The sequence below is a fragment of the Micromonospora sp. NPDC049301 genome, from assembly GCF_040678715.1.
Taxonomy (GTDB): domain Bacteria; phylum Actinomycetota; class Actinomycetes; order Mycobacteriales; family Micromonosporaceae; genus Micromonospora.
This window is the reverse complement of sequence record NZ_JBFAQO010000003.1, coordinates 57145-114307: the sequence shown is the minus strand read 5'-3', so window position 1 is coordinate 114307 and position 57163 is coordinate 57145. Positions and strand designations below refer to the sequence as shown.

At 72.5% G+C, this 57163-nt stretch carries 49 protein-coding genes and 1 pseudogene (2 of these 50 running past the window's edge); 17 read left to right on the top strand and 33 right to left on the bottom strand.

Translation table 11 applies throughout. The features are described from left to right. Nucleotides 1–245, bottom strand: the 5' portion of a protein-coding gene (locus AB0K07_RS10475) for a glycoside hydrolase family 48 protein (RefSeq protein WP_363754253.1). The gene continues 2647 nt to the left of window position 1, outside the view; only the first 245 of its 2892 coding nucleotides appear in the window; the start codon lies at nucleotides 243–245; its stop codon lies beyond the left edge, outside the window. Between the two features lie 849 nt (nucleotides 246–1094). Here AB0K07_RS10475 and AB0K07_RS10470 point away from each other — a divergent pair. Next, complete coding sequence (locus tag AB0K07_RS10470) at nucleotides 1095–2438, top strand: GH1 family beta-glucosidase (RefSeq protein WP_363753092.1); 1344 nt, start codon at nucleotides 1095–1097, stop codon at nucleotides 2436–2438. 77 nt (nucleotides 2439–2515) lie between these two features. Here the strand turns inward: AB0K07_RS10470 and AB0K07_RS10465 are convergent, their stop codons facing one another. From AB0K07_RS10465 to AB0K07_RS10455, 3 genes are all read right to left on the bottom strand, one after another. Continuing rightward, nucleotides 2516–2929: a roadblock/LC7 domain-containing protein gene (locus AB0K07_RS10465; protein WP_197701306.1), complete on the bottom strand. Its 414-nt coding sequence runs from the start codon at nucleotides 2927–2929 to the stop codon at nucleotides 2516–2518. A gap of 5 nt (nucleotides 2930–2934) precedes the next feature. Continuing rightward, nucleotides 2935–5475, bottom strand: coding sequence for a nitrate- and nitrite sensing domain-containing protein (locus tag AB0K07_RS10460; protein ID WP_363753090.1), 2541 nt, complete (start codon nucleotides 5473–5475; stop codon nucleotides 2935–2937). 99 nt (nucleotides 5476–5574) lie between these two features. Then, nucleotides 5575–6987: an FGGY family carbohydrate kinase gene (locus AB0K07_RS10455; protein WP_363753083.1), complete on the bottom strand. Its 1413-nt coding sequence runs from the start codon at nucleotides 6985–6987 to the stop codon at nucleotides 5575–5577. 262 nt (nucleotides 6988–7249) lie between these two features. Between AB0K07_RS10455 and AB0K07_RS10450 the strand changes: the two genes are divergently transcribed. Further along, complete coding sequence (locus AB0K07_RS10450; RefSeq protein ID WP_363753080.1) at nucleotides 7250–9172, top strand: anthranilate synthase family protein; 1923 nt, start codon at nucleotides 7250–7252, stop codon at nucleotides 9170–9172. Between the two features lie 84 nt (nucleotides 9173–9256). On the opposite strand, the gene wrbA is transcribed toward AB0K07_RS10450, so the two are convergent. From wrbA to AB0K07_RS10430, 4 genes are all read right to left on the bottom strand, one after another. Continuing rightward, nucleotides 9257–9874 (bottom strand): NAD(P)H:quinone oxidoreductase, encoded by a 618-nt coding sequence (wrbA, locus tag AB0K07_RS10445; RefSeq protein WP_363753077.1) that lies wholly within the window; start codon nucleotides 9872–9874, stop codon nucleotides 9257–9259. 294 nt (nucleotides 9875–10168) lie between these two features. Then, nucleotides 10169–10537 (bottom strand): DUF3037 domain-containing protein, encoded by a 369-nt coding sequence (locus AB0K07_RS10440; protein WP_363753074.1) that lies wholly within the window; start codon nucleotides 10535–10537, stop codon nucleotides 10169–10171. Then, a complete protein-coding gene (locus AB0K07_RS10435) occupies nucleotides 10534–11292 on the bottom strand; it encodes a HipA family kinase (protein WP_363753071.1) in 759 nt (252 codons plus the stop codon). The genes AB0K07_RS10440 and AB0K07_RS10435 overlap by 4 nt, the downstream gene beginning before the upstream one ends. A gap of 505 nt (nucleotides 11293–11797) precedes the next feature. Next, nucleotides 11798–12178, bottom strand: a complete 381-nt coding sequence (locus AB0K07_RS10430; RefSeq protein ID WP_363753068.1) for a hypothetical protein — start codon at nucleotides 12176–12178, stop codon at nucleotides 11798–11800. 184 nt (nucleotides 12179–12362) lie between these two features. Here AB0K07_RS10430 and AB0K07_RS10425 point away from each other — a divergent pair, with 184 nt between their 5' ends. Further along, nucleotides 12363–13472: a winged helix DNA-binding domain-containing protein gene (locus tag AB0K07_RS10425; RefSeq protein ID WP_363753065.1), complete on the top strand. Its 1110-nt coding sequence runs from the start codon at nucleotides 12363–12365 to the stop codon at nucleotides 13470–13472. Between the two features lie 18 nt (nucleotides 13473–13490). Here the strand turns inward: AB0K07_RS10425 and malQ are convergent, their stop codons facing one another. From malQ to AB0K07_RS10400, 5 genes are all read right to left on the bottom strand, one after another. Then, nucleotides 13491–15464, bottom strand: a complete 1974-nt coding sequence (gene malQ / locus AB0K07_RS10420; RefSeq protein WP_363753063.1) for a 4-alpha-glucanotransferase — start codon at nucleotides 15462–15464, stop codon at nucleotides 13491–13493. A 115-nt stretch (nucleotides 15465–15579) separates the two neighbouring features. Next, nucleotides 15580–16788: a sn-glycerol-3-phosphate ABC transporter ATP-binding protein UgpC gene (gene ugpC, locus AB0K07_RS10415; protein ID WP_363753060.1), complete on the bottom strand. Its 1209-nt coding sequence runs from the start codon at nucleotides 16786–16788 to the stop codon at nucleotides 15580–15582. Nucleotides 16789–16798: 10 nt separating this feature from the next. Further along, entirely contained in the window at nucleotides 16799–17641 is an 843-nt protein-coding gene (locus AB0K07_RS10410) for a carbohydrate ABC transporter permease (protein WP_363753057.1), read from the bottom strand. Nucleotide 17642: 1 nt separating this feature from the next. Then, nucleotides 17643–18638 carry a sugar ABC transporter permease gene (locus AB0K07_RS10405; RefSeq protein WP_363753054.1) on the bottom strand — a complete coding sequence of 332 codons (996 nt, stop codon included), beginning with the start codon at nucleotides 18636–18638 and terminating at the stop codon, nucleotides 17643–17645. Nucleotides 18639–18684: 46 nt separating this feature from the next. Further along, complete coding sequence (locus AB0K07_RS10400) at nucleotides 18685–19971, bottom strand: ABC transporter substrate-binding protein (protein WP_363753051.1); 1287 nt, start codon at nucleotides 19969–19971, stop codon at nucleotides 18685–18687. Nucleotides 19972–20484: 513 nt separating this feature from the next. On the opposite strand from AB0K07_RS10400, the gene AB0K07_RS10395 reads away from it, so the two are divergent. Next, on the top strand, nucleotides 20485–20916 hold the full coding sequence (locus AB0K07_RS10395) for a hypothetical protein (RefSeq protein ID WP_363753048.1): 432 nt from the start codon (nucleotides 20485–20487) through the stop codon (nucleotides 20914–20916). Nucleotides 20917–20962: 46 nt separating this feature from the next. Then, the gene (locus tag AB0K07_RS10390; RefSeq protein ID WP_363753045.1) at nucleotides 20963–21241 is read left to right on the top strand and encodes a hypothetical protein; all 279 of its coding nucleotides are present in this window, start codon (nucleotides 20963–20965) and stop codon (nucleotides 21239–21241) included. Nucleotides 21242–21263: 22 nt separating this feature from the next. Here AB0K07_RS10390 and AB0K07_RS10385 read toward each other — a convergent pair whose 3' ends face one another. From AB0K07_RS10385 to AB0K07_RS10375, 3 genes are all read right to left on the bottom strand, one after another. Then, a complete protein-coding gene (locus AB0K07_RS10385; protein WP_363753042.1) occupies nucleotides 21264–22052 on the bottom strand; it encodes a L,D-transpeptidase family protein in 789 nt (262 codons plus the stop codon). A 397-nt stretch (nucleotides 22053–22449) separates the two neighbouring features. Then, nucleotides 22450–23160: an HAD family hydrolase gene (locus AB0K07_RS10380; protein WP_363753040.1), complete on the bottom strand. Its 711-nt coding sequence runs from the start codon at nucleotides 23158–23160 to the stop codon at nucleotides 22450–22452. Nucleotides 23161–23201: 41 nt separating this feature from the next. Beyond that, nucleotides 23202–23834, bottom strand: a complete 633-nt coding sequence (locus tag AB0K07_RS10375) for a WHG domain-containing protein (RefSeq protein WP_363753037.1) — start codon at nucleotides 23832–23834, stop codon at nucleotides 23202–23204. A gap of 77 nt (nucleotides 23835–23911) precedes the next feature. Between AB0K07_RS10375 and AB0K07_RS10370 the strand changes: the two genes are divergently transcribed. Beyond that, on the top strand, nucleotides 23912–25003 hold the full coding sequence (locus AB0K07_RS10370) for a low temperature requirement protein A (RefSeq protein WP_363753034.1): 1092 nt from the start codon (nucleotides 23912–23914) through the stop codon (nucleotides 25001–25003). Here the strand turns inward: AB0K07_RS10370 and AB0K07_RS10365 are convergent. From AB0K07_RS10365 to AB0K07_RS10350, 4 genes are all read right to left on the bottom strand, one after another. Further along, nucleotides 24987–25430: an SRPBCC domain-containing protein gene (locus AB0K07_RS10365; protein WP_363753031.1), complete on the bottom strand. Its 444-nt coding sequence runs from the start codon at nucleotides 25428–25430 to the stop codon at nucleotides 24987–24989. The genes AB0K07_RS10370 and AB0K07_RS10365 overlap by 17 nt on opposite strands. A 1-nt stretch (nucleotide 25431) precedes the next feature. Continuing rightward, the gene (locus AB0K07_RS10360) at nucleotides 25432–25782 is read right to left on the bottom strand and encodes a metalloregulator ArsR/SmtB family transcription factor (RefSeq protein WP_363753028.1); all 351 of its coding nucleotides are present in this window, start codon (nucleotides 25780–25782) and stop codon (nucleotides 25432–25434) included. Next, entirely contained in the window at nucleotides 25779–26237 is a 459-nt protein-coding gene (locus tag AB0K07_RS10355) for an SRPBCC domain-containing protein (RefSeq protein WP_363753025.1), read from the bottom strand. Before AB0K07_RS10355 ends, AB0K07_RS10360 begins: the two co-directional genes overlap by 4 nt. 122 nt (nucleotides 26238–26359) lie before the next feature. Further along, complete coding sequence (locus tag AB0K07_RS10350) at nucleotides 26360–29065, bottom strand: glucosidase (protein ID WP_363753022.1); 2706 nt, start codon at nucleotides 29063–29065, stop codon at nucleotides 26360–26362. A gap of 42 nt (nucleotides 29066–29107) precedes the next feature. Between AB0K07_RS10350 and AB0K07_RS10345 the strand changes: the two genes are divergently transcribed. From AB0K07_RS10345 to AB0K07_RS10315, 7 genes and pseudogenes are all read left to right on the top strand, one after another. Continuing rightward, nucleotides 29108–31051, top strand: a complete 1944-nt coding sequence (locus AB0K07_RS10345) for an amylo-alpha-1,6-glucosidase (protein WP_363753019.1) — start codon at nucleotides 29108–29110, stop codon at nucleotides 31049–31051. Nucleotides 31052–31188: 137 nt separating this feature from the next. Further along, nucleotides 31189–32523, top strand: a complete 1335-nt coding sequence (locus AB0K07_RS10340) for a glycosyltransferase family 4 protein (protein WP_363753016.1) — start codon at nucleotides 31189–31191, stop codon at nucleotides 32521–32523. 75 nt (nucleotides 32524–32598) lie between these two features. Next, a complete protein-coding gene (locus AB0K07_RS10335; RefSeq protein ID WP_363753013.1) occupies nucleotides 32599–34401 on the top strand; it encodes a protein kinase in 1803 nt (600 codons plus the stop codon). A 96-nt stretch (nucleotides 34402–34497) separates the two neighbouring features. Then, nucleotides 34498–36126: a serine/threonine-protein kinase gene (locus AB0K07_RS10330; protein ID WP_363753010.1), complete on the top strand. Its 1629-nt coding sequence runs from the start codon at nucleotides 34498–34500 to the stop codon at nucleotides 36124–36126. 102 nt (nucleotides 36127–36228) lie between these two features. Beyond that, entirely contained in the window at nucleotides 36229–37038 is an 810-nt protein-coding gene (locus AB0K07_RS10325; RefSeq protein ID WP_363753007.1) for a metal-dependent hydrolase, read from the top strand. Next, on the top strand, nucleotides 37035–37943 hold the full coding sequence (locus tag AB0K07_RS10320; protein ID WP_363753004.1) for an amidohydrolase family protein: 909 nt from the start codon (nucleotides 37035–37037) through the stop codon (nucleotides 37941–37943). The genes AB0K07_RS10325 and AB0K07_RS10320 overlap by 4 nt, the downstream gene beginning before the upstream one ends. A 392-nt stretch (nucleotides 37944–38335) precedes the next feature. After that, a pseudogene (locus AB0K07_RS10315) lies at nucleotides 38336–38590 on the top strand (family 1 glycosylhydrolase); the annotation flags it as partial. A gap of 116 nt (nucleotides 38591–38706) precedes the next feature. On the opposite strand, the gene AB0K07_RS10310 reads toward AB0K07_RS10315, so the two are convergent. Then, a complete protein-coding gene (locus AB0K07_RS10310; protein WP_363753001.1) occupies nucleotides 38707–39300 on the bottom strand; it encodes an NTP transferase domain-containing protein in 594 nt (197 codons plus the stop codon). A 141-nt stretch (nucleotides 39301–39441) separates the two neighbouring features. Next, entirely contained in the window at nucleotides 39442–41148 is a 1707-nt protein-coding gene (locus AB0K07_RS10305; protein ID WP_363754249.1) for a bifunctional 3'-5' exonuclease/DNA polymerase, read from the bottom strand. Between the two features lie 138 nt (nucleotides 41149–41286). Here AB0K07_RS10305 and AB0K07_RS10300 point away from each other — a divergent pair, with 138 nt between their 5' ends. After that, nucleotides 41287–43044, top strand: coding sequence for an ABC transporter ATP-binding protein (locus tag AB0K07_RS10300; RefSeq protein WP_363752998.1), 1758 nt, complete (start codon nucleotides 41287–41289; stop codon nucleotides 43042–43044). Further along, nucleotides 43041–44792 (top strand): ABC transporter ATP-binding protein, encoded by a 1752-nt coding sequence (locus tag AB0K07_RS10295; protein ID WP_363752995.1) that lies wholly within the window; start codon nucleotides 43041–43043, stop codon nucleotides 44790–44792. Before AB0K07_RS10300 ends, AB0K07_RS10295 begins: the two co-directional genes overlap by 4 nt. A gap of 50 nt (nucleotides 44793–44842) precedes the next feature. On the opposite strand, the gene AB0K07_RS10290 is transcribed toward AB0K07_RS10295, so the two are convergent. Genes AB0K07_RS10290 through AB0K07_RS10270 form a run of 5 tightly spaced genes read right to left on the bottom strand, consistent with a single transcriptional unit; the run spans nucleotide 44843 to nucleotide 49883 of the window. Beyond that, nucleotides 44843–45772, bottom strand: coding sequence for a carbohydrate ABC transporter permease (locus AB0K07_RS10290; protein ID WP_363752993.1), 930 nt, complete (start codon nucleotides 45770–45772; stop codon nucleotides 44843–44845). Beyond that, entirely contained in the window at nucleotides 45772–46680 is a 909-nt protein-coding gene (locus AB0K07_RS10285; protein WP_363752991.1) for a sugar ABC transporter permease, read from the bottom strand. The genes AB0K07_RS10290 and AB0K07_RS10285 overlap by 1 nt, the downstream gene beginning before the upstream one ends. A gap of 16 nt (nucleotides 46681–46696) precedes the next feature. Continuing rightward, a complete protein-coding gene (gene ngcE / locus AB0K07_RS10280) occupies nucleotides 46697–48148 on the bottom strand; it encodes an N-acetylglucosamine/diacetylchitobiose ABC transporter substrate-binding protein (RefSeq protein WP_363752989.1) in 1452 nt (483 codons plus the stop codon). Between the two features lie 26 nt (nucleotides 48149–48174). Further along, nucleotides 48175–48924 carry an SIS domain-containing protein gene (locus AB0K07_RS10275; protein WP_363752986.1) on the bottom strand — a complete coding sequence of 250 codons (750 nt, stop codon included), beginning with the start codon at nucleotides 48922–48924 and terminating at the stop codon, nucleotides 48175–48177. Further along, nucleotides 48921–49883, bottom strand: a complete 963-nt coding sequence (locus AB0K07_RS10270; RefSeq protein WP_363752984.1) for a MurR/RpiR family transcriptional regulator — start codon at nucleotides 49881–49883, stop codon at nucleotides 48921–48923. Before AB0K07_RS10270 ends, AB0K07_RS10275 begins: the two co-directional genes overlap by 4 nt. A 205-nt stretch (nucleotides 49884–50088) precedes the next feature. Here AB0K07_RS10270 and AB0K07_RS10265 point away from each other — a divergent pair, with 205 nt between their 5' ends. Continuing rightward, complete coding sequence (locus AB0K07_RS10265; protein WP_363752981.1) at nucleotides 50089–51075, top strand: BadF/BadG/BcrA/BcrD ATPase family protein; 987 nt, start codon at nucleotides 50089–50091, stop codon at nucleotides 51073–51075. Nucleotides 51076–51225: 150 nt separating this feature from the next. On the opposite strand, the gene AB0K07_RS10260 is transcribed toward AB0K07_RS10265, so the two are convergent. The 6 genes from AB0K07_RS10260 to ngcE (AB0K07_RS10235) all read right to left on the bottom strand — a co-directional run bounded on the left by AB0K07_RS10260 (nucleotide 51226) and on the right by ngcE (AB0K07_RS10235) (nucleotide 55671). Next, nucleotides 51226–51654, bottom strand: coding sequence for an SRPBCC domain-containing protein (locus AB0K07_RS10260; RefSeq protein WP_363752979.1), 429 nt, complete (start codon nucleotides 51652–51654; stop codon nucleotides 51226–51228). Beyond that, nucleotides 51647–51967 (bottom strand): metalloregulator ArsR/SmtB family transcription factor, encoded by a 321-nt coding sequence (locus AB0K07_RS10255; protein WP_074307661.1) that lies wholly within the window; start codon nucleotides 51965–51967, stop codon nucleotides 51647–51649. Before AB0K07_RS10255 ends, AB0K07_RS10260 begins: the two co-directional genes overlap by 8 nt. Beyond that, complete coding sequence (locus AB0K07_RS10250; protein ID WP_363752977.1) at nucleotides 51960–52337, bottom strand: glyoxalase superfamily protein; 378 nt, start codon at nucleotides 52335–52337, stop codon at nucleotides 51960–51962. The genes AB0K07_RS10255 and AB0K07_RS10250 overlap by 8 nt, the downstream gene beginning before the upstream one ends. A gap of 46 nt (nucleotides 52338–52383) precedes the next feature. After that, entirely contained in the window at nucleotides 52384–53289 is a 906-nt protein-coding gene (locus AB0K07_RS10245) for a carbohydrate ABC transporter permease (RefSeq protein WP_363752974.1), read from the bottom strand. After that, the gene (locus AB0K07_RS10240) at nucleotides 53286–54194 is read right to left on the bottom strand and encodes a sugar ABC transporter permease (protein WP_363752971.1); all 909 of its coding nucleotides are present in this window, start codon (nucleotides 54192–54194) and stop codon (nucleotides 53286–53288) included. Before AB0K07_RS10240 ends, AB0K07_RS10245 begins: the two co-directional genes overlap by 4 nt. 61 nt (nucleotides 54195–54255) lie before the next feature. Then, entirely contained in the window at nucleotides 54256–55671 is a 1416-nt protein-coding gene (ngcE, locus tag AB0K07_RS10235) for an N-acetylglucosamine/diacetylchitobiose ABC transporter substrate-binding protein (protein WP_363752969.1), read from the bottom strand. Between the two features lie 202 nt (nucleotides 55672–55873). Here ngcE (AB0K07_RS10235) and AB0K07_RS10230 point away from each other — a divergent pair, with 202 nt between their 5' ends. After that, nucleotides 55874–57163 carry the 5' portion of an acyltransferase gene (locus AB0K07_RS10230; protein ID WP_363752966.1) on the top strand. 108 nt of this gene lie beyond the right edge of the window, so the window shows 1290 of its 1398 coding nt (coding positions 1–1290); its start codon is at nucleotides 55874–55876; the stop codon falls past the right edge of the window.

The following is a 57163-nucleotide window of genomic DNA, read 5'->3' as shown; positions in this document are numbered from 1 at the left end:
CAGCGCGCCGACCAGCCCTGGGTGACCCGCTGGTTGCCGGGGAAGGCGAACGTCAGCGTCCAGCCGGTGAGCGGGTCGCCGAGGTTCTTGATCGTCACGTTGGCGCTGAAGCCGTTGTTCCAGTCGTTGGTCGCGTAGACCACGTCGCAGGCCGGGGCGGCCTGCGCGGCGCCGGCGGGCAGGGTCACCCCGCCGACGGCGAGCGCGGCGGCGGCGATGATCGCCACTCGGCGGCGTCGTGCCAGATGTCTCATGTGCGCGGTGTCTCCTCGGACCAGGCCGGGGGTGTGCCCGGCGGGGCGCCTGCCCGCGAGGGTGGTGGTGCGCGGGGGATGCAAGGCGCCGGGAAGGTGGTCTCCCGGGCCCGGGCCGGGGGTACGGCGGTGCGGCCCGCACGGGACGGGTCCCGCCGGCTGCGTCGGGTGGCCGTGACCGGAGGTCGTGCTACCGGTTGCCCTCGGCGGACCCGCCTCCTCGCGATCTGGCTCCTGTCGCGTCAAATCGACAGTGTGCCATGGAAGCGCTCCCACAACAAGCGCGCGGCAACCCGGATAGACGCCATGTTTCGATCTCGTTTTGGGTCTTTCACAAAGCCGTGACGGGGGTTACAGTCGCAGCATCGTCGATGGGAGCGCTTCCATCGATGATGGTTCCAACTCGAAGATCACCGGGGTCGTCTCTGACGAGCCCGGGGAACCAGCCCGAAGGCTGACGACGGGCCAGCCCGGACGCCGCCGTCAGCCATCATCCCGCCACACGGAGGGAGGTGGAACCAGAGCCACTCGCGTGGCCCGGCTCCCGCGCGACACGCACGGCAGGACCCACAATCCGCCCGTGTGTGTGCAGTTACGGTGGGGACGGGGGTTGCCCTCCCCCGTCCCCACACTAAACCCCCGTACACGATGGGAAAAGAGGCCGACGGGACAGGCGCTCCGCGCCGCCCGGTCGGCCTCGTTCGCTGTCCGGGGCCCACACCGCCGCAACCCGCCACCGCCGGCCGACACGACGACCGGCTGACCGGGTCGGTCGCCCCTACCCTATTCTGGGAGCGCTCCCGAACTTCGGCGGCGGCCCCGTATCCACGAGGAGAATCCATGTCGATACCTACCGGGCCCGCCGGCCCGCTGCGCTTCCCCCGCGACTTCGGCTGGGGTGCAGCCACCTCCGCGTACCAGATCGAGGGCGCCGCCAAGGAGGACGGCCGCGGCGAATCGGTCTGGGACACCTTCAGCCGCACCCCCGGACGCACCCGCAACGGCGACACCGGCGACGTGGCCGCCGACCACTACCACCGCTACGCCGAGGATCTCGACCTGATGCGCGACCTCGGGCTGCGCAGCTACCGCTTCTCCATCTCCTGGCCCCGCATCCAGCCCGACGGCACCGGCGCACCCAACCAGCGCGGGCTCGACTTCTACCGCCGCCTCATCGACGGCCTGCACGAACGCGGCATCGCCCCGATGGCCACCCTGTTCCACTGGGACCTGCCCCAGGCCCTGCAGGACACCGGCGGCTGGGAGTCGCGCGACACCGCCCACCGCTTTGCCGACTACGCCGACGCGGTGTTCCGCGCCCTCGGCGACCGGGTCCCGGTCTGGCTGACCGTCAACGAACCCAAGACCGTGGTGCAGAACGGCTACCTCAGCGGCCACCACGCCCCCGGCCGGCAGGACCCGGACGCCGCCTACCTCGTCGCCCACCACCTGCAACTCGCCCACGGGCTCGCGGTCCGCGCGCTGCGCGCCGCCGGCGGCACCGGCCGGATCGGCCCCGCGCTCAACCTGCACCCCTGCTACCCCGCCGACGACTCACCACAGGCCGCCGCGGCCGCCCGACTCTACGACGGCTACGAGAACCGCCTCTACCTCGACTCCCTGCTCAAGGGCAGCTACCCCGCGGACGTGCTCGCCGATCTGGGCCCGCAGAGCCGGATGGCGCGCGGCATCCGCGACGGCGACCTGGCCGTGATCTCCTCACCGGTCGACCTGCTCGCCGTGCAGTACTACACGCCCATCTACGTCACCGCCGACGGCAGCACCGAGCAACGCTGGCCGACCTCCGAGGCCGAGTGGCAGCAGATCTACCCCGACGGGATGTACGACATCCTCACCCGGGTCACCCGTGAGTACGGCCCGATCCCGCTCACCGTCACCGAGAACGGGCTCCCCACACCGGACGCCCTCGCCGCGGACGGCAGCGTCGACGACACCGGCCGGATCAGCTTCCTGCGCGACCACCTCGCCGCCGCACACCGGGCCATCGCCGCCGGCGTGCCGCTGGAGAGCTTCCACGTCTGGTCACTGCTGGACAACTTCGAATGGGCCGAGGGGTACGACCAGCGGTGGGGACTGGTCTACGTGGACTACCCGACCCAGCGACGGGTGCTCAAGAGCAGCGCCCACTGGTACCGAACGGTCATCGCCAACGGCGGCTTCTGAACGGGCCGCCCGGACGGCCGGGCCCCGGCGGCCCGGCTCCGCTGAGCCGGTGACCGGCCGGGGCACAGCCGACCCGGTCAGCGGGGCAGCGCCTGCTGCAACTCCGCCCGCAGCGCCGGGGTGAGCATCTCCCCCGCCTGCTTGGCCAGCCGGGCCATCTCGTAGCCCACCACGCCGATGTCGGCGTCCCCAGCGGCGAGAGTGGCCAGGATCGACCCGTCCCGCACCTGCATCACCAGGAAGTAGCCCCGGCCCATCTCGACCACCGTCTGCTTGACGACGTCACCGTCGAACATCTGAGCCGCGCCCGCGGTGATGCTCATCAGCCCGGAGGTCACCGCGGCGAGCTTGTCCGCATGGTCGCGGGGCAGATTGTCGGAGATCGCGACCAGCAGCCCGTCGGAGGAGACCACCACCGCGTGCGCCACGCCCGGCACCCGCTCCGCGAACGCGCTCACCAGCCAGCTCAGGTCCCGTGCCTCCTGGCTCAACGTCGTCACTGTCGTCGTCCCCCTTCATCGTGCCCCCCGGACGGTGGCACGGGTATCTCGGTGGTGTCCTCGGCCTCAGCACGCCGTACCCCGCTGTAGAGCCGGGAAAGCATGCCACTGACCGCCTCCGGGTCCAGGTCGTCACGCGCCGGGGCCGACTCCGGCCGGGCCGGGCGGGTGACCGCGGAGAGCTGCGCCATCGGCACCCGCATCGGCAGGCCCCGCTCGTTCGTACCGGCGGTCACCGGGGTAGCCGGCGGCACGACCGACACCGGCCCCGCCGGCTGGGCCGGGCCCTGCCCGGACCACCAGCCGCCGCCGGTACCCGACGCGGCCGGGGCGAGCACGTCCTCGGCCCGGACCGGCACCGGGCGGCCCTGACGCGGCACGGCCGCCCCCGGCGGGCGCCCCGCGACCGGCAGGTCCAGCGGCGCGACAGCCGGCCCGGACACGCCCGCAGCACGGGCGGCCCCGGGCATCCGCTGCGCGCCCACGCCCCGCGCGGCACCCGCCGCCAGCATCCGGGCCGACGCCGGCGGATCCAGCTCCACCGAGCCCCCCGGGGCCAGCAACGCGGCGGGCAGCGCGAGCCGGGCGACCAGACCATCCTGGCCGCCGTCCAACCGCACCCGCACGCCGAGGCGGGCGGCCAGGTGGCTGACCACGAAGAGGCCCATCCGCTCGACCGTCGCGACGTCCGCAGCCGGCGGGCTGGCCAGCACCCCGTTCGCCTCGGTCAGGGCGGCCGGGCTCATGCCCAGGCCACGGTCCGCGATCTCGATCAACGCCCCCGCGGCCTCGACCCGGGCGGTCACCACCACGACGGTGTCCGGGCGGGAGAACGCGGTGGCGTTCTCCAGCAACTCGGCCAGCATGTGCACCAGCTCACCAACGGCATGCCCCACCACGTGCACGTCGCCCACCGACTCGATGCGGACCCGCTGATACTGCTCGATCTCGGCGGCCGCCGCCAGCAGCACCGGGCCGAGGCCGACCGGGCGGTTCCACCGGCGGGTGGAGTCCGTGCCGGCCAGCACCAGCAGACTCTCGTCGTTACGGCGCATCCGCGCGGCCAGGTGATCGAGCTTGAACAGGTTCTCCAGCTGGTCCGGGTCGCTCTCCTCGCGCTCCAGGTCGTCGAGCAGCTCCAACTGACGCTCCACCAGCACCTGGCTACGCCGGGCCAGGTTGACGAACATCGCGTTGACGTTGCGCCGCATCATCGCCTGCTCGACGGCGACGGTGACCGCGCTGCGGTGCACCGCGACGAACGCCTCCGCCAGCTCACCGATCTCGTCGAGCGAACGGACCACCGCTGGCGCGACCTCGATGCCCGGCACCCCGCCGGTGACCGTCCGCAGCCGGTCCAGCGCATCCGGCAGCTCAACCTGCGCGATCCGCAGCGCCTGGCTGCGCAGCAACCGCATCGACCGGGCCACCGACCGCCCGACGAGCAGCGAGATCAGCAGGGCGACCAGCAGCACCGCGACGACCCCGCCGACCACCAGCAGCGTCGTCCTCAACTGGCCGCTGCTCGCGTCGTCGGCCTGCCGGACCGCGTCGTCGAGCACACCCGCCTCGACCTGGCGCAGCAGCTCCTGGCGCTGCTGACTGGCCATCCACCACTGCTCCGCGGGCAGCACCTCGGGCGCCGCGTCGCCGGCCGGCAGACTGCGCTCCTCCAGCTGCGTGGCGACCAGGAACATCGGATCCACCGAGCTCTCGTCGTACCGGCGGATCTGGTCGGTGGTCGCGGCCACCCGGAACGCGCCGAGCGCGGTCAACTGCTGGGCACGCAGGTCCGCGAGGAGCACCCGGTCCTCTGTGCCGTACTGACCGGCGCGGGCGGCGGCGTAGAGCTGGGCGCGGACCCGGGAGGAGAGCTCCTTGACCCGGGCCAGCTGCACGTAGCGCAGCACCCCGTCGCTCAGCGCCGGCCGGTCCTGGCCCGGCGTCGGCTCGGCGAGCAGGTCGAGCAGCGTGTCGATGGCGCGGTGGTAGTTGCTCAGGATCGTGTCGCTGCTGACCACCGCGGGCGGGATCGCCGGCCGGATGTCGACCACCTGGTCGTACGCCTCCAGCGCCTCGGAGAAGGCGACCCGCCAGGACGCGTCGGCGTCGGCCAGCGGCTCGGCCGCCCGGCGCAGGTCCACCACGGCCCGGTCGGTGGACGCCTGCAACGGCTTCAGGGCGGTGGACGCGAGCTCCCGGTCACCACCCCGGCGCAGCTCGCCCAGCTCCCCCGCCGAGCGGTCCCGCTCCTGCTGGAGCTGGTGCACGACCGCCGTGATCTGCCGACCGATGCCGACCTGCCGGGCGAAGTCGTTCAACGCCGTGGTCTGCCCCACCAGCGCACTGGTCTGCACGCCGGCGAGCACCAGGAACGCCACCGACGGCACCACCAGCACCGTGGCCAGCTTGGTGCTCATCCGCCAGTCCCGCAGCCGGAACGGAGAGCGGCGCCGGTGCGGAACAACCCGGACGTCGAAGCGACGCCGGCGATGGTTCGACACCGCGCCCTTCGCCGGGTCGGGACCTACCGCCACCCTGCCTCCTCCGTCCTGCCGCGTCCACCGCGGTCCGGGGAGCGCAGTCCATCCAACCAGGCTCGGGAGCGCTGTCAACGGCCCAAACGGGGAGGAAGTTTAGGAAGGATACTGCGGGTCGGAGCGTGCTGTCGTGGTCGGTAAGACCAGCTCGTCCGTCCGGCCGATGTCGGCGAGCTCCACCGCGTCACCGAAGCGGCCCAGCGCCACCAACGCCGCGCCCGTGGCGCCGATCTCTGGGTTGCGTTGGTGCGACACGGATCGCGGCGCGAGCGCGTAGGCGAACGCCTGCCGCCACCACACCGACGCGGCCACCGCGCCACCGCCCAGCACCACCTCGACCGATCGGTCAACTGTGGACTCCAGCACCGTCAGGTCCTCGGCGACGAGCTCGCACAACCCCTGCATCAGCCCGGCCAGGATGTCCACCGACGTGGTGCCGAAGCTGAGCCCGCGCACCTCGCCGGTGCCCGCCGGGGCCAGTCCCGGCGCCCGGTCGCCGCCGAAGCGGGGATCGGCCGGGCGTCCGCCGCCCGCCGGCACCAGCGCCAGCGCGGCGTCCAGCTCCGCGCCCCGGGGCAGCCGCAACTCCCGGTCCGCCCAGGCGAACAGGCTGCCACCGCTGGAGTACGCCGCACCGGTCACCACGTGATCGTGGTCGACCCGGTAGCGCCACAGCCGTTCGGGCAGCCGGGGCAGCGGCTCACCGGCCGGGACCCGCTGCATCAGTCGGACGGCCGCGGAGGTGCCGACGGTGACCGCCGCCCGGCTCGGGTCGACACAGCCCGAGCCGACGTTCGAGGCCGCGCCGTCACCCACCGGCGGTGACCAGCGGGCCTCGGCCAGTTGCGGCCACCGGCGGGCGCGGTCGGGCCGCAGCCGACCGTGCCACTGCAGCTCGCCCAGGCGGGGCAGCTCCTGCGGTCGCGTACCGGCCAGCGCCAGCGCCTCCTCGTCCCAGCGCAGGCTGCCCAGGTCCAGCAGACCCGTGCCGGAGGCCTGGGAGATTGACATGGGCGCCGCCTCGAGCAGCTCGCCCAGCACGTACTCGGGCAGGCCGACGAACCGGGTGATCGGGGTGCCGGACATCTCGCGCAGCCAGGGCAGCCGCACCGACCAGTAGGAACGGTGCCACCAGCAGCCGGTGCGCTGGTGGAAGTCGTCCGGGTCGGCCGGCCCGGTCGCCCCGGGCGGCGCCACCGGCCGGGTGTCCAGCCAGGTGATCACCGGGCCGAGTGGGGTGCCGTCGCGGTCCAGCGGCAGCACCGAGTGCCACTGCGCCGAGACGGCCACCAGGTCGATCTCGTGCAGGTGCCCCGCCTCGGCCAACTCGTCGAGGCACTCGATCAAGCAGGCGAGGTACGCCGGGCCGGAGAGGGTGCCGGTGCCGTCGTCGCCGAGGGCGAGGTTGACCTTCCGCCGGGCCAGGGCGCCGGGCAGCGGCTGCGTGTCCCCGTCCAGCACCAGCCCACGGACCGAGGAGGTGCCCAGGTCGAGCGCGAGAATGTTCATCGCCGGTCAAGTTACCCGGTGCCGGGCGTGCCAGAACGCTGGTCGGGCCCGGCGCACCGGTAGGCCGGATCGGGTACCCGGCCGGGCGGCGGGCGCGTAGGGTGGACCGCATGCTCGCGCACCTGACCTGCTGGTGGCCCGCCGACCCGGCGGCCACTCACCGCGCGTAGCTCCATCCACGCGGCCGCCATCGAGGCGGCCGCCGGATCTCCCGGCCCCGATGGCCGCCCCACCGGCGGTGCCCGGCCCGACGGAGACTCCGATGACCCACCTGACCGACCTGCTCGCCACCATTTCCCGGGGCGCCGACCCCGGGCCCTTCGCGCTGCTGCGCCGCGAGGGCGCCGACGACCTGGAGCTGTTCACCGGCCCGGTCGACGCCGTGGGCCGGCTGGCGGACATCCCGCTGCCGTCCGGTCCACCCGGTGCCCGGACGTTGGCCGTCGTGCCCTACCGGCAGATCACCGAGCGCGGCTTCGCCTGCGTCGACGACGGCGCCCCGCTGGAGTGCCTCCTGATCCGCGAGCACCACCGGATCCCCCTCGCGGACGCGCTGGCCGCACTGCCCGACGAGCCGGTACGCGCCGCCGACGCCGCGTTCGACGTCACCGACGAGGAGTACGCGCGCACCGTGCAGCGGGTGCTGGCCGAGGAGATCGGCCGCGGCGAGGGCGCGAACTTCGTCATCCACCGCACCCTGCACGCCACCGTGCAGGGCCCGCCGCTGGTGGCCGCGCTGGCCGCGCTGCGCCGACTGCTGGTCGCCGAGCGCGGCGCGTACTGGACGTTCGTGGTGCACACCGGCACCCGGACCCTGGTCGGCGCCAGCCCGGAGCGGCACGTCAGCGTCGACGACGGGCTGGTGATGATGAACCCGATCAGCGGCACCTTCCGGCCCGCCGCCGGCACGCCGGACCGGGCCGCGCTGCTGCGTTTCCTCGCCGATCCCAAGGAGGTCGAGGAGCTGTACATGGTGCTCGACGAGGAACTGAAGATGATGGCGACCGTCGCCGAGCACGGCGGCCAGGTGATCGGCCCGTACCTCAAGGAGATGTCCCACCTGGCGCACACCGAGTACCTGCTCGCCGGGCGGGGCACCCGCGACGTGCGGGAGGTGCTGCGCGAGACGATGTTCGCCCCCACCGTCACCGGCAGCCCAATGGAGAACGCGTGCCGGGTGATCGCCCGCCACGAACGCGTCGGCCGGGGCTACTACGCGGGCGTGCTGGCCCTGCTCGGCAACGACGAGGCGGGTCGGCAGACGCTGGACGCGCCGATCCTGATCCGTACCGCCGAGATCTCCCCCACCGGCCGGCTGCGGGTGCCGGTGGGCGCCACCCTGGTCCGACACTCGACGGCGGCCGGCGAGGTGGCCGAGACGCACGCCAAGGCGGCCGGGGTGCTGGCCGCGCTCGGTCTGGGCCCGGCGGCGCCCGTCGGCGGCCGCGGGCCGGTCGCGCGGCTGGCCGACGACCCGGCGGTACGCGACGCGCTGGCCGCGCGGAACGCGCCGCTGGCACGGTTCTGGCTGGACCAGCGTTCGCCGGACGCGCCGGGTCTGCCCGGGCTGGTCGGCCGCCGGGCGCTGATCGTGGACGCCGAGGACACCTTCACCGGGATGCTGGCCCACCAGCTGGGCGCGTTGGGGCTCGCGGTCACGCTACGGCCGTGGCACGCCGGCGGCCCACTCGACTCCTACGACCTGGTGGTGGCCGGGCCCGGACCGGGCGACCCGCGCAGCCCGGACGAGCCGAAGATGGTGGCGCTGCGCGGGCTGCTGACCGGGCTGCTGACGAGCGGCCGGCCGACCCTTGCGGTGTGCCTCGGCCATCAGGTGCTGGCCGGGCTGCTGGGGTTGCCGCTGCACCGCCGGGAGGCGCCCTACCAGGGGCTGCAACGGGAGGTGCCGCTGTTCGGGCGCGCCCGCCGGGTGGGCTTCTACTCCACGTTCACCGCTGGCGCGGGCGCCGACCGGTTGGACACCGCGTACGGGCCAGTGGAGCTGGCCCGGGACGTGCACGACGGCGCCGTGCACGCCCTGCGCGGACGCGGCTTCGCCGGGGTGCAGTTCCATCCCGAGTCGGTGCTCAGCCCGGACGGGATCGCCGTGCTGACCGAGCTGCTGGGCGACCTGCTGCCCGCGCCGCACCCGGACGAGCTGTCCGCGGCGGGCGGACGGGCATAGTCGGCGCGCGCGAGGGTACGGCTGGATCGACCGGTGGTCGGACGGGACCGAGAGCCCCCGCCCGGCCACCGGTCGCCAATCGACTCAGCCTCCGAGGCCCATCTTCAGCGCGGTGCCGATCTGCACCGCCCGCCGGGCCGTGAGGGCGGCGGCGCCGAGCGCCACGCTGTCCGGGGCGATCTCGCCGTTGTTGCTGGTGTGGGAGGCGCCGTACGGGTTGCCGGCGATGAACTGACTCGTGTCGGTGTAGCCGGGGGCGACCACGATGCCACCCCAGTGGTAGAAGACGTTGAAGAGGGAGGTCAGGGTGGTCTCGTGACCACCGTGCGCCGTCGCCGTCGAGGTGAAGGCGGCGTAGACCTTGTTGACCAGCGTGCCCTGGGCCCAGAGCGGACCGGTGGTGTCGATGAACTGCTTCAGCTGGGCGGCGATCATGCCGTACCGGGTGGGCGCGCCGAGGATCACCACGTCGGCCCAGGCCAGGTCGTCGACCATCGCCTCCGGCACCTCCTGGGTCTCCAGCTGGTGCGCCTGCCAACCGGAGTTGGAGCGGATAGCTTCGTCGGGCGCCAGCTCGCGCACCTTTCGCAGGCGGACGTCGGCGCCGGCGTCCCCGGCGGCCTCGCACACGGCCTGCGCCAACTGGTACGTGATGCCGGTGGCGCTGTAGTAGATCACCGCTACCTTGGTCTGGGCAGCCATCAGATGTTCCCCTTCTCGTCTGAGTCAGCTCCGGCGACTACCCCCTGCCCGCGCCGTCAAACGGCAGTCGGCGCGCGCTGCCCCGCGCCGACCGGCTGGCCGCGGGCTCAAATTTTCCGCAAATTGACGGGCGTCACAGTCACCCGGCCGCCACGGACCGCGATCCTGTTGTCACCGGCGTCGATGGGAGCCATCCGTCGCCCCACGCCGGGGCGCCTGAACGGGGGATCGCGCTCCGCCGGCAACGTGGCTGGCGTAGCGCGGTCAGGGGTCATTCGCCGGCACCGGCCTCACTCAGAGGACCAGCGCCGCCATCAGCCGCTCCAGCTCCGCCGCCGGGTCGGCGGTCAGCCCGGTGTGCACGGGGCCGGTCTGGATCATCGTGCTGCGCGGCGCGGCCAGCCAGTGGAACCGCTCGCCGAGCCGCATCCGGGTCGCCGGCCCGTCACCGGCACAGGTCCGGTCCCAGGAGCCCAGCACCGCGGCCACCGCCGGCAGGTCGAGGTCGGGTGCCAGCGCGCGGACCCGGTCGGCGTCCAGGTGCGTCCGCGCGGCCAGGAAGTCGCGCTGCTGGCAGTAGAGCAGCACCCCGACGTTGATCTGCTCGCCACGCTCGATGCGGGGTACCAGCCGGATGACGGCGTACTCGAAGGGTTGCCTCATGCCGCGCTCCCCTGCGGCAGCCAGTCGGCGGTGCGGGCGACCCGGGCGGACAGGTGCGCCACGTACGCCTCCCGCGCCGCGTCGGCCGAGTCGAAGTCGGCGGCGGTGAGCCACTCCTCCGGCACCAGCGCCAGCACCTCGGTGAGCAGCTCCGGGGTGATCCGTGGCGCCAGCTCGGCGTCGGCCTCGGCCAGCCGCGAGGCGTACGGCGCCAGGACGTGGTCCTCGGCCCGGTAGGCCCGGTGCACCGCGGCGGCGGCCCGGGGCCAGTTGTGGTGGAAGTACAGGCAGGCGCCGTGGTCGATGAGCCACAGTTCCCGGTGCCAGACCAGCAGGTTCGGGTTGCGCCAGCTCCGGTCCACGTTCTCCACGTACGCGTCGAACCAGAGCACCCGGGAGGCCAGCACCGGGTCCACGGGATGCGCGACCGGGTCGAAGCCCAGCGCCCCCGGCAGGAAGTCCATGCCCAGGTTGGCGCCGCCGCTGTTGCGCAGCAGCTCCTGCACCTCCTGGTCGGGCTCGGCCCGCCCGATCACCGGGTCGATGTCGAGCACCACCAGCGGCGGCACCCGCAGCTCCAGCCGGCGGGCCAGCTCACCGCAGATCACCTCGGCGACCAGCGCCTTGGGCCCCTGCCCGGCGCCTCGGAACTTCGCCACGTACGTGCCGAGGTCGTCGGCCTCCACCACGCCGGGCAGCGAGCCACCCTCGCGCAGCGGGGTGACATAGCGGATCGCGGTGACCTGGCGGAGCACGTCGCCCACCCTACTGTGATCTCCGGCCGCGTCCGCCGGAAGTGTCCCGCCGACCGCACGGGGTCCGGCCGTTGCGCCACCGCCCGCCGCAGGGTCCACGCTGCGTGAACGGACGCCCCTCTTACGACCGAAGACGACGTGTAACCCTGCGTGACGTCTGGACGCGGCTGCAGCACCATGAATCGCGTCCTTTGCTCTGCTTACTCGGACGCAACACCGCGCTGAGCAGGGACTACGCCGCAGCTTCGCGCGAAGATGCCCGGCATGGCCGAACCCTGAGTAACTGTTGCGCCCGCGTAAGCAGAGCAAAGGGAGATAAGACAGTGCTCGGAAGTGTGCCTCGGGTCACGCAATGTGACGGGGCCGCGGTGCTGTCTCGCCCACAGCGAGGGACGTCGCGCCCGCGAGGGCGTCCGTCCGTCCGCCCGCGCCGTGCCCGCCCGCGCCGTGCCCGCCAAGGCCTTGCCCGCCCGCCGAGGCGGACGTGCCCAGCGCGCCACCGGTGTCAGTCGAGCTTGTCGCGCAGGTCGTCGACCTGCTGCTGGAGGCGGTCCACCGCGCCCTCGTTGTTGATGAAGGTGGTGATGCCCGCGGCAAGCCCCAGGCCGATCAGCACCGCCAGGATGCTCAGCACCAGGCCGCCGATAGCCACGCCCCGGCCGGTCACCCCGGGTCGCCCGGCCATCTTCAGCCCGACGATGCCCAGAATGATCCCGATGATCCCGAGCACCAGGCCGACCCAGGCCAGGATCGCGGTCAACACGCTGATCAGACCGGACACCCCGAAGACCAGGGCGAAGGTCGCGGCCGCGCTGGTCTTCGCGCCGGTGCCCGCACGATGGGTCCGGGACCCGGCAGCTCGGGCCGGTTCGCTTGCGGCAGTCATGACACTCCCTTCCGCACGCGCAGCGCGCGCACTTCCGGCCGGCCGCCTTCCCACTGCGACGGCCGTTAAGCCCCCAGCCGCGACCTTCCGGGCACCGGCTGCGGGCGCACGGGATGTCATGCCGGCCCCAGCGTCGGTGGGTGGTCCTAGGCTGGCGGCCCGGCAACCGGAAGGAGCCCACCCGATGCCTGCCGACCTCAGCGCCGCCGACGCGCTGGCGCTGCGGATGACCAGCTTGCTGCTGCGCCCGCACCCGAGCGTCCGACCCGGCGGCGTCGCGGAGGTCGTCGAGTGGTTCGGCGCGATGCAGGCGCAGGACCTCGCCAGCGGGCTGTGGTCGCTGGGCGTACGGCTGCCCGGGCGCACCGTGGCCGACGTGCAGGCGGCGTTGGAGCGGTGCGAGGCGCTGCGCACGTGGCCCATGCGCGGCACCGTGCATCTCGTCCCGCCCGCCGACGCGCGCTGGATGCTGGAGGTGACCGGCGTCCGGTCGCTGGCCGGCGCGGCGACCCGTCGGGCGCAGCTCGGGCTCACCGACGCCGACGCGGACCGCGCGGTGGACGTGCTCGGCGCCGCGCTGGCCGGGGGCGGGCGGCTCACCCGGGCACAGTGCCTGGCCACCCTGCGCGCCGCCGGCCTGGACACCGACAGCCAGCGCGGTTACCACCTGCTCTGGTACGCCAGCGTGCGCGGGGTGACCTGCCTGGCGCCGAACGTCGGCACCGAGCAGACCTTCGCGCTGCTCGACGAGTGGGCGCCCAGGCCCCGCCGGCTGGACCGGGAGGAGGCGCTGGCCCTGCTCGCCCACCGGTACGTGCGCGGGCACGGGCCGGTCACCGCCCGCGAGTTCGCCGGCTGGACCGGCCTCACCCTCACCGACGCGCGCCGCGGGCTGGCCGCAGCGGGCGACGCGCTGAGCATCGTGCAGGTCGAGGGCGAGCCGATGCACGTCGACGCGGCGCTGCTCGACGCGCCCCGCACCCCGACCGACGACGTGCTGGTGCTGCCCGGCTTCGACGAGTACCTGCTCGGCTACCGGGACCGGGCGCTGATGCTCGACCCCGCGCACCAGGCGGCCGTCGTGCCGGGCAACAACGGCATCTTCCAGGCCACCGTGGTCCGCGCCGGCCGGGTGGTGGGCCTGTGGAAACGACGCCTCGGCCGGACCGCGGTCACGGTGACGATCCAGCCGCTGACACCACTGGACGCCGGCGAACGGGCCCAGGTGGAGCAGGCCCTGGGTCGGTACGCCGACTATCTCGGGCTGCCGCCCCGCTTCGACTGGCCGGTCTGACCGGCGCGTACCCCGGCGTCAGGCCCCGGGCGGGCGCGCCGGTAGCGGGCGGGCCGTGGTGAGCAGCTCGACGATCCGGGCCACCCGGGGATCCGCACGGATCTCCGCCACGGTCGCCGGCAGGGGCAGCCGCCAGTTCGGATACTCGTCCACCGTGCCCGGCATGTTCGGCTGGCGCACCTCGCCCAGCACGTCGTAGAGGGAGACACCGAGCAGCCGGGCCGGGCTGGCCGCGAGCGCGGCGTGCATCGCCACCACCACCTCGCCATCATCCGGCCCGGCGCCGTCGTCCACGTCGGGCAGCAGCCCCTCGGCGCGCAGCATCGCCAGCAGCCGCTCCCGCTCCGCGACGGCCCTGGCCCGCTCCACCGCCACGTCGGTGCTGAGCAACTTCAACTCGTCGCGGACCCGGACGTGCTCCCCGGTCAGGAAACCGGGCGCGGTCGGCAGGTCGTGGGTGGAGATCGTGGCCAGCGCGTTGCGTGGCCAGCGCGCCGGCGGGACGAAACCACCGTCGTCGTCACGGGCGAACCACAGCACGGTCGAGCCGAGCATGTTGCGCCCACGCAACCCCCGAGTGACCGCCGGCTGGACCGTGCCCAGGTCCTCACCGACCACGACCGCTCCGGCCCGGTGCGCCTCCAGCGCGAGGATGCCGAGCATCGCCTCGGCGTCGTAGCGGACGTAGGTGCCCTCGGCGGCGCCGGCGCCCGGCGGCACCCACCACAGCCGCCACAGCCCGGCGACGTGGTCGACCCGCAGCCCACCCGCGTGCCGCAGGGTCCGTCGCAGCATGTCCCGGTAGGCCGCGTACCCGGTGTCGGCGAGCCGGTCCGGCCGCCACGCGGCGAGGCCCCAGTCCTGCCCGAGCTGGTTGAAGTCGTCCGGTGGCGCGCCGACGCGCACGCCCTGGGCCAGCACGTCGGCGAGCTGCCAGCCGTCCGCGCCGCCCGGGTCGATGCCGACGGCCAGGTCGTGCACCACGCCGACCGGCATCCCGGCCGCCCGGGCCGCCGCCGTGACGGCGTCGAGCTGCTCGTCGCAGAGATGTTGCAGCCAGGCGTGGAACGCCACCCGGTCGGCGAGCTGGCGGCGCTGCTCGGCGACCGCAGGGGCGTCCGGGTGGTGCAGCTCCGCCGGCCAGGCCCGCCAGTCGTTGCCGTGCCGCTCGGCCAGCGCGCACCAGGTGGCGAACGTGGTCAGCTCCGGGTCCGCGGCCAGGTCCACCGGGTCGGCGTACGGGCGCAGCAGCTCCAGGGCGTGCCGCTTGGCGGCCCACACCTCGTCATAGTCGATCAGGTCGCCGCGGTCGGGGCGCAGCGCGTCGACCACCGCCCGGGTCGCCGGATCCGCCGCCCGGTACGCGGCGGTGTCACTGACCCGCAGGTAGAGCGGGTTGACGAAGCGCCGGCTGGCCGGCGAGTACGGCGATGCCGCCACCGGGTGCGACGGCCCGACCGCGTGCAGCGGGTTGAGGAGCACCAGGCCCGCGCCGGTGGCACCGGCCCAGCCGGTGAACTCGGCGAGGTCACCGAGGTCGCCCATGCCCCAGGAGCGTTCCGAGGTGAGCGCGTAGAGCTGGAGCATCCAGCCCCAGGTGCGCGGCGGCACGGGCAGCCGGCGGGGCACCACCACCAGCGTGGTCTCCCGGCCCGCGCAGGTGAGCCGGTGCCAGCCCAGCGGCAGATCGGCCGGCAGCTCACCGTTGACCGCGCGGCGGCCACCGTCCTCCAGCTTCACCGCGCCCGGGCCGGGCAGCGCCCGACCGGTGCCGTGCGTGAGCACCACCGTTGCCGGTAGGGCGGCCCGGTCCACCGCGCGGGCGGCGGCGAGCGCGTCGGCGACGGCCGCCGGGCTGGTGGCGTCGACGCCGAGCAGCCCCAGTACGCCGACGACGGTCTCCGGCGCGACCTCGACGCGGCGGTGCCGCCAGTCCTCGTACCAGGTGGACACGCCGTGCGCGTGGGCCAGCGCGGCCAGTCGTCGGTTCATCCCTGTACCCCGCTTCACGACGCGACCTGCGACCACCTTGCCACGGCCGCACGCACCGCGCAGGACACGACGGGGCCGGCGGGCGAACCCGCCGGCCCCACCATGATGGACGCCGTCAGTCGGCGAGTGCGCCGGCCGCCCGGCCCTCGTGCAGGGTGAGATTGCGGCCGTTGGTCGGGTCGAACAGGTGGATCTTCTCCAGGTTGAACCAGACCCGGCGCGACTGCCCCTCGGCCACCGGGGACTCGGCGGACAGCCGGGTGACCAGGTTGCCGCCGGCGCCGGTGAAGTCGGCGGCGCCGGCGTCGGCCGCCAGCTCCTCCAACTCGGCGGCGCTGGCCCGCTCCCCCTCGACGGTGAAGTAGACGTACTTGTCCGAGCCCATCGACTCGACGATCTCCACCGGCGCCTCGAACTCCAGGCCGCGGCGTCGGGTGTCCTCGTCGACGAGCTCGGCGTCCTCGAAGTGCTCGGGGCGGATGCCGAGGATCAGCTCGCGGGGCGCGTCGGCCGCCTCCAGCTCGCGGCGGACCCGGTCGCCGAGCGGCACGTCGCCCAGCGCGGTCCGCAGGCTGCCGTCCTGCACGGCGGCGTGCAGGAAGTTCATCGACGGCGAGCCGATGAAGCCGGCCACGAAGAGGTTGCGCGGGTGGTCGTACAGCTCCTGCGGCGGGCCGACCTGCTGCACCGCGCCGCCGCGCATGATCACCACGCGGTCGCCGAGGGTCATCGCCTCGGTCTGGTCGTGGGTGACGTAGACGGTGGTGGTGCCGAGCTGCTTCTGCAGGCGGGACACCACGGTGCGCATCTGCACCCGCAGCTTCGCGTCCAGGTTGGACAGCGGCTCGTCCATCAGGAACGCCTTCGGCTGCCGGACGATCGCCCGGCCCATCGCCACCCGCTGGCGCTGCCCGCCGGAGAGGTTCGCCGGCCTACGGTCGAGCAGCGAGGTCAGCTCCAGCACCTTCGCGGCCTCGTCGACCTTCTGGTTGATGGTCTCCTTGTCCAGCTTCGCCAGCCGCAGCGGGAACGCCATGTTCTCCCGCACGGTCATGTTCGGGTACAGCGCGTACGACTGGAACACCATGGCGATGTCCCGGTCCCGGGGGGCCTTGTCGTTGACCCGCTGGCCGCCGATGCGCAGCTCGCCGGAGCTGATGTCCTCCAGCCCCGCGATCATGTTGAGAGTGGTGGACTTGCCGCAGCCCGAGGGGCCGACCAGGATCACGAACTCGCCGTCGGCGATCTCCAGGTCGACGTCCTGCACCGCGACGGTCCCGTCCGGGAACTTCTTGCTCACCTTGTCGAGCACGATGTCAGCCACGACTACTCACCTATCCCTTGACTGCGCCGGAGGTCAGGCCGGACACGATGCGGCGCTGGAAGAAGAGGACGAACAGAATGATCGGAATGGTGATCACCACGGCGGCGGCGCAGATCGCCCCGGTGGGATCCTCGAACTGCGACTCGCCGGTGAAGAACGACAGGGCGACCGGCACCGTACGGGCCCGCTCGGTGGAGGTCAGTGTGATGGCGAACAGGAAGTCGTTCCAGCAGAAGATGAAGACCAGGATCGCCGTGGTGAACAGACCGGGCGCGGCCAGCGGGGCGATGACCCGCCGGAACGCCTGGCCCTGGGTGGCGCCGTCCATCTTCGCCGCCTTCTCCAGGTCCCACGGGATCTGCTTGAAGAACGCCGACAGCGTGTAGATCGCCAGCGGCAGCGCGAAGGTGATGTACGGCAGGATCAGGCCCGGCCAGGTGTCGAAGAGGCCGAGCTGACGCTCGATCTCGAACAACGGCGACACCAGCGACACCTGCGGGAACATCGCGATCAGCAGGGAGACGCCGACCAGCAGCCCCTTGCCGGGGAAGTCCAGCCGGCTGATCGCGTACGCGGCCATCGCGCCGAGCACCACCGCGACCAGCGTGGCGATCAACGCGATGCCGATCGAGTTGATCAGCGCCCGGACGAACTGGTCGGTGTCGAAGATCGTCCGGTAGTTGTCCAGCGTCCATTCCCGGGGGATGAAGTTCCCGTCGGTGAGGGTGCCCGGCGTCTTGAACGACAGCGACGCGATCCACAGCACCGGGACCAGCGCGAAGACGACCACGAGGACGTCCAGGAGACCCCAGCGCACGCGGGCCCTGGTGGTGGTTTCGGTACCGGTGGCCATGTCAGCGCCTCTCCCCGTCGTCGCTGCCCGGGGCAGCGGTGCCGAACAGCTTCACGAAGATGAAGGCGATGATCGCCACAGTGATGAAGATCAGCACCGACATCGTCGACCCGATGCCGAGGTTGAGGCCCCGGATCAGGTTGTTGTAGGCGAGCATCGACACCGACGAGGTCTCGTTGCCGCCGGCGGTCAGCACGAAGATGTTGTCGAAGACCCGGAACGCGTCCAGGGTGCGGAACAGCAACGCGACCAGGATTGCCGGCTTCATCACCGGCAGCATGACCTTGGTGAACCGCTGCCATCCGGTCGCGCCGTCGGTGGAGGCGGCCTTGAGCAGGTCCTCCGGGACCAACGCCAGCCCGGCCATCAGCAGCAGCGCCATGAACGGGGTGGTCTTCCAGATCTCGGCGAGCATGATGATCGCCAGCGAGCTGGCCCGTTCGGTGAGCGGCGCGCCGTCGCTGAACAGGTCGGCCAGGTAACCCGTGCCGGGCGTCCAGGCGTACCGCCAGGAGAAGGCGGCGACGACGGTGACGATGCCGTACGGGATCAGCGCCGCGGTCCGCACGATGCCCCGCCCGACCAGCGTGCGGTGCATGATCAGCGCGAGCCCCATGCCGAGGACCAGCTCGATGGCCACGGTGACCACCGTGATCAGCATGGTCACCCCGAACGCGGTCCACCAGAACTCGTTGCTGAGCACGGTGACGTAGTTCTCCAGCCCGATGAACTGGCGCTCGTCGGGGAAGCGCAGGTCGAAACGCTGGAGTGACAACCAGACCGAATAGATGATCGGGTACGCGGTCACCGCGACCATGACGAGCGCGGCGGGCGCGCAGAGCAGCCAGCCGAGCTTGCGTTCGGCCTTCTTGTTCTCGCTCAGCGGCGGCCTGCGACGGCCGCCGCGCTGGGTGGGGACGGCGGCGTGCCGGCCGGTGGAGCGGGTGGTTTCCTCGGCGGTCACGTCCGCCCCGGTTGGGGTCGCGTTGATGCTCATGCCGTCACCTCCCTACGGTGCTTGCTGGTTCGCTCGTTGCGCTCGCTCACGGGAGCACCCCCTTGGACTGGAGGGCGTCGGCGATGGCACCGCGCAGCTCGTCCGCGGTCTGCTGTGGACGGATCGCCGACGGCGGCGACAGGATCGCCGACATCACGGTGGAGATGCTCTGGTAGGCCGGGGTCAGCGGGCGGGTCGCCGGGTCCTTCAGCTCCTCCAGGATGGTGTCCTTCATCGGGTACGCCTCGGTCATCTCCGGCTCGTCGTAGACGGCCTCGATGGTGGGTGGGACGCCGTCGTTGATGGCGGAGAACTTCTGGTGCTCGGCGTCGCGGAGGCACCGGGCCGCCTCGAAGGACAGCTCCGGGTGCTTGGAGTACGAGCTGACCGCCAGGTTCACCCCGCCGATGGTGACCTTGCTGGGGGTGTTCTCGTCGATGCCCGGGATCCGGGCCCAGCCGACCTGCTTGGCCAGCTCCGGGTTCGCCTCCTGCAACGCGGGATAGACGAACGGCCAGTTCACCTGGAACGCGCCGGCGCCGGACTGGAACTCCAGCCGCACCGGGTCCTCGGTGGCGTTGGTGAACGACGGCGAGGTCACGCCCGACGTGGCGAAGCGCTGCAACTGCTCCAGCGCCTTGACCGTGCCGGCGTCCATCACGGCCTGCGTGCCGTCGTCGTTGAGGATCTTTCCGCCGGCGCTCTCGGCCAGGGTGTTGTAGAGGACGACCAGGCCCTCGTACTGGGCGCCCATGGTGAGCACCTGGTGCGGCTTGCCCTGGTCTCTGAGCTGCTGGGCCGCGCTGATCATCTGGTCCCAGGTGGTGGGCGGCTGCGGCACCAGGTCCTTGCGGTACCAGAGCAGCTGGACGTTGGTGTTCTTCGGCGCCGCGTACAGCTTGCCCTCGTAGCGGGCGGTGTCCAGCGGCCCGGCGAGGGTGCCCTGCTCGACCTCGGCCTTGTCCTGACCGGTCCACTCGCGGATCCAGTCGGCGCTGGCGAACTCCTGGGTCCAGGTGACGTCCAGGCCGAGCAGGTCCATCCCGGTGTCCTCGGCGGCCAGCCGGCGCACCATCTGCACCCGCTGGTCGTCGGCCTGCCGGGGCAGCACCCGGTAGGCGATCTCGTACCGTCCCTGGGCCTGCGCGTTGCAGTCGTCGACGACCTTCTGCAGGTTCTGCTCGGGCGGGTAGTACAGGTTGATCGTCGGTGGACCACCAGCGTCACCGGAACCGCAGGCGGCCATGGGCGCCACCAGCGTCAGCGCGGCGGCTGCCGCCACCGCGCGTACCCGTGGTCGCCGTCGACGTCGGGCCTCGTCAGGGTCGCTCATCACCCCTCCCCTCTTGTCGGCCAGCAGCCGGGGAAGGGCACCGCGCCCCGGCGCACGGCGAGACGGTCGGGGCGCAGGACCAACGGCGCGGGCACCCCGGACGTTTCGTGGCCTTCACACTGCCCGACCTGCGAAGTCGCGAAACCTGACGCCGGTGGGACACAGGCCAACCGGCCCGGTGTGCCCGACGTCACCCCGGCCGCGTCGGTCCGATCACGTGCGCTCGACGGCCGGCGACCCGGCATGGTGAACCAGGTGCCCGAGCCGGTCCTGGCCGACCCCGGAGGGCAACGAGTTCTGCGCCTTCGCACCGCGTCCCATCGGGTGAGCGACCGACTACCCAGCGCCGGCACTGTCGACTAGCGTCTTCCTAGCGCCACAGCCAGCGCGTTCGCCGCCGACGTCGATACGCCTCCGGCCGACCCCAGCCTGCCCGTTCGGTTGGTAATCGCGGGAACGTCCCACCGCCACTCCCCCGGTTCGGCAGGATCGTCCCAACGAGGAGGTGCCGTCGTGCAGGACACCCGCGCTCTCGCCCTGATGTTCGAGGTGAGCGGCCTGCCACCGGTCAAGACCGAAGCGTTGTCCATCTTCGCCGCCGGGCACCGGCAGGCGACGAGGGTCCGCACCCTGCTCCAGGCCGCCCTGGCGGCCGCCCAACGCACCGGCTGGACGCCGCTGCCCGGGCCGATCGAGGTCGACCTGGTCCTGCGCTGCCCGCCCGGGCACCGTACGGCCGACGCCAGCACCCTGCTCGGCGGCGTCTGCGCGGTGCTGCAGGACAAGAAGCGGGTGAGCAGCATCGGCCTGGCCCACCTCGGCGTCCTGGTGGACGTCGCTCTCTTCGAGGACGACCGGCAGATCCGCCGGCTGTCGTACCACGAGGAGCCGGCGGAGGACTTCTCGTACCAGGTGCGGGTCGCCGCCGTACCGGCTGAGGTTTGACCGACGGACGCGGTGGGGTACCGCCGACGCCGACGAAGGGAGCACCATGTCGGAGCCACACGTCACGCTCGACCCGCGCGGGCTGGACCCGGTGCAGCAGAAGCTGCGCGGCCCGTTGGAGGACCAGCTGACCTCGGCGCTCCAGGCGGCCATCGACCGGGTCCGGGCCGGCTACGCCGGTGAGCCGGTCGAGCAGGTCTGCCAGCGCCTGCTGGACGAGACCCGCTCCGGGCTGCATCCCGACATCGCGGCCGGCTTCAACCCCGACATGGACGAGTTCTGCCGGGTGGCGGTGGCGATCGTCCGCGGCGGCGACGTCTCCTGAGCCGGAGGCCGGCCGCCGGCGGCTAGGTGGTCCCGGCAGAGCTGATCGGCGGGCTGAGCACGATGTGCGGCGAGAGCGCCGGGTCAAGCCAGCGCAGCACGGGGACGAGGTGCTCGTGGGCGAGGGAGACGCAGCCGGCGGTGGCGTTACCGCCGCTGGTGCTGAACTCGTGCAGGAAGATCCCGCTGCCCGCGTACGGCACCGGCGTGCTCACGGTGGGCGGCATGTTGTACGTGATCACTGCGAAGTGCGTGTACGCGGGCACCTCCGTCCACAACGCCTCGCTGTTGCCACCGGGGTTGGTCGAGCTGTGCTGGAAGGAGTTGTAGCGCGACGACGTCGGGTTCTCGTTCCACCAGTCGCCACTGACCAGGCGGTGGTACGGGTACCGCACCCCCGGGTTCGCGGCGATGCCGTACATGGTCGAGCCGATGGAGTACGTCCCGGTGGGCGTGGTGGGCACCCCCTCGACGTGGTTGTCGCTGAACCCCTTGGAGCCGATCCGGGCGGGCAGCACCGCCGAGGCATGCTGCCACCGGTCGTTGACCCGCACGTACGCCTCGAGGGTGGCGTGGCTGATGGAGTAGCCGGTGCCGCTGACGATGAGGACCTGCTTCGCCTGTGGCGGCAGGGTCGTCAGCCGGGCGGCCAGATTGTGGTGCGGCACCGTCGGCCGGGTGAGCCCGGGAACGCTCGCGGTGCCCCGGGCCGGCGCCGCCCTGGTCGCACCGAGCGCGGGCGCCGTCGGAGTGAGCACGGCCGGCGCCGCCAGGCCCGCTGCGGCGCCCAACAAGAGCGATCTGCGCTTCATGCCACCATCCTGACAGTCGACCCGCCTCGCGGCTGCCCCGCTCGCCGGGGGTCCGGGTCAGGACCGGGTCCGCAACTACCCGACCCTGACCCCCGGTCATCCGGCATGGGAACGGACGGCTCCAGCCTCCCTGCCGCGCGCGGGCGTGGCTCAACGCCCACGCGGCTCGACAGGAAGCCGGCCGCCCTGCACTCAGCTCCACGGTGCCCACTCGCCGGACGCCCGTTCGCCCCCGGCACACCCCGAAAGGCCGTGGACGCCGGCCCAGGCTAGGCGGGTCACGACGGGCCGAACAAGCCGGGCAGGACCGCCGGTGGCAGGACTGATCTCCAGGGGAAAAACCGTCATGTCGGCGTAACGCGACCATGATCGCCGACGCTGTTCGGGCTCGGAGCGGTCAGAAGTGGCGCAGCAGGTCGCGGAACGCGGCCAGCCGCAGCACGCCGGCGTCGGTCGGGTCCAGCTCGTCGTCCTCCAGCACCCAGGTGTTCTCATTCGGAATAAACACCGCGTTCAGCCCGGCCGCCCGGGCCGGCAGGATGTCCGACTTCGGAGAGTTGCCGATCATCCAGGCTCCGGCGGGCTCGAACCCGTGCTCCCGCACCAACCACCGGTAGGTGTCGACGTCCTTCTCCGCGACGATGTGCGCGGCCCGGAAGTGGTGCAGCAGCCCGCACGCGTCCAGCTTGCGCTGCTGCTCCACCTGGTCACCCTTGGTCAGCAGCAGCAACGAGTGCCGGCCGGCCAACTCGTCGAGCGCGTCGGCCACCCCGGGCATCAGCTCCACCCGGTGCTCGACCAGGGCCACCGCCAGCCGGTCGATCTCCTGGCGTTCGGCGTCGGTGGCCGGTCGCTCACGTAGCCGCTCCAGGCACTCCGCCAGGCTGCGCAGGAAGACCTTGCTGCCGTAGCCGTGCGCCACCGTGTTGGCCCGCTCGATGTCGTCGAGGACGGCCCGCAGCTCCACCCGGTCGAGGGTGGGGTGGTCGAGCCAGGCCAGGAAGTCGTCGATCACCCGCTCGAACACGATGTTGTTCTCCCACAACGTGTCGTCCGCGTCGAAGATCAGCACCTGCGCCTGCCGGCGCGCCGCCTGGTCCACCGTCATGCCGCCCCCTTCGTGATCAACGCTCCTGACGGTTCGGGACCTTAGGGCATGGTGTGCGACGCACCCAAGCGGTTTCCGTCCGACTCGGCCGGTGGCCACGGCCAGCGCACCAGCCGTTCCGCGATCATCGCCTCCCGCTCCTCCTGCGCCTCCGGGCGCAACCGGCCGCCCCGGGTGAGCATGACCATGCCGTGCAGCAGACTCCAGCCGACCTCGGCCAGGGTGTCCGGATCACGCCCCTCGGCCAACGGGGCCAGGGCCGCCCGCAGCTCGGCGAACACGCCGCGGGGAGCGGCCGGCACGCCGTCCACGCCGAAAGCCAGGTCGGGGGTCAGCGCGAGCATCGCGTCGTAGACCTCCGGATTCGCGTACGCGAAGTCGAGGTACGCGCTCGCCACCGCCGGCCAGACCCGTTCCGGATCGCCGGTTGCCTCCGCGTGCGCCTCGGCCAGGTCGGCGGCCAGGTCGGCGAAGGCGCACACCGCCACGGCGGCGAGCAGCGCCTCCTGATCGGCGAAGTGCCGGTAGAGGTCGCCGACGTCGACCTCGGCCCGCTCGGCCAGCCGCCGAGGGCTCACCCCCGTCCAACCCTCGACCTCGGCCAACTCCCGGGCGACCGTGACGATGAGGTCGCGTCGCTCCTCTTCGGTGGCTCCCTCGGCAGGTCCGGACACGCCCACGAGCGTAAGTCGAAGACACCGACGGAGTTCGCGCGGTGACAGATTGGTGACGGGCGGCACCGGGCGCAGGGATGAGGGAGAGGGGCGACGCACCGCTGCTCCGCACCGAGAGCAACCTCCAGCGAGCCACCTTTCTGGAGCTCTTCCTCGACCTGGTCTTCGTCTTCGCGCTCACTCGGATCTCGGCCCGGTTGATCACGGATTTCACCGGCACCGAGCGCGGCGTGCTCGCGGGTCTCGGGCAGGCCCTGCTGCTGCTCCTGGCCCTGTGGGCCGTCTGGTCATCGACGGTCTGGTCGACCAGCTGGCTGAATCCCGAGGCGCCGGTAGTCCAGAGCGTCATCGTCATGACAATGGCCGGCGCCATGGTGATGGCCGTCGCGGTACCCGACGGCTTCGGCGCGCGGGCCTCCCTCTTCGCCGTCACCTACGTGGCCCTCCAGACCGGCCGGGTGACGTACTTCCACATCGCCGCGCACGGACGGCCGGACTCGCGGCAGACGGTCCGGGTCCTGGTCTGGCTCGGCTTTAGCGCGCCGCTCTGGGTCGTCGGTGGGCTGGTCGACGACGGCACGGTTCGTGGGTCGCTCTGGACCATCGCCGCGCTGGTCGACTACGTCGGGTTGTTCCTCGGGTGGCCGACACCCCGGCTCGGCGCGCAACGGATCGGCGGACAGACGATAGCGGCCGAGCACCTGGCCGAGCGGTACCAACAGTTTCTCCTCATCGCGCTCGGCGAGGCGATCTTCGTCATCGGGTTGGCCTTCAGCGGCAGCCAGTTCCACACCGGGCAGACGGCCGGCTTCGCGCTGGCGTTGGCGACCACCGTCCTGCTCTGGCGGATCTACTTCCACCTGGCGGGGGGCGTGCTGGGTGCGGCCATCAGCCGTTCCCGGGACGCCCCCCGCCTGGCCACCGACATGGCACTCGCCCACCTGGTCATGATCGCCGGGGTCGTGCTGACCGGCGTGGGCTTCGAGCTGTTCATCACCGAGCCACTCGGTGGCCGGCAACACTCCACCTGCCGCCCCTCGCCACCGGCGCGGCCACTGCCGCGGTGCTCCTGGGCGTCGCCAGCGCGGACGCGCGACGCACACGCAGCCAGCCAGCGGAACAACCGGCACCACCGCTCTAGCTTGGCCCGGCTCAGTGCCAGTCGCTGATCCGGACGTCGTCCGGGGCCGGCCTGCCATGCCCGGTCTCCACAAGCTGCTTGAGACTCATGAGGAACATCGTCCACTTGGTGCTGCAGTGGTGCATGAACTCGACGGGCTCACGCCAGCCCTCGTGGGTGAACTGGACGATGGTGTACTCGCCGCGTTGGTCGAGGCGCCAGCTGATCTCGGTTCCGATCCATTCCTCGGGGCCGTCGATGACCCGCCACCGCACGCGGCCGGAGGGATCGAGCTCCAGGACCTCCATGTCGAAGCCACCGACGTCGCCGAACCGGAAGGCCAACTGCCCGCCGACCTCGCTCTTGCCCACCGTGTCGGTCGTCCACCAGCCGGCAATGCCCTCTGGAGTTGCCACTGCTCGGTAGACGTCGTCGAGCGGAGCGACGACGCCGACCCGGTGCAGGATGTCGACCACTTCAATCTCCTTGGTTGTCGTTGCGGTTACGGTCGATCGCCTCGGCGATCCGCTTGATCCGGCGGAGTCGGGCGTCCCAGGTGGCGCCGACCGCTGACATCTGGGCGGCAGCCCGGGCGAGCTGCGCCTCGTCGACCTGGTAGTGCCGCTCGCGACCGGCCGGCGCGGCGTGCACCAGACCGACCCGGTCCAGGACGGCAAGGTGCTTCGAGACGGCCTGGCGAGTGACGGGTAGTCGCTCGCTCAGTGACGTGGCTGTGCCTGGCCCCCCGGCGAGTAGAAGGTCGATCATCGTGCGCCGGATGGGGTCGCCGATCGCCGACCACAGGTCGTCGTCGACCGCGGTGCTCATGAGGTGGCGACCAGCCGCGCGACGTACGTGCCCAGCGCGGGAATGTAGTGGTCCCACCCGCTCACGTGGTCGCGGTACTGCTCCTCGAGGACAGCGACCTCCCATCCCATCTCGCGGAACCCGGTCTCCGTCATGCGGATCTGCGTCCCCGTACCGGTCGGGACCAGATCGAAGGTGACCAGCAGCGAGGGCCCGCTCCGGGCCGGGTCCGGGTAGCACCACCGGAAGGAGAACCGCTTCGGAGGGTCGACGTCGACGATGGCGAGGGCGACGGTGTTCGTCTCGCCCGTCGCCGCGTCGCGCCACACGAGTTCGCCGGGCGCGCCCGCGACCGGCTCGAACCGCGCGTCGTCGGGCCACCACTCCCGCATGTGCTCGGGCCGACTGATCACCTCGAAGACCACCTCGGGTGAAGCGTCGACATGAATGTCCCGTTCGATGGATCCGTGTTCCATGCCACCCAACCTTTCGCAACCTTTGGTTGCGTAAAACTACAACGGCCATGACGGGATGCGCAACCTTTGGTTGCATGTTGAGTGGTACGGCCAACCGACGCCGGCGTGCGGGCTGCGGTGCGTCAGCGGCGCAGCGTGAGGATCAGATCCGCCACCAACGCCGTCCAGCCGGTCTGGTGCCAGGCGCCCAGCCCGGCCCCGTTGTCGCCGTGGAAGTACTCCGGGAAGGCGATCAGGTCCCGCCAGTCCGGGTGGGTCTGGAAGATCCGGCACGCGCCGTAGATCGGACGCCGGCCCCAGTCGTCCTGGGTGAAGAGCGAGATCAGCCGGGCGGACAGATCGTCGGCGACCTCGTCCAGCGTGCGCTTCACCCCGGATCGGGTCGGGTACTCCACCTGGAGGTCGTCGCCGAAGAACGACGCGTAGTCGCGCAGCGCGCTGATCAGCAGGAAGTTCGTCGGCATCCAGATCGGCCCACGCCAGTTCGAGTTGCCGCCGAACAACCCGCTGGTCGACTCCGCCGGCTCGTACCCGACGGAGAACTCCTGCCCGCCGAGGGTGACCGAGAACGGCTTGTCCAGGTGCGCGCGGGACAGCGTGCGCAGGCCGAAGTCGGAGAGGAACTCGTCGGGGTCCAGCATCCGGGCGAGCAACCGGACCACCTGCTCCGGGCCGACCATGGACAGCAGCCGCTGCTGGCGACCGTCCGGGCCCAGCCGGCGGGTGCCGATCACCTCGGCGTACTCCGGGCGGTTGGTGAGGAACCAGCGCAGCCGGGCGCCCAGCTCCGGCAGGTGGTGAAGGGTCCGGGCGGTGAGCCGGGTGGTGGCGGCCAGCGGCAGCAGCCCGACCACCGAACGGACCTTCAGCGGCACCTTCGTGCCGTCGGCGAGCCGCAGCACGTCATAGAAGAAGGCGTCCTCGTCGTCCCACAACCCCTGCTCGTACGCGGCGGCGGCGATGTACGCGAAGTGCTCGAAGAACTTGGTGGCGGTGTCCACCCAGGTGCGGTCGTGCTCGGCCAGCACGATCGCCATGTCCAGCAGGTTCAGCGCGTACATGGCCATCCAGCCGGTGCCGTCGGACTGCTCCAGCACACCGGCCACCGGCAGCGCCGCCGACCGGTCGAACGGCCCGACGTTGTCCAGCCCGAGGAAGCCGCCCTCGAAGACGTTGTTGCCGCCGGTGTCCTTCCGGTTGACCCACCAGGTGAAGTTGATCAGCAGCTTGTGCATCACCCGGGCCAGGAACTCGTAGTCCCGGCCGCCGTCGATCTCGAAAACCTTGAGCGCCGCCCACGCGTGCACCGGCGGGTTCACGTCACCGAACGCCCACTCGTACGCCGGGATCTGCCCGTTGGGATGCAGGTACCACTCGCGCAGCAGAAGCAGCAGTTGCGCCTTGGCGAAGCCCGGGTCGACCCGGGCGATGCTCACGCAGTGGAAGGCCAGGTCCCACGCCGCGTACCAGGGGTACTCCCAGGGGTCGGGCATGGAGATGACGTCGAAGCTGGTCATGTGCCACCAGGCGCTGTTGCGCCCGTGGCGACGCCCGGCCGGCGGCGTCGAAGCCGGATCGCCCTCCAGCCACCGCTTGACGTCGAAGTGGTAGAACTGCTTGCCCCACATCAGCCCGGCGATGGCCTGCCGGGCCACCAGCGCCTCGTCCGGAGTGGCGGCCTCCGGGATCACACCGGCGAAGAAGCGGTTCGCCTCGGCCCGCCGCGCCCACACCACCGCCTCGAAGCCGTCGCCGAGATCCGCCCGGGGTGGCGGAGCGGCGGCCGGCGGCGACGCGGTGCGGGTCAGCCGCAGCCGGATCTGGCGCTGCCCCCCGGCCGGCACGTCGAGCACGTAGTGCAGCGCGCCCTTGGTGCCCTCCCCCGCCGGGTTGACCGTGGCGGCGCCGTTGACCACGTGGTCGTTGATGCCGTCCTTCGGATAGCGGGACCGGCCCGGCAGGCCCCAGAGCCGCTCGGCGTTGCTGTCGTTGTCGCAGAGCAGCGGCACCGGATCGCCGTCGCCCTCCAGCAGCAGCTGGCCGAGCACCCGGTGCTCGCCGACCAGCCGCGCGCCCTCGCCGGTCATCCGGGGAATCCGGTCGCCGCCGGGCAGACCCCAGGCCCACGTGTTGCGGAACCACAGGGTGGGCAGCACGTGCAGGGTGGCCGCCCGGTCACCCCGGTTGGCCACGGTCACCACCATGCACAGGTCGGTCGGGGACGCCTTGGCGTAGTCGACGGTCACCGCCCAGTACCGGTCGTCGTCGAAGATGCCGGTGTCCACCAGCTCGTACTCGGTGTCGTCCCGGCCGCGCAGCGCGTTCACCGCGACCAGCTCGTCGTACGGGAAGGCGGCCTGCGGGTAGTGGTAGCGCCAGCGCATCCAGGAGTGGGTCGGCGTGGAGTCCTCGTACCACCAGTACTCCTTGACGTCCTCGCCGTGGTTGCCGCCGTCACCGCCGAGGCCGAACATCCGCTCCTTGAGGATCGGATCCCTGCCGTTCCACAGCGCGAGGGCGAACGCGAACGTCTGCCGGTCGTCGCAGACGCCGGCCATCCCGTCTTCATTCCACCGGTAGGCTCTGGACCGCGCATGGTCGTGCGGGAAGTAGTCCCAGGCCGTACCGTGCTCGCTGTAGTCCTCCCGTACCGTCCCCCAGGCCCGTTCGGACAGATAGGGACCCCATGCGCGCCAGTCCTGCTCCCCCGAGTCGGCCTGGGCGAGCCGGAGCCGCTCGGCGTCGGGTGACGGGGCGTCGGAGGACGAACGGTCAGTGATCACGTGCACATCTTTGACGTCGCCGCGGTACTTGACCACAGCGGCCATTCTCGTCGTGGCGTGTTACACCCCGCCGCGGGTGGAGGAAAGTTGATCGACATTCACTTCGGCCCGCAGGTCTGTGGCGACCTGACCAGCGCCGCCAGCCGGGAGTGGCTGGTGCCCGACGGCGTCGGCGGGTACGCGATGGGCACGGTCGCCGGGATGCGGACCCGCCGCTACCACGGCCTGCTGGTGGTGCCCGGCGAAACCCCGGCGTCCCGCCGGGTGGGACTGGTCAGCCTCGACCCGGCGGTCACCCTGCCGTCCGGCGCGCGGGTCCGGCTCGGCGCGCACGAGTGGTCCTCCGGCGACGTGGACCCGCGCGGCTTCGAGCTGCTGGAGCGCTTTGACCTGGTCGACGGGCTGCCCCGGTGGCGGTGGCGGATCGGCGCCGTGGTGATCGAACGGGAGCTGGCGATGCTGCCCGGCCGCTCCTGCGTGGCGGTGGTGCATCGGCTGGTGGCCGGCGGGCCGGTCCGCCTGGAGCTGTCCGCCGCCTGCACCTGGCGCGACGCGCACGGCGAGCGGCGGGCCGACGGCCCGACGCCGCAGGTCGAGACGGTGGCCGACGGCGCCGTGGTCGAGGGGGCGTACCGGCTGGCCGGCCCGGGCTGGACGCCGGAGGGGCAGTGGTGGCTCGGCGTGCACCACCGCGAGGAGGCGAGCCGGGGCCTGCACCCCGACGAGGACCTCTGGTACGCGGGCCGCTTCGCCGGCGAGCTGGAGCGCCCCGGTGACACGGTGTCGGTGCGGGCCTGGGCCGGCCGACTGGACGAGGAGCCGCCGCCGGCCCCGGAGATCGTGGCGACCGCCCGGCGGCGCAACCGTGAGGTGGTGGCCACGGCGAAGCCGGCCGACCCGGTCGAGGCGACGCTCGCGCTGGCCGCGGACGCGTTCGTGGTGCGTACCGGCGGCACGGCGGTCGACGTGGTGGCCGGGTACCCGTGGTTCGGCGCCTGGTCGCGGGACACGATGATCTCGTACGAGGGGCTGTTCCTCTGCACCGGCCGCGCCGACGAGGGTCGGGAGCTGCTGCGGGCGTACGCGGCGACGCTGTCCGAGGGGATGCTGGCCAACACGGCCGACACCGGGCGGGTGGAGTACAACACCGTCGACGGCACGCTGTGGTTCCTGCACGCGGTGAGCCGGCACGTCACCGTCACCGGCGACACCGACCTCGGCGACGAGCTGCTGCCCGCGCTGCACACGGTGATCGACGCCCACCTGGCCGGCACCCGCTACGGCATCGCCGTCGACCCGGCCGACGGGCTGCTCACCCAGGGCGCACCCGGCACCGCGCTGACCTGGATGGACGCCCGGGTGTACGGGGTGCCGGTCACCCCGCGTACCGGCAAGCCGGTCGAGGTCAACGCGTTGTGGATCAACGGGCTGGCCGGGCTCGCCGAGCTGACCGAGCTGGCCGGCCGGGACGCGGCCGAGCTGTGGCGACGGCACGGGCAGGCCGCCGCGTCGTTCCGGGACCGCTACCCGGCGCCGGCCGGCTGGCTGCACGACGTGCTGGACGCGCCCGCGCCGGCGTACCCACTCGGCGGGGCCGCCCTGCACGACGACGACGCGCTGCGCCCCAACCAGCTGCTGGCCTGGTCGCTTCCGTTCGCGCCGCTGGAGCCGGACGAGTCGACGCTGCGCCGGGTCGCGGCCGGGCTGCTCACCCCGCTCGGGCCGCGCAGCCTCGCCCCGGATTCGCCGGAGTTCGTGGGCCGGCACCGGGGTGGCCCGGCCGAGCGGGACGGCGGCTACCACCAGGGCACGGTCTGGCCGTGGCTGCTGGGGCCCTACGTGGACGCGTGCCGGCGGGGCAAGATGTCGGTCGATGACCTGTTCATTGGTATTGAGTCTCATCTGACCGAATATGGGCTAGGCTCAGTGAGCGAAACGGCCGATGGCCTCGCGCCGCACGCCGCGACCGGCTGCCCGTTCCAGGCGTGGTCGGTGGCCGAGCTGCTGCGGGTGCGCCGAAAGGGCCAGTAGCGCTTTACACGACCGCAATGGCGGTGTCTCCGCTGGTTATCTCGACCCCGGCAGGATGGGCCCGAGATCCAGACGCGACGGCGGGCACCGGCTCCGGTGCGGTCGGTGCGCGCCCGGAGACAACAAAGGGGGCCCGCATGTCACCCGACGCCCACGTGATCGACATCCACCCCGCCCGGCAGCTGCGGGTGCTGATGCTGTCCTGGGAGTACCCGCCGGTGCTCGTCGGCGGCCTCGGCCGACACGTCCACGCCCTCTCCGTCGCCCTCGCCGCCGCCGGCCACGAGGTCACCGTCGTCACCCGCCACGCCGACGGCGCACCCCTGGAGGAGTACGCCGACGGCGTACGCATCCTGCGCGCCCCCGAAGACCCCGTCACCTTCCCCCTCGCCACCAACTCCCTGCTGGCCTGGACCATGGCCTTCAACCACACCCTCACCCGCACCGCCCTGCGCGCCACCGAAGCCGGCACCTACGACGTCGTCCACGCCCACGACTGGCTCGTCGCCCACACCGCCATCACCCTCACCGAGCACCTGGACCTGCCCCTGGTCACCACCATGCACGCCACCGAGGCCGGCCGGCACCAGGGCTGGCTGCCCGAGGAGATGAACCGCACCATCCACGGCGTCGAACACTGGCTCAGCGGCTCCTCCACCCGGGTGATCACCTGCTCCGGGTACATGCGTGACCAGGTGCGGTCCCTGTTCGACCTCCCCGCCAGCCAGGTCGACGTGGTGCCCAACGGCGTCGACGACCGGGCCTGGCGGGCCCGGCCCCGGGCGGTCGCGTCGGCCCGGGCCCGGTTCGCCGCGGACGGGCCACTGGTCGGGTACGCCGGGCGGCTGGTCTACGAGAAGGGCGTGCAGCACCTGGTGCACGCGGTGCCCCGCCTGCGCGAGCGGCACCCCGGGCTGCGCGTGGTGATCGCCGGCGACGGCCCGTACCGCGCCGAACTGGAGGAGGAGGCCCGCCGGCTGGCGCTCTGCTCGACGGTCCGCTTCACCGGCTTCCTCGACGCCACCCAACTGCCGGCGGTGCTCGGCGCCACCGACGCGACCGTGGTGCCCAGCCTCTACGAGCCCTTCGGCATGGTGGCGCTGGAGGCGGCGGCCGCCGGCGCGCCGCTCGCGGTGGCCCGCACCGGCGGGCTCGCCGAGATCGTCGAGCCCGGAGTGACCGGCGTGACCTTCCCGCACAGCGACCCGGACGCGCTCGCCGGCGCCGTCGGCCAACTCATCGGCGACGAGGTCTTCGCCCGGCGGTTGGCCCGGCGGGCCCGCACCATGGTCGGCGAGCGGTACGGCTGGGCCACCATCGCGGCCCGCACCGCCGCCACCTACACCACCGCCCGACGCGAGCACGGCCCGCTCCAGGCCCGCCGGGCCGCCGCCCGACTGGCGGGCGGACGTACCCGGATCGCCATCCCGGAGGGCAATCTGCTCGCCGCGGCCGACCACGCCGCCTGCTGAGCCGAGGCGGACGACCGATAGGTGACTCCCGATCCGCTGGCTACGGTGTATCCCGGACAGCGGCCGAGGAGGAGCGTGCAGGTATTGATCGCCGGTCGATACCGGCTGCTCGACCTGGTGGGTCGCGGGGGCATGGGTCGGGTGTGGCGTGCCCGCGACGAGATGCTGCACCGCGAGGTCGCGGTCAAGGAGGTCGTGCCGCCGAGCTGGCTGGCCGACCACGAGCGGGCCGAGCTGCGTTCACGCACGCTGCGGGAGGCGCGCGCCGCGGCCCGGCTCAACCATCCCGCCGTGGTCCGGCTCTACGACGTCGTCCCGGTCGACGGCAGTCCGTGGATCGTGATGGAGTACGTCCCGTCGCGCACCCTCCAGGACGTGCTGGACACCGAGGGGCCGCTGGCTCCGGCCGAGGCGGCCCGGATCGGCCTGGCCCTGCTCGACGCCCTGCTCGCCGCGCACGCGGCCGGCGTGCTGCACCGCGACGTCAAACCGCAGAACGTGCTCGTGGCACACGACGGGCGGGTACTGCTCACCGACTTCGGGCTGGCCACGTTCGACGGCGGCGACGGCGCGATGACCCGCCCCGGCATGGTGCTCGGCTCCCCGCAGTACGTCGCCCCGGAGCGGGCCGCCGAGGGGGTGTCCACCGTGGCCGCCGACCTGTGGTCGCTCGGAGCCACCCTGCACACCGCCGTGGAGGGCCGCTCCCCGTACGCCCGCAGCACCGCGATGGCGACGCTGAGCGCGCTGGCCGCCAGGCCGCCGGACCCGGCACCGCACGCCGGGCCGCTCGCGCCGGTGCTCGCCGGGCTGCTGCGCCGTGACCCGCGTGACCGCCTCGACCACGAGGCGGCCCGCCGGCTGCTCACCGCCGCCACGACCGGCGCCACCGACGCGTCCCCCGACGAGGCGGACCGGGTGGCGGACCAGGACGACAGGCCCGACGCCTCCACCGACCTGTCCGATCAGGACCGCAGCGCCCCCCTGCCCGAGCCCGGCCAACCCGGCGCCGACCGGGCCGGCGCCCGGGGTGATCCACCCGCCGGAGACACCACCGTCGAGCCGGCCGACGCGCCCCGGCAGCGGGCCGCCGGCGACGGCGCCCCGGACACGCCCGCTCGTGCGCCCGGCCGCATCGCGCGCCGGGCGGCGCTGGTCGTCACGGCGCTGCTCGTGGCGGCCGCGGCCGGCGTCGGCACCGCGCTGGCGGTCACCGACGACGAGCCGACGGGCACCGCCGGCCGGTCGACCGCCGCGCCGCCCCCGGACCACCCGCCGCGCGGCGGGGACCGGGACGGACCGTTCGACCCCGGCCACGGCCCCGACCGCCCCGGCCCACCGCCCGGCGGACGCGACATGCCTCCGCCACCGTTCCCGTGCGTCCGCCCGCACATCGTCGGTACGCCGGTGCCGGCCGGATCGCCTGCACCCGACGAGCGGTTCCGCCCACCGGCCGGCTGGGTCTGGCACGCCGACACCGCCGGCTTCCGGGTCTCCGTACCGGCTCGCTGGCACTACTCGCGGGACGGCTCGGTGGCCTGCTTCCAGGACCCGGCGACGGGTCGGGCGTTCAGCGTCGCCGAGGGCGGCACGGCCGATCCGCTGGCCCGACTGCGCGCGGCCCGCGACGCGGCGGCCGGTGACGGGGCGCTACCGGGCTACGACGAGGTCCGGCTCGCCGCGAACGACGGCGGCGCCGAGTGGGAGTGCCGCTGGGACGCGCCGTACGCCGCCCGGCTGCACGCCCGACAACAGGTCGTCGGCACGCCCACCGACGGTGGCCGCTGGACGCTGGGCTGGATCACCGACGACCGCGACTGGGCCGCCGCCAGCGCGGACTGGACGGTGGTGCGAGACAGCTTCCGATCGCCCCCCTGACCTGCACCGAACGTTGCCCTCTGGACTGCCGTCCGGGATGGATCGAGGCCGGCACAGTGGTTATCGTGTAACACGGGGTGACCGAGGGGGCCGACTGTGCAGCAGTTGCTGATCGCGGGTCGGTACCGGCTGCTCGACCTGGTCGGCACCGGTGGCATGGGCCGGGTCTGGCTGGCCCGCGACGAGATGCTGCACCGCGACGTCGCGGTGAAGGAGGTCGTGCCGCCGTCCTGGCTGGCCGAGGCCGAACGGGTGCAGCTACGGCTGCGGACCCTGCGCGAGGCGCGTACCGCGGCCCGACTCAACCACCCCAACGTGGTCCGCATCTACGACGTGGTGCACGACCGGGAGAGCCCCTGGATCGTGATGGAGTACGTGCCGTCCCGCTCGCTGCAGGAGATCATCGGCGACGAGGGGCCGCTGAGCCCGCAGCGCACCGCCCGGATCGGGCTGGCCGTGCTCGCCGCGTTGCGGGCCGCGCACCACGCCGGGGTGCTGCACCGGGACGTGAAGCCGCACAACGTGCTGGTCGCCGACGACGGGCGAGTCGTGCTCACCGACTTCGGGCTGGCCACGTTCGACGGCGGCGACGGTACGACGACCGGACCGGGCACCGTGCTCGGCTCCCCGCAGTTCGTCGCACCGGAACGCGCCCGCGAAGGGATGTCGAACCAGCGTACCGACCTGTGGTCGCTGGGCGCGACGCTCTACGCCACGGTCGAGGGGCGTTCGCCGTACGCCCGCTCCAGCGCGATGGCGACGCTCAGCGCGCTGGCCACCGAGCCGCCGGACCCGATGCGCCGTGCCGGCCCGTTGCGTCCCCTGCTCACCGGTCTGTTGCAGCGCGACCCGTGGCGGCGGTTGACCGCCGCCGAGGCGGAGCCGCTGCTGCGCAGCGCCGCGGCGGACCCGGGCCAGCGCGTCGAGCCGCCCCGCTCCGCGGCGGTGGCGGCGGTCCGCAGCGCGGGCCGGGCCGCCGTACCCGCCCCTCCGGTCGAGTGGGCGGCCCCGCCCGGCGACGTGGCCCCGCCGACCGACCGGCCGGCAGCCCGATCCCGGCGCCGGCGGCTGCTCGCCGTGGGCGGCGCGGCCGTCGTCACCGCGCTGCTCGCCGCCGGGGGTGCGCTGGCGCTGGTCAACCGCAACGACGGCCGGACACCCCCGTCCGGCGCCGGGGGCGGCGACGCCACTCCCCGGCCTGCCGCGTTCGTCTGCTCGGCGCCCCCACCACCGACGGCCACCCCGGTGCCGTCGGTGCCGCCACCGGCCGACGCGCGGTACCGGCTGGTGCAGGGCTGGACGTGGCACGACGACCCGGCAGGCTTCCGGATCGCCGCGCCGGTGGCGTGGCTGCGCTGGACCGAGGGGGCGGCGACCTGCTTCCGGGAGCCCGGCGGGTCCCGGGTGCTCAGCGTCGAGGCGGGGCAGGCGCGGGCCGACCCGGTGGCGTACTGGAAGGCCGAGGAGGCCCGGCTCACCGGCGGCGAGGCGCTACCGGGCTACCGCAAGGTGGACATCTCCGCGCTGGACATCTTCGAGGGCGGCGCGATCTGGGAGTGCGGCTGGGAGAACGCGGCCGGTGAGCGGGTGCACAGTTTCCGGCTGCTGGCCAACACCTCGCCCGGGCGCGCCTTCACCGTCTCGTGGTTGACAAAAGAGTTCGACTGGCAGGTCAACGCGACATACTTGCCGATGATCCGGCAGAGCTTCACCCCGGCACTCTGACGCTGTCCGTTGTGGACCGTCCGGGTGATGCCCCTGCGGCGCCGGCGCTGACTACAGTGGCGTAGTTTTGGCGCTCAAGATCCCTGGGGAGGGTGAGCCGAGATGATGGGACCGTCGCACGCGCTGTCCGGCGCGGCGGTATGGCTGGCCGGGTCCTGGGCGCTGGACCAGTTCGCCGACTACCAGCAGTCGCCCCTCGCGTTGGCCGTGGGCACCGCGGTGTGCGCCGGTGGCGCGCTCTTTCCCGACCTCGACCTGTCGGGCAAGGTGACCCGCAACCAGGGCGGCGCCACCGTGGCCCGCACCTTCGGGGTCTTCTCGCTCTTCGTCGCCGAGGTGATGGAGAAGATCTCACTCGGGGTCTACTACGCGACGAAGCTCAGCAGGGACCCGCGCCGCAACAACGGGCACCGCACGCTGACCCACACCATCCCGTTCACGCTGCTGATCGGCTGGGGCACGACCGCGCTCTGCACCGCGTACGGCAAGTGGGCGGTGATCACCATCCTCTTCTTCATGTTCGGCCTGGCCCTGCGCGGGCTGTTCGACGAGTGGGCGGAGCGGGCCGGCTGGGTGATCGTGACCCTGGCGTCGGCCGGAGCGGCGTGGTTCACCTTCGTCAACCTCCCGGGCGGGCGCGGGTATCCCCTGATCGGCATGGCCATGGGGGTGGGGTGCTTCGTGCACATCCTCGGCGACATGATCACCAAAGCCGGAGTGCCGATCCTCTGGCCGATCCCGATCCGCCGCCGCATGTGGACGATGATCGGCCTGCCGAACAGCATCGCCCTGCGCACCGGCAGCAAGACCGAGGTGATCGTGCTGCGCGCCGTACTGACCGTCATCTCGGTGCTCGCCACCACCGGCCTGATCGCCCCGTCGGTGCTGCAACGGTTCAACATCGAGGTATGACAGACCCCGCGCCGCCGTCACCGCCGGCGGCTGACGAGCGGGTGCCGGAATTCTGGCGCGCGCTCGGGCTACCCGGCCTGGCCGACGTGCACGTGCACTTCCTGCCGCCGCGACTGCTGCGCCGGGTGTGGGCGTACTTCGGCGCGGCCGGGCCGCTGGTCGGCACGCAGTGGCCGATCCGCTACCGGTGGAGCGACGCCGACCGGGTGGCGCACCTGCGCCGACTCGGGGTACGGGCCTTCAGCGCGCTGGCCTACCCGCACCGGCCGGGCATGGCGGCGGAGCTGAACCGGTGGACGCTGGAGTTCGCCCGCGCCACCCCGGGCTGCCTACCCTCGGCCACCTTCTTCCCCGAGCCGGACGTTGCCGCGTACGTCGAGGAGGCGCTGACCGGCGGTGCGCGGCTGTTCAAGGTGCACGTGCAGGTCGGCGGGTTCGCGCCGACCGACCCGGCGCTGGACCGGGTGTGGGGGATGCTGGCCGACGCGGGTGTGCCGGTGGTGGTGCACGCCGGGCACGCCCCGGTGGGGACCACGCACACCGGGCCGGAGCCGTTCGCCGCCCTGCTGGCCCGCCACCCGCGGTTGACGGCCGTGGTGGCGCACCTCGGCGCGCCCGACTACCGGGCCTTCCTCGACCTCGCCGAGGCGTACGAGCGGGTCCGGCTGGACACCACGATGGCGTTCACCCCGTTCTTCGACCGGTTCGTGCCCTTTCCGGCCGACGATCTGCCCCGGCTGCGCGAGCTGGGGCTGGCCGGCAAGGTGCTGCTGGGCAGCGACTTTCCGAACATCCCCTACCCGTACGCCGACCAGTTGACCGGGCTGGCCCGGCTCGACCTCGGCGACGACTGGCTGCGCGCGGTCTGCTGGGACAGCGCCGCCACCCTGTTCGACCTGACCTGAGAACGCCCGCCAAGCGCCTCGGCCTCGGCCTCGGCCTCGGCCTCGGCCCCGGCCCGGCCCGGCCCGGCCTGTTGCGCGATCCTGCTGGCGCCGGCCCAGGTTCCCCTCCGCCGCCTTTGCTCTGCTTCACCCCACGCAACACTCGCCGTCCGGTATCCGGACAGTGGGTGTTGCGGTCGTTGAAGCAGAGCAAAGGGCGGGCCACATACCACCGGCCGGGCCAAGCCGGGCCGGACCAAGCCGGGCCGGACCAAGCCGGGCCGGACCAAGCCGGGCCGGACCAAGCCGAGCCAGGCACCGTCGGCGTCACATCAGGAAAGGCCGCGGCTGAAGCCACGAGGCCGCCGGCGCGCGACACCACCGGGGCAGGACGCGGGACGCGGCGACGCCCGGCGTTCGACGACGTCGTGTCGGCCGACGGCACGGTGCACGACGAGCGGCGCGTCGACTACCTGCGCCGGCACATCGCCGCCGTGGCGGACGCCCGCGAGCAGGGCGCGGACGTGCGGGGCTACTTCGTCTGGTCGCTGCTGGACAACTTCGAGTGGGGCTACGGCTACGACCGGCGGTTCGGGATCATCCGGGTCGACTACGACACCCAGGAGCGCACCTGGAAGGACAGCGCGCACTGGTACCGGCGCCTGGCCGAGACCTGCACGCCGGACCGACCGTCGGCCTCCGTGTCATCCCAGTGCCGGCCGGCTCGACGGGCAACCGCCCGCCACGCCGGCCGGCACGGTACGGCGTCGGCGGCGGCGGGCGCTCACACGCCGACGCGCTGCGGCGGGACCGTGAGCCCGTAGAGCGCCATCAGCTCCGGCGTGTCGACCCGACTGCCGTCGGCGACCGAGTCGCAGGCGATGTCGACGATCTGGTCCTTGTGCGCCAGCAGGTACGGCCGGGCGCCCACGTCGGCGCTGGCCAGGGTGGCGATGCCGGGCCAGTGCCGCCGACCGAACAGCATGGGATAGCCGCGCAGCCCGTCGTAGGTGGCACAGACCAGCACGTCCGGGTACGGCAGTGCGGCCACCCGCCGGACAGCGGCGGCGGTCAGGCCCGGCATGTCCACCGGCACCACCACCACCGCCTCGATCCCCTCGTCGTCCATGGCCGCCAGGCCGGCGCGGATGGACGAGCCGACCCCGGTGCCCCACGCCTTGTTGATGACCACCGTGGCCCGGCCCAGGTCGGCGGTCTCCCGGACCTGGTCGGCGGCGGCACCCAGGACGACCACGATCTGCTCGCAGCCCGCCTCGGTCATCGTGTCGATCATCTGGTTGACCAGGGGCTTCTCCCCCTGGTGCAGCAGCGCCTCGGGACCACCGATGCGGCGCCCCCCGCCCGCGGCGATGATCATTCCTGCGATCCGGTTCAGCTGCGCCCCCTCCACCGTGGAGCGGACCGGGCACGGCGGCGCCCGGTCCGTCCCGTCCTACGGACACCGGATGCAACGAGCGCGGCCGGCCCCGGGTAGCGGGGCAAATAGGAAAATTGTGCGCTATGCCGCGTCGGCGTAACAGTCGACGATGGACAGATCCAGCGGAAAGCGCACCGGGGTGCCGCCGAACAGCAGTGCCGTGGCCCGCTCACCGCTGCGACCCACGGCCTGGGCCACCGCCTCGGCCTGCGCCGCCGGACAGTGCACGATCACCTCGTCGTGCTGGAAGAAGACCAGCTCGGCCTCGGTGCCGGCCAGCTCGGTGCGCAGCGTGGCCAGCAGCGTCGACGCCCACTCCGCGGCGGTGGCCTGGATGACGAAGTTGCGGGTGAAGCGCCCCCGGGACCGCGCGGCGCGGGCGCGCGGGCTCTGCCGGTCGGCCGCGCCATCCGGATCGGTCACCTCGTCCGGGTCGCCGAACCCGGCCGATCCGGGCGGGCAGGTACGCCCCAGCCACGAGCGCACCAACCCGCCCGCCTCGCCGGTGCGCGCCGCCGCCTCGACGTAGCCGAACGCCGTCGGATAGCTGCGCTTCAGCACCGCCAGCGCGGGCACCGCCGCCCCGCCGGTCTGCCCGTACATCGCGCCGAGCAGGGCCACCTTGGCCCGGGCCCGATCACCGGCGAAGGCGTCCCGGGCGAGGGCGGCGTAGAGGTCACCGGCCCCGCCCGCCGCGGCCAACCGCGCGTCGCCGGAGACCGCGGCCAGCACCCGGGGCTCCAACTGGCCGGCGTCGGCGACCACCAACCGCCAGCCCGGGTCGGCCACCACCGCCCGGCGAATCACCTTGGGAATCTGCAACGCGCCACCGCCCCGGGTCGCCCAGCGGCCCGAGACCACCCCGCCCGGCACGTACTCCGGCTGGAACCGCCCGTCGCGGACCCACTGCTCGCGCCAGGACCAGCCGTGCGCCGTCCAGATCCGGTAGAGCTCCTTGTACTCCAGCACCAGCGGCACCGCCGGGTGGTCCACGCCGCGCAGCACCCAGGCGCGCGTGTTGGGCAGCTCCACCCCGGCCCGCGCGAACGCCTTCAGCAGCTCCGCCGGAGAGTCGGCGTGCAGCCGGCGGACGCCGAACGCCTCGGCGATCCGGGCGGCCAGCTCGGCCAACCGGCGCGGCGGACCGCCGACGGGGGACGGCTCACCGAGCAACTCGGCGAGGATGGCGTCGTGCACCTCGGCCCGCCACGGCAGCCCGGCGACGCCCATCTCCACGGCGATCAGCGCGCCGGCCGACTCGGCGGCCACCAGCAGCCGGAACCGACCCGGGTGCTCGGTGGCGGCGACCCGGGCGAGCTGGTCCGCGTACACCCGGGTCAGGGCGTCGATGCCGGGACCCGCCGGGCCGGGCAGCGCGTCGAAGAGCGCGGCCTGCCCCTGCCCCGGCGGCGCTGCCGGGCGCGGCGGCGGATCCGGCGGCACCGGCGCGCCGCTGAGCCGGGCCCAGGCGGCCGCGAGCGAGCGCGGCTCACCCCAGCGGCCGGCGTGCCCGAGCAGCAGCGCCTCGGTCAGCTCCACGTCGAGACAACGCTCGACACGCACCCCGGCCCGCAGCAGCGCGGGATAGATCGCACCGGCGCTCGGCCAGACCCACCGCGGATGCTCGGCGGCCTCCCGCGCGGCCACCGCTGCGGCCAGGTCGCTGACGCTCTCGGTCGGGCCGACGGGCCGGCCGGCGGCATCCAGCGGACGCAACTCTCCCCCACCCCGCTCATCCGCCACCACCGCCACCAGCACAGATGCGATTCTGCCTCGCCCCTGTGACAGGGAAGGAACGTGCCCTTCCTTACATCTGGGCGTGTGCCGAGAAACGGGTCGATGGGTCGTTCAAGGGATCGGTAGCGTGGCCGGATGCCCCCGCAGATTCCGCATTCCGACCCTGGAAGTCCGGACATCGGGGGTCCGATGCGATACCTCTGGTGGCTGGTCCGCTGCCAGCCCTGGCGGGTGCTGCGCGGCAGCCTGCTCGGGACGGCCTGGATGATCGGGCTGTCGGTCCGGCCGTACCTGATCGCGCGCGCCGTCGACGACGGGCTGCGCACGGGCGACACCGGCGCCCTGGCCCTCTGGGTGACGGCGATCCTCGTCGCGGGTGCGGGGCTGTCGTACCTGGGGATCATGCGGCACCGCACCATGACCTTCATCCGGGAGGACGCCAAGGCCCGCTCCGCGGCCGTCGTGCTGCGGCAGGTGTCCCGCATCGGCGCGGTGCTGCCGCGCCGGGTCGCCGCCGGCGAGGTGGCCACCATCGGCGGCTCCGACATCGACTGGTCGGCGCAGGTGCTGACGCTGACCGGGCCAGGGGTCGGCGCGGTCGTCGCGTACGCGGTCATCGCCGTGGTGCTCTGGTCGATCTCCCCGATGCTCGCGCTCTGCATCCTGCTGGGAGTGCCCGCGGTCGGGCTGGTCGTCGGTCCGCTGCTACGCCGCCTGGAGCGCGCCGAATCGGTCTACCGCAAGCAGCAGGGCCAGCTCACCGCCCGATCCGGCGACATCGTGGCCGGGCTGCGGGTGCTCGCCGGGGTGGGCGGCCGGGACCTGTTCGCCCGCCGGTACGCGGCCAGATCCCGCGACCTGCTCGCCGAGGGCTACCGGGTCGGCGCGGTCAACAGCTGGATCGACGCGGCGACCGTCGCCATCCCCGGGCTGTTCCTCGCGGCCGTGGTGTGGCTGACGGCCCGGATGGCGGTGACCGGTGACGTCACGATCGGTGAGCTGGTCGCCGTCTACGGCTACGTGGCGACCCTCATCGTGCCGGTCTGGTTCCTCCTCGAAGGCAGCCACCAGCTGATCCGCGGCCGGGTCGCCGCCCGGCGGATCGTCGCCCTGCTCGCACTGACCCCGGACGACGTCGGCGGCCCGCGCACCGCAGCGGACCGGCGGGGCCGCAGCGGGGTACCCGACCCACGCCGCCCGGCGGGCGTGGCCGCGCCGGCGCACGCCGCCGACCTGCACGACCCGGTCACCGGGCTGACCGTCCCCGCCGGTCGGCTGACCGGTGTGGCCGCCGACGATCCGGCGGCGGCGCTGGCCCTGGCGGACCGGCTCGGCCGGTACGTCGCCAGCGACGCCACCTGGGGCGGCGTGCCGCTGACCGGCATCGCCCTGGAGGAGGTCCGCGCGCGCATCCTGGTCGCCGACCACGACTCGTACCTGTTCCCCGGCACGCTGCGGGAGATCCTGCTCTCCCGAACGGCGACGGACGCCGACGACGACCGGATCACCGCGACGCTGCGGGCCGCGTCGGCCCAGGACATCGTCGACGCGCTGCCGGCCGGCCTGGACACCCCGATCGACGCCCGAGCCCGTACGCTCTCCGGCGGCCAGCGCCAACGGGTACGCCTGGCCCGGGTGCTGCTCGCCGAGCCGGAGGTGCTGATCCTCGTCGACCCGACGTCGGCGGTGGACGCGCACACCGAGGCGCGGATCGCCGAGCGGCTCCGTGTCGCGCGGGCCGGGCTGACGACGGTCGTGCTCGCCACCTCGCCGCTGCTGCTCAGCCGGACCGACCTGGTCGCCCACCTGCGTGCCGACCGGATCGTCGCCACCGGCACCCACGCCGACCTGCTCGACCAGGACCCCGGCTACCGGCACCTGGTGGCCCGGGACAGCGCCGATCCCGACCTGGATCGGCCCGCCGACACCGAAGGGGCCTACCGGTGAGCCGGCTGCCGGTCGCGGAGCGCGGCACCGTACGCCGGGCGCTGCGGGACCTGATCGGCCGGCACCGGCGTTCGGTCGGCATCGTCCTGGCGCTGCACGGCGCCGCCGCGGTCGCCGGCCTCGCCCCGCCGTGGTTGCTGGGCACCATCGTCGACCGGGTCACCGCCGGCGCCGGTGTGGCCATGGTGGACCGGCTGGCCCTGGCGATCGGCGGGTGCGTCCTGGTGAGCGCGTTGCTCTCCCGCTACGCCCAGTACGCCGGCCACCGGTTCGGGGAGCGAGCCGTCGCGGAGCTGCGCGAGGAGTTCGTCGACCGGACGCTCGGGCTGCCCGTCTCGGTCGTCGAACGGGCCGGTTCCGGGGACCTGGCCACCCGCAGCTCGGTCGACGTGTCGACGGTCGGCACCACCGTCCGGGACGTGGTGCCCACCATCGTCATCGCCTCGGTGCAGCTGACGCTGCTGTTCGGGGCGGTCTTCCTGCTGCACCCGCTGCTCGGGCTGGCGGCGCTGGCCGGGCTGCCGTCGATCGTCGCGGTCACCCGCTGGTACCTGCGGCGGGCCAGCTCCGCGTACCTCGCCGAGGGTGCGGCGGCCGCGGAGCTGACCGAGACGCTGACCACCACCGCCGAGGGCGCCCGCACCGTCGAGGCGCTCCGGCTGGCCGACGACCGGATCCGGCACGGCACCACCCGCATCGCCCGGGTGTGGCGGGCCCGGCGGGCGACACTCGCGCTGCGCACGGTGTTCTTCACCGCGGTGGAGGCGAGCTATCCGCTGCCGGTCGCCATCGTCCTGCTCGTCGGCGGGTATCTGCTCTCGGAGGAGATGGTGTCGCTCGGCGCGGTGGTCGCCGCCGCGCTCTACCTCCAGCAGGCGATCGAGCCGCTGGACCAGCTTCTCCAGTGGACCGAGCAGGCACAGCGCGGCTTCGCGTCGTTCGCCCGGGTGCTCGGCGTCGGCCTGGTCCCGCCGGAGCCACCCGGCACGGTGATCACGTCACGGGGAGAGCGGCTCGTCGTGCGCGAGGCGCGGTTCTCGTACGCCGAGGGCCACGACGTGCTGCACGGCATCGACCTGGAGGTGCGGCCCGGCGAGCGGCTGGCCGTCGTCGGCCCGTCGGGAGCCGGCAAGTCCACTCTGGCCCGGCTGCTGGCCGGGATCGACGCGCCGCGCCGCGGCGTCGTCAGCATCGGTGGCTGCCCGGTGACCGACCTCGACCCCGCCGAGCGTCGGCGCCGGGTCGCCCTGGTCACGCAGGAACACCACGTCTTCATCGGCTCGGTACGCGACAACCTCGCCTTCGCCGCCCCGGACGCCTCCGACGAGCAGATGCGCTCGGCGCTGGCCACGGTGGGCGCCGACTGGTACGCGGAGCTGCCCGACGGCCTGGACACCCCGCTCGGAGACGGTGCCCGGCAGCTCGGCGCGGCCGAGGCGCAACAGTTGGCGCTGGCCCGGCTGGTGCTCGCCGACCCGCACACGCTGATCCTGGACGAGGCGACCGCCGCGCTCGACCCGACGACCGCCCGGCGTACCGAACGGGCGTTGGCCGCCGTACTCGTCGGGCGGACCGTCATCGCGATCGCGCACCGGCTCAACACCGCGCACGACGCCGACCGGGTCGCCGTCCTGGCGGACGGCCGGATCACCGAGATCGGCAGCCACCACGAACTCGTCGCGGCCGGCGGGGCGTACGCCGCTCTCTGGCACTCCTGGCACGCCCACGCCGACGAGCACCCGAGATGAGCGGAAGGGCACCGGGTCAACGCCCCGGTGCCCTTCCCCACGTCATGCCCCTACTTCACGGCGCCGGAGGTGAGGCCGGCCTGGATCTGGCGCTGGAAGATCGCGTACACGATGATCATCGGGAGGATGGCGATGGTCAGCGCCGCGAACAACCCCGACCAGTCCGCCTCGTAGCCGGCGTTGACCGAGATGTCCGCGATGCCCTGGGTGAGCACCCACTTGTCCTTCGCGTTGGACAGCAGCACCAGCGGCAGCTGGTACTGCGCCCACTGGCCGATGATGTTGAAGATCGCCACGCTGATCAGGCCCGGCTTCGCCATCGGCATCATGACCTGGAAGAACAGTCGGGTGTGCCCGCAGCCGTCGATCAACCCCGCCTCGGCCACCGACGACGGCAGCGTCTTGAAGAACGCGGCCAGGAAGAAGATCGTGAACGGCAGCGAGTACGCGATGTAGACCAGCACCACACCGGTGTGGGTGTCCAGCAGGCCCAGGTTCTTCACCACGAAGAAGAGCGGCACCAGGGCCAGGAAGACCGGGAAGGCCAACCCGGAGACGAACAGGTAGTAGATCGCCCGGTTGCCCCAGAACTTGTACCGTGCCAGCACGTACGCCGCCATCGAACCGAGCAGCATCGTGCCAAAGGTGCTGCACCCGACCACGATGACGCTGTTGATGAAGTACCGGCCGACGCGCGCCGTGGTCCAGGCCCGGCTGAAGTTCTCCCAGCGCAGCTCTGCCGGCAGCGTCCACGGGCTGCTGAAGATCTCGGTGGTGTTCTTGAACGCGGCGAGGAAGGTCCAGAGGATCGGCACGATCACGATCACCGCCCACACGGCGAGCGCGATGTGCCCCAGGCCGGCGAAGAGCCGCGCCTCCGAGTGGGGGCCCTTGCGCCCCCGCCCGACGGGGGCACCCGGTTCGCCGGTCTTCGGCGGTAGCGCCGCCGGCGTCGGCGGCAGCGTCGACTGCGGGTTCATCAGTACTCCACGCTTTCCCGCTTGGTGAGCCGCAGCGTCAGCGCCGCGAACGTGAGGGTCAGGAAGAAGAGCGCCACACCCATCGCGGAGGCGTAGCCGTACTTCGAGTAGACGAAGGCGTTGCGGTAGATCTCCATGGCCAGAACCGTGGTGGCGCCGTCCGGGCCGCCACCGTCCACGGAGAGCACCGCGACGATGGCGAACGCGTCGAACGCCGCGATGCCCAGATAGACCCACGCCACCTGGAGGGTGTCCCAGAGCAGCGGCAGGGTGACCCGGAAGAACAGCGTCACCTTGGTCGCGCCGTCCATCTCGGCCGCCTCGTAGATCTCACCCGGAATGGAGGCCATCCCGGCCGAGAAGAGCACCACGTAGAAGCCGACCGCCTGCCAGACCAGCACCGCGATGATCGACCAGAGGGCCAGGTTCGGCCGGATCAGGAAGAGCACCGGATCGAAGCCGAACTTCATCAGCACGCCGTTGATCAGACCGGACTCGTTGGGCCGGTAGACCATCTGGAACAGCACCGCGATGATGGCCACCGCCAGGACCTGGGGGAAGAAGAACACCACCCGGTAGAACTTCGCCCCCCAGACCCCCTGGCGTTGCCCGCCGCTGCTCTTGCCGCCCACGTTGAGCAGGAACGAGAAGAACAGTGCGATGGCGATGGTGATCAGCGGCAGGGCAAGCAGCAGTACGCCGTGGTGCTGGACCGCCTTCCAGAAGCTGCCGTCGTCGAGCAGCCTCCGGTAGTTGTCGAAGCCCACCCACTGCGGGGCCGACAGCCCCCGCCAGTTGGTCATCGAGATCTGGAACGCCTGCGCGTACGGCGCGATGACGAAGACCACGTACAGCGTGACCGGGGCGAACAGGAACCCGATCACGAACGGATACTTGCCGTGCCGCATGACCCCTACGCTCCGATCAGCGCTTGAACTTGGTGACGGAGGAATCCTTCTTGATCGCGTCGGCGCGCTTCTGGATCCGCTCCACGAAGGCGTCCGCCTTGATCCGGCCGAACATCAGCTCGTTGGTGGCGGTCCGCGCCTCCGTGTCGAGCTCCTTGTACCAGTTGTCGAAGAGCATGTTGAACACGTCCTTGCCGGCCGCCTTCAGCGCAGCCTGCGCGCTGGCCACACCCGGCGGGAACTGGAAGCCCTCGCTGCCGGCCGGCACGACCGTGGCCGCACCGACGGTCTCGGTGAAGCCCCGGGCACCCGCCTTGGAGAGCATCTGACGCATGTACTCCATCCCGCCACGCGGGTTCTTGCTCTTCGACGAGACGAAGTATCCCTCGCCACCGGCCGCCCGGATAGCGGTCGCCGGCAGCTTGTCCGACGCGGTGAGGCTGGGCACCGGCATGAGCTGGTAGGTGAAGCCCGCCGGCGTGTCCTTCTTCTGCTCGTTCTCCAGCCAGTCGCCGGACGGGTAGAAGGCGACCTTGCCCTGGTTCTGCCGCAGCTGCACGTCGGTGTGCTTGAGCCCCTCGAAGCTCTTGTCCGAGTACTTTGCGCCGATCTCGGCCCACGCCTCAGCGGCCTGCTTGACGGCGTCCTGCTTCCAGGCGCCGTCCTCCAGGTTGTCGATGTTCTTCAGGACATCGGTGCCGCCGATCTTCGCGGCCTGCGTGAGGATCACGTTCCACTGGTAGTAGGCCGCGTTCGCCCCGGCGTAGCCGTACGGCGTGATGCCCTTGGCCTTGATCTGCTCGCACAGCGCCTTGAACTGCTCCCAGTTGGTGGGCGCCGTCCAGCCGTTGTCCTTGAAGAGCTTGCCGGAGTACCAGATGCCGTAGACCGTCGAGACGTAGTAGAGGACGAACGGCTTGCGCCCCCCGTCGGCGGTGTTGAACATGCCCTGCTCGACAACGCCCGGGATGACGGTGTCGCGGACCTTCTTGCTCGGGTCGTCGACCGACGGCGCGTCCCACAGCTCGGTGAGGTCCTGCAGCTGGCCGTCGTTGACGAGCGCACCGAAGTCGAGGAACTTCTCGCCCGAGTTGTTGACGAACTCCGGCGGGTTGCCGCCGGCGAACCGCGGCTGCAGCACCGTGGAGACCGCCTGGGTCGCCTGGTGCTTGACCTCGGACTTGGGGAACGCCGTCTTGTACAGCGGCTCGTGCACGTCGGTGGCGTACTTCTCGCCGTAACCGCCGTTGAAGATGACCACCTCGATCGGGGCGTCCTCCTTGACACCCAGCGGGTTCTTCTCGCTCTTGGTGCCGCCGGCGACCTGCTCGTTCTCCTTGTCGTCGCCGCTGGTGGCGCAGGCGCTGAGCAGGCCGATGGCCGGAGTGGCGAGCATGCCCACGGCGGCGGCGCGACGCAGCACCGTGCGGCGGTCGAGTTCGGCCGGGTGCTCGGGGGTAATCGACATCGTCGTCTCTCCTTGTGGAATTCGGGTCAGGCGGTACGCCGGAGACGCCCGGCGTACCGCGACTCGAGGGCGATGTTGTGCTCGTCCCCGCCGGGGACGTTGGCGGAGAGGTAGATAGGGGGCACCTCTCCGGCCTGGTGGAACCGTCGTACGACCTCCGCGGTCAGCAGCTGCGCCAGCAGCGCGGTGGTGACCGAGGAGACCGCACAGACCGCGCCGCCGCCCTCGAGCGGCAGCAGTGCATCGCCGTACGGCGCGCCGTTGTCCAGCACGACGTCGGCGAGGTCGGCGAGCCGTTGCCCGGACGGGTGCCGTGGAGCCACCCGAGCCGTGTGCTCGACCGAGGTGACCGCGATCAACGGGTGACCGCGCTCGGTGACCAGCGCCGCCAGCTCGACCACCGAGCCGTTGATGCCGGATTGGGACGCCACCACGAACACGTCCCGCGGCTGAGGTGCCGCGAGCGCGTAGATCTGGTGGGCGATGGAGGGATCACGTTCCAGCTTGGGGTCGGCGAGCACACCGCGCGGGGCGTCGCCGTGCACCACCAGGTCACGTACCGAGAGCCGGTTGGTGGGGACCAGCCCGCCGGCGCGGGCGACCAGTTCCGCGGCGAACGCCTCGGAGTGCCCGGCACCGAACGCCTGGAGCACACCACCGGCGCGCAGGCTGTCGGCGATCAGGTCGGCGGCCCGGGTGATGCCGTCGGCCTCGCTGTCGAGCAGCCGGTCGAGCATCGGGCGGACCGCGTCCGCGTACCGCTGGGCGCTGATCATGAGAGGCCTCCCTTCGCGGCCTTGTGCCCGTCGACGGCCTGCGCCGTACGCCGGAAGGCCGCGTGCGCGCGGTCGTGGGTGCGCTGGGCGACGGCGATGTAGAGCAGGTCGAGCACCACCAGCTGGGGGTGGCGGGCGGAGAGCGCGTCCGGCCGGAAGGTGGTCGCCTGGCTGGCGGTGAGCAGCACGATGTCGGCCAGCTCGGCCAGGGGTGAGCGGGGGAAGCCGGTGAGGGCGATCGTGGTAGCGCCCCGGCTGCCCGCCTCGGCGAGCATCTCGATCGTCTCCCGGGTCTGGCCGGTGTGCGAGATGCCCAGCGCCACGTCCCCGCCGCGCAGCAGCGCGGCGCTGGCCAGCCCCTCGTGCACGTCGTTCCAGGCCCAGGCGGCGACCCCGATGCGGTGCAGGCTGAACTGCATCTCCTCGCCGACCAGCGCGCTGCCGCTGGCGCCGAAGATGTTCACCCGGCTGGCGCCGGCGATCGCCACCGCGGCCCGCTCCACCTCGGCGAGGTCGAGCAGCGTCGCGGTGTCGTGCATGGCCCGGGTGTCGGCGGCCATGATCTGGTCGAGCACCCGGGCCAGCGGGTCGCTCGGCTGGATCTCCCGTCCGATGTCGACGGTCCAACCGGCCGAGCGTGCCCGGCCGGTCTCGGAGGCGATGCCCAGTCGCAGGTCCGCGTAGCCCTCGAAGCCCATCGCCCGACAGAACCGGGTGATGGTCGCCGGCGAGGTGCCGCTGCGCTCGGCCAGCTCCACTATGGTCGACCGGGCGGCCGCCTCCGGGTCGCTCAGCACGTGCTCGGCGACGCGGCGCAGGGCGCCGGTCAGCTCGCCGAGACCGTTGCGGACGCGGGCCAGGACCCCGTCGGAGGCCGACCCGAGCGAGCCCCGCCGGTCGAACGCGTCGGCGTCGACCACCGCGGTCCCCGCGGCGGTGTCCACCTCGTGATCAACCATGCGACGCCTCACCTTTCCGAAAAGACTGTTAACTGTTAGTGGTAAAATTTCTTACTGAACGGCACTCCGTGTCAAGCCTGTGGGCGAAGTTTTCAAACTGTTACCTGGCGCACAACCCGCCGCGCCGGCCAGATCTTGCCCGGCGCGACGGGGCCGACCAGCATGAACAGGCCCGTCGCCGCGCAGCGCAAGGAGGCCCGTGCCGATGTCCGACACCGTCGTGGTCGGTCTCGACGTCGGGGGTACGTCCACCCGGGCGACCGCCCTGACCCTCACCGGCGAGCGCCTCGGCACCGGCCGGGCGGGTGGTGGCAACCCCACCAGCCACGGCGCCGACCGAGCCGCCACCGAGCTGCTGAGCGCCCTGCGCGGCGCGCTCGCCGACGTCGACCCGACCCGGGTGGCGGCCGGCACCATCGGGCTGGCCGGGGCCGCCCGACTGCTCGCCGATCCGGCCGGCCGGGCCGCCTTCGACCGGGCCTGGCAGGAGGCCGGCCTGCGCTGCCCGTACGCCGTGCACGGCGACGCCCTGGTGGCCTACGCCTCCGGGACCGCCGCCCCGGACGGCACGGTGCTCATCGCCGGCACCGGGGCGATCACCGCCCAGGTCCGCGACCTGCGGCTGGACCGGGTCGCCGACGGCCACGGCTGGCTGCTCGGCGACGCCGGGTCCGGCTTCTGGCTGGGCCGCGAGTCGGTCCGCCGGCTGCTCGCCGACCTGGACGCCGGCCACGCCCCCGGTGCGCTGACCACGGCGGTGCTCACCGACCTGATGGGCAGCACCGAGATCGCCGCCCGCCCCCGGGACACCGTCGACGCCACGATCCAGGCGGTGACCCGGCGACCCCCCATCGAGCTGGCCCGGCTGGCGCCGCTGGTCATCACCGCCGCCGCCGACGGCGAACCGGTCGCCACCGCACTGGTCGCCGAGGCCGCCGCGCACCTGGTCGACAGCGTGGGCCGGATCCGCCCCGCCGGGGCCGTGACGCCCGTCGTGCTCGGCGGCGGACTGCTCACCGCGGACACCCCGCTGGCCGCCGCCGTCCGGGGCGAGATCGCGCAGCGCTGGCCGGCCGCGCCGCTGTGCACCGCCGGCGACGGGGCCGCCGCCGCAGCCTGGCTCGCCGCCCGCGAACTGCCCGAGGTGACCGACCCGGCCGCCCTGCACGCCCGCCTCTTCCCCGCCCCCTGACCACCCCACCGCGCCCCACGCCTCGCTGGCGACGTGCATGATCGCGCCCGACCCAGGAAGTAGTGGCCTCCCGCCGAGACGAAGGGACTCTTTCCAGGATCGAGCGTGATCATGGCCGTGCGGAGCGCGGCGCGCGATGCGGGCGCAGGGCTAGGGCTGGAGGGCGTCGAGGACCTTGGTGAGCCGGCGCCAGACGTGCGAGCGCCAGCCGCCGTCGAGCAGGGCGTAGGTGCGCTGCTGGAGCGGGTCGTCCGGGTCGAAGCCGGAGTGTTCGAGGAAGAGCCGGGTGCCCCGGCCCTCGGCGGCGAGGGTCCAGGTCACCACCGTGTCCAGCGATCCGCCCCGCCAGGACCAGCGCAGCAGGCGTTGCGGGTCCAGGTCGAGCACCTCGCAGTGCACGATGCCGTCGAACCCGGGGCGCGGGTCGGTGCGGAACGTGAACCGGTGGCCGACGACCGGCACGAAGTCGGTCTGCATGAGCCAGCGCGCGATGAGATCAGGATCGGTCAGCACCCGCCAGACCTTGGCCGGCGGGTGGGGCAGGAACTGATCCACCCGGATGGTGCCGCGCTCACTCATCGTCGAGCTCGTCCAGCACGTCGCGCAGCGCACCGAGTCGACCGCGCCAGTACGCCTCGTACGGGCTGAGCCAGTCGGCGACCTCCCGCAGCGGCTCCGGACGCAGGGCGTACAGCCGCTGCCGGCCGACCGGCCGCTCGACCACCAGGCCGGCCTCCTTGAGCACCTTGAGGTGCTCGGACAGGCTCGGCCGGCGCATGTCGAAGTGGTCGGCGAGCCGCTGCACCGGCTGCTGCCCACCGTCGCGCAGCAGCCGCAGCAGCTCGCGACGGGTCGGGTTGGCCAGCGCCGCGAAGACGTCCGACTCAGACACGGGTCGCCTGGAGGACGATGCCGTTGCCGTCGGGATCGTCGAAGGTGGCGTACCGGCCCCAGGGGGCGGACTGGATGCCCCCGTCGGCGAAGTCGACCCCCCGCTCCCGGAGGCGGGCGACGTCCGCGTCCAGGTCGTCGGTCTCCAGCACCAGGCCCTTGAGGGACCCGGGCGGCATGGTCGGGAACCAGGTGACCAGGGTGAGGGCGGTGGCGGCGCCCGGGGGCGCCACCTGCACCCAGCGCCCGCCGTCGGGGCCCATCGGGTTGTCCCAGACCAGGTCGAACCCGAGGACGTCGACGTAGAAGTCCCGGGCCCGATCCTGGTCGGTGACGGGTACGGAGAGTAGTTGCACATGGGTCACGGTCATGCCGACCACAATAGGTAGGAGATTTCCTACCGGTCAAGCCGAGACCCTACTTGAGCTGGCCTGCGGTCAGCCCGGACTGCACCTGCCGCTGGAAGCCCACGTACACGGCGAGCACCGGCAGCACCGCGATGCTCAGCCCCGCGAACAGCCGGGCGTAGTCGCCGGCGTAGCCCTGGCTGACCGACAGGGCGAACAGCCCCTGCGCGAGCACCCACTTGGACTCGTCGCCCTGCATCAGCACCTGCGGCAGCAGGAACTGGTTCCAGTGGCTGAGGAAGTTGAAGATCGCCACACTGATCAGTCCCGGACGCGCCATGGGCAGCATCACCCGGAAGAACAGCCGGAAGTGACCGCAGCCGTCGACCATCGCCGCCTCCGCCACCGAGGTCGGCAGGGTCCGGAAGAACGCGGTCAGGAAGAACACCGTGAACGGCAGCGAGTAGGCCGCGTACACCAGGATCAAGCCGGTCCAGGTGCCGAAGAGACCGGCGTTGCGGACCACGAAGAAGAGCGGCACCAGCGCGAGGAACACCGGGAACATCAGCCCGCCGACGAACAGGTAGTAGACGAACTGGCGGCCGCGGAACTCGTACCGGGCGAAGACGTACGCGGCGGTGGCGCCCATCAGCATGGTGAGGCTGACCGAGCCGGCCACCACCACCAGGCTGTTGAGAAAGTACCGGCCGATGTGCGCGCCCGTCCAGGCCCGCGCCCAGTTGTCCAGGTGCAGCGCCCCGGGTAGCCCCCACGGGTCGGCCAGGATCTCGCCGTTGGTCTTGAAGGAGCTGATGAACATCCACAGCAGCGGCAGCACGGTGAGCAGGCCCCACAGCAGCAGGAAGCCGTGCGAGAACACGTTGGCCACACCGAGGTCCCGGCGGATCGGGCGGTCCCGGCCGGCGGCCGGCGTCGGCGCGGTGGCGGCGGTGGCGGGCTTGTCCAGTGTGGTCACGAGTACTCGATCCGATCGCGCCGGCCGACCCGCAGCGACAGCACCGCCACCGACAGGGTCAGGAAGAACATCACCACGCCGATCGCCGAGGCGTAGCCGAACTTGGTCTCACTGCCGAAGGCGGTGTCGTACATCCGTACGCCGACCACGTCGGTGGAGAAGTTCGGCCCACCGTTGGTCATCAGCTGCACGAGGATGAACCCGTCCAGGGCGAAGATGGCCAGGTAGACCCAGGCGACCTGGATGGTGTCCCAGAGCAGGGGCAGGGTGACGCGGCGCAGGGTGGTGAACCGGGACGCTCCGTCGAGCAGCACCGCCTCGTAGATCTCCTTCGGTACGGCCGACATGGCCGCGCCGAACAGCACCACGTAGAAGCCGACGTTGCTCCAGACCATCACCGCGAGCACGCACCAGAAGGCGGTCGCCGGGTCGCCGAGCCAGGTCGGCGAGGGCAGGCCGAGGGCGTGCAGGGCACTGGTGAGCAGGCCCTTGTTCGGGTGGTAGACCTCCTTCCAGAGCAACGCGATGATCACCACGGAGAGCACCTGCGGGAAGAAGTAGACCGTGCGGTAGAACGCTCCCCCGCGTACCCCGGTCACCCCGGCGCGGCCCTTGCGCCCGCCCATGGCCAGCATCGTGGCGAAGAAGAGCCCGAGCACGATGGTCAGCACCGGCACCAGGGCCAGCAGGACCGCGTTGTTCTGCAACGCGTTCCAGACATAGTCGTCGTGCCACAGGGTCTTGAAGTTCGCCAACCCGACCGAGTTGGCGTCGGCGGAGTAGCCGAGCCAGTCGGTGGTGGAGATCTGGAACGCCTGGAGGTACGGCGACACGACGAAGACGACGTACAGCAGCACCGGCGGCACCAGGAAGGTGACGATCAGCGGCCACTTGCCATGTCTCACGATGAGGACCTACTTCCCGTGGTGCGGCCGGTGGGGGCGGTCGCCCCCACCGGCCGAGGTGTCACGCAGCCCGCTTGAACTTCTTGATCGTGCTGTCCTGGGCGATCGAGTCGGCGCCCTTCTGGCACTGGTCGAGGAAGTCCGCGGGGCCGATCCGACCGCTGAAGAACTCGCCGCACGCCGCGTCGACGAGGTTGCGCTCCAGCTTGCGGTAGAAGTTGTTGTAGACCCAGTTGAACCCGTTGGCGCCGGAGGCGTCCAGGGCCTTGACCACGGTGGTCAACCCGTACGGCAGCTCGACGCCCTCGGTGGCGCCGGCGACCACGGTGAGGCTGGCGACCTTCCGGGTGAAGTCCTGGGCGCCCTTGCGCGACAGCATGGTCCGGAAGTATTCGAGGCCGCCTGCGACGTTGCGGGCCTTGGCGGGCACCAGGAACGGCTCACCGGCGGTGCCGCGGATCGCCTCGAACGGCAGTTTGTCGCCGCTGCCCAGGCTCGGCGTCGGTGCGATGGTCATGTTGAACCCGGCGGGGGTGACGTCCTTCTGCTCGCTCTCCAGCCAGGACCCGCAGGAGATGAACGCGGCCTTGCCCTGACACCAGGCGGTCTGCGACTGCTTGTGGTCCAGGCCGGGCGAGCCCTCCAGGATGTACTTGTCCTTGACGATCTGGTGCCACGCGTCGGCGGCGGCCTTCATCGAGTCCGACTTCCAGGCGTTCGGCTCCAGGTTGTCGATGGCGGTGGCCACCGACAGGCCGCCGAACTTGATCGCCGTGGAGATCAGCGGCCAGCTCATGTAGCGCGGGTGCAGGCCGGCGTACGTCCAGGGGGCGATGCCGGCGGCCTTGATCTGCTTGCAGAGCGCGATGTGATCGTCCCAGGTCTTGGCGTACTCCCATTTGCGCTCGGTGAACAGCTTGTTGGAGTACCAGATGCCGTACGCGGTGTAGGTGTAGTTGAGCACCAGAAACTTGCCGTCGTACGAACCGATCTCGACGGCGCCGGGCAGCAGGGTGTCCTTGACCGTCTTGCCGGGAACGTCGAGGCTCGGGGCGGCGAGCAGCTCCCCGAGGTCGGCGAGGGCGTTCTGGCTGACCAGGCCGTTGAAGTCGATCTGGCCGGTGCCGGAGTTGTTGACCACGTCCGGCGGGGTGCCGTCGACGAAGCGCGGCTGGAGGGTCTTGCTGATCTCCTGGGTGACGGAGTGATTGATCTTCGCCTTGGGATACTTCTCGGTGTACATGGCCTCGTGGGCCTTGGCGTACTCGTCGCCGAAGCCGCCGCCGAAGATCACCACCTCGAGCGGCGCGTCCTCTTTGACGCCGAGCGGGTTCTGCTCGCTCTTGGTGCCCTTGTAGGCGGCGGTGTCTTTGTCGTCGTCGCCTCCGCCGGTGGCACAGCCGGCAAGCAGGCCGGCGGCGGGGGTCGCCAGCAGGCCGGCGGCGGCGCTGCGCCGCAGGATTTCACGCCTGTTCATGGTGTCTCCTCGGGTCGGGTCGGGCGGGCGCCGGGTGATGGGGGTGGCGTCCGTCGCATCGAGGCGCAGGGGGATGTGTTGCTTGTCTTCATTTGACACGAAGTCGTTGAAGAATTTCTACGGCAGCGACGCGCGGACTTCAACCCCCGGCTGCCGAACCGTTATCACCACCGGCCAGCAGCGGGTCGCATAGCCTGGGTCGATGCGCCGCCTGCGTCAGCTCGCCGAGCGCACCCCGGCCGGCCGGGAGCGGTACGTCGACCTGCTCCGCGCCCTCGCCATCATCATGGTCGTCCTCGGACACTGGGGCGTCACGGCGATCGATCGGGACGCCGCCGGCCGGCCCACCGGGCACTCCGCGCTCGCCGACCTGCCGTGGGCGTACCCGCTGACCTGGGTGGCCCAGGTGATGCCGGTCTTCTTCCTGGTCGGCGGCTACGCGAACGCGGCCTCGCTGACCCGGCTGCCGGCCCGGGGCGGCGATGCCGCCGGCTGGTTGCTCGACCGCAGCGCCCGACTGGTGCGGCCCACCAGCGTGCTGGTGCTGGTGCTCAGCGCCGCGGCGGCGGTGGCCCGGCTGCTCGGCGCCGACGCGACCCGGATCCGCGAGGTGTTCTGGTTCGCCACCATCCCGCTCTGGTTCCTCGTCGCCTACCTGGCGGTGGTCGCGCTCACCCCACCGATGTACGCGCTGCACCGCCGCTTCGGCCTGGCCGTCCCGCTGGTGCTGGTCGCGCTGGTCGGCCTCGGCGACCTCGGGCGGCTGACCGGGCCGGCAGAGCTGGCCTTCGGCAACTACCTGTTCGGCTGGCTGGCCATACACCAGCTCGGCTTCGCCTGGCACGACACCCGCGCCGCACCACCCGGCGTGGCCGACTCCGCCGGGCCGCCGGCACCCGACCGTCCGGGGGTACGCCGGCGCCGGCTGCCCACCTCCCGCCGGGCCGGCGTGGTGTTCCTGGCCGTCGGGCTGGCCGCACTGCCGCTGCTCACCGTGCTCGGCCCGTGGCCGGTGGCCATGCTGCACGTGCCCGGCGAGCGGCTGGACAACGCCGCGCCGCCCAGCCTCGCGCTGCTCGCCGTCGCCGCCACGCAACTCGGCCTGATCCTGCTGCTGCGCGGCCCCGCGACGCGCCTGCTGCGCCGTTCCGGCCCGTGGCAGCTCGTGATCGGGGTCAACCTGGTGGTGCTGACCGTCTTCCTCTGGCACCTCACCGCCGCCATCCTGTTGGTCGGCCTGCTCGACGCGACCGAAACACTGCCCACGCCGGCGGTCGGCTCGGCCACCTGGTGGGCGTGGCGGGTGCCCTGGCTGCTGCTGCTCACGGCTGTCCTGGCGGTCCTGGTCGCCATCTTCGGGCCGGTGGAGGCGCGCAGCAGCCGGCACCGCACCGGCCGACGGGCCGGCGGCGGCACCCGGACCCGGATGGCGCTGACCGTGGCCGGCTACGCCGCCGTGGTGGCCGCGCTGCTGATCAACAGCGCGACCCCG

What these genes read in the sequence shown, in the direction of transcription:
- AB0K07_RS10320 (WP_363753004.1), top strand. Translation starts at nt 37,035, where the DNA reads ATGACAGACCCCGCGCCGCCGTCACCGCCGGCGGCTGACGAGCGGGTG.
- ngcE (WP_363752969.1), bottom strand. Translation starts at nt 55,671, where the DNA reads ATGAACAGGCGTGAAATCCTGCGGCGCAGCGCCGCCGCCGGCCTGCTG.
- AB0K07_RS10410 (WP_363753057.1), bottom strand. Translation starts at nt 17,641, where the DNA reads ATGGCCACCGGTACCGAAACCACCACCAGGGCCCGCGTGCGCTGGGGT.
- AB0K07_RS10425 (WP_363753065.1), top strand. Translation starts at nt 12,363, where the DNA reads ATGCCTGCCGACCTCAGCGCCGCCGACGCGCTGGCGCTGCGGATGACC.
- wrbA (WP_363753077.1), bottom strand. Translation starts at nt 9,874, where the DNA reads ATGGCTGCCCAGACCAAGGTAGCGGTGATCTACTACAGCGCCACCGGC.
- AB0K07_RS10325 (WP_363753007.1), top strand. Translation starts at nt 36,229, where the DNA reads ATGATGGGACCGTCGCACGCGCTGTCCGGCGCGGCGGTATGGCTGGCC.
- AB0K07_RS10310 (WP_363753001.1), bottom strand. Translation starts at nt 39,300, where the DNA reads ATGATCATCGCCGCGGGCGGGGGGCGCCGCATCGGTGGTCCCGAGGCG.
- AB0K07_RS10450 (WP_363753080.1), top strand. Translation starts at nt 7,250, where the DNA reads ATGACCCACCTGACCGACCTGCTCGCCACCATTTCCCGGGGCGCCGAC.
- AB0K07_RS10355 (WP_363753025.1), bottom strand. Translation starts at nt 26,237, where the DNA reads ATGGAACACGGATCCATCGAACGGGACATTCATGTCGACGCTTCACCC.
- AB0K07_RS10270 (WP_363752984.1), bottom strand. Translation starts at nt 49,883, where the DNA reads ATGGTTGATCACGAGGTGGACACCGCCGCGGGGACCGCGGTGGTCGAC.
- AB0K07_RS10370 (WP_363753034.1), top strand. Translation starts at nt 23,912, where the DNA reads ATGAGGGAGAGGGGCGACGCACCGCTGCTCCGCACCGAGAGCAACCTC.
- AB0K07_RS10455 (WP_363753083.1), bottom strand. Translation starts at nt 6,987, where the DNA reads ATGAACATTCTCGCGCTCGACCTGGGCACCTCCTCGGTCCGTGGGCTG.
- AB0K07_RS10290 (WP_363752993.1), bottom strand. Translation starts at nt 45,772, where the DNA reads ATGAACCCGCAGTCGACGCTGCCGCCGACGCCGGCGGCGCTACCGCCG.
- AB0K07_RS10400 (WP_363753051.1), bottom strand. Translation starts at nt 19,971, where the DNA reads ATGAGCGACCCTGACGAGGCCCGACGTCGACGGCGACCACGGGTACGC.
- ngcE (WP_363752989.1), bottom strand. Translation starts at nt 48,148, where the DNA reads ATGTCGATTACCCCCGAGCACCCGGCCGAACTCGACCGCCGCACGGTG.
- AB0K07_RS10470 (WP_363753092.1), top strand. Translation starts at nt 1,095, where the DNA reads ATGTCGATACCTACCGGGCCCGCCGGCCCGCTGCGCTTCCCCCGCGAC.
- malQ (WP_363753063.1), bottom strand. Translation starts at nt 15,464, where the DNA reads ATGAACCGACGACTGGCCGCGCTGGCCCACGCGCACGGCGTGTCCACC.
- AB0K07_RS10250 (WP_363752977.1), bottom strand. Translation starts at nt 52,337, where the DNA reads ATGACCGTGACCCATGTGCAACTACTCTCCGTACCCGTCACCGACCAG.
- AB0K07_RS10440 (WP_363753074.1), bottom strand. Translation starts at nt 10,537, where the DNA reads ATGAGGCAACCCTTCGAGTACGCCGTCATCCGGCTGGTACCCCGCATC.
- AB0K07_RS10405 (WP_363753054.1), bottom strand. Translation starts at nt 18,638, where the DNA reads ATGAGCATCAACGCGACCCCAACCGGGGCGGACGTGACCGCCGAGGAA.
- AB0K07_RS10300 (WP_363752998.1), top strand. Translation starts at nt 41,287, where the DNA reads ATGCGATACCTCTGGTGGCTGGTCCGCTGCCAGCCCTGGCGGGTGCTG.
- AB0K07_RS10260 (WP_363752979.1), bottom strand. Translation starts at nt 51,654, where the DNA reads ATGAGTGAGCGCGGCACCATCCGGGTGGATCAGTTCCTGCCCCACCCG.
- AB0K07_RS10390 (WP_363753045.1), top strand. Translation starts at nt 20,963, where the DNA reads ATGTCGGAGCCACACGTCACGCTCGACCCGCGCGGGCTGGACCCGGTG.
- AB0K07_RS10385 (WP_363753042.1), bottom strand. Translation starts at nt 22,052, where the DNA reads ATGAAGCGCAGATCGCTCTTGTTGGGCGCCGCAGCGGGCCTGGCGGCG.
- AB0K07_RS10265 (WP_363752981.1), top strand. Translation starts at nt 50,089, where the DNA reads ATGTCCGACACCGTCGTGGTCGGTCTCGACGTCGGGGGTACGTCCACC.
- AB0K07_RS10285 (WP_363752991.1), bottom strand. Translation starts at nt 46,680, where the DNA reads ATGCGGCACGGCAAGTATCCGTTCGTGATCGGGTTCCTGTTCGCCCCG.
- AB0K07_RS10360 (WP_363753028.1), bottom strand. Translation starts at nt 25,782, where the DNA reads ATGAGCACCGCGGTCGACGACGACCTGTGGTCGGCGATCGGCGACCCC.
- AB0K07_RS10275 (WP_363752986.1), bottom strand. Translation starts at nt 48,924, where the DNA reads ATGATCAGCGCCCAGCGGTACGCGGACGCGGTCCGCCCGATGCTCGAC.
- AB0K07_RS10430 (WP_363753068.1), bottom strand. Translation starts at nt 12,178, where the DNA reads ATGACTGCCGCAAGCGAACCGGCCCGAGCTGCCGGGTCCCGGACCCAT.
- AB0K07_RS10380 (WP_363753040.1), bottom strand. Translation starts at nt 23,160, where the DNA reads ATGACGGTGGACCAGGCGGCGCGCCGGCAGGCGCAGGTGCTGATCTTC.
- AB0K07_RS10340 (WP_363753016.1), top strand. Translation starts at nt 31,189, where the DNA reads ATGTCACCCGACGCCCACGTGATCGACATCCACCCCGCCCGGCAGCTG.
- AB0K07_RS10350 (WP_363753022.1), bottom strand. Translation starts at nt 29,065, where the DNA reads ATGGCCGCTGTGGTCAAGTACCGCGGCGACGTCAAAGATGTGCACGTG.